Genomic DNA, 57,671 nt, shown 5'->3' with positions numbered 1-57,671 from the left:
TCCCATTATTTTCAAGTCCAAAGGCCACATCATCTTCGACAGTCGCACCGACGAATTGGTTATCAGGGTTTTGAAAGACCCTGCCTACTGCTCGCCGCACATCCCAAACAGTCTCTTCTTGCAGCTTCATGCCCTTTACATATATTTCTCCTTCATAGGGCACTAAAAGACCATTGATGGTCTTTGATAGGGTTGATTTACCTGATCCATTCGGACCAATGAGCGCTACCCATTCACCTTTATTGATACTTAAAGAGATATCCTTGATAGCGTCTTTTTCAGCGCCAGGATATTGAAAAGAAACTGAATCAATTCGGATAATTTCTTCTTTCATTATTGTCTCCTTAAAAGATATTCTTATATTAATAGTTAAAGTCGTTTGCTCTCCTTAACTATTAATACAAGTTTTATGTATAAAAAAAACACTTTAAGATGATAGCAGGATTGAGATTAGCTAAAGTTCTAATCTCAATCCACCAATTAGATTGGTTGCTATAGAGCTAGACTCCACGATTATCTCTTGAAATCATAACACTCTCCATCATCAAAGTGAATTAGTCAACTTAAGAAATGGAATTATCTTAAACTAGTTCTAAGATAACCATCGGTGCACCGTCGCCACGACGAGGACCTTTCTTAAGGATACGTGTGTATCCACCATTACGTTCAGCGTAGCGCTCAGCATAAGTATCGAATACACGATTTAATACAGTTTCAACAACTACTTCATCACCTTCGATACGAGCATCTGCAATTTCATTGCGCAAGAATGCTGCTGCACGACGACGAGAAGCTAAATCACCTTTTTTACCTAGAGTGATCATTTTATCAACTGTTTTACGAACTTCTTTAGCGCGTGCTTCAGTTGTTTCGATACGTTCGTTGATAATCACATCTGTCGTTAAATCACGTAGTAAAGCCTTACGTTGTGAACTCGTACGACCTAATTTACGATATGACATTCAGTTTCCTCCTTTACTCTCTACTAGTCTTCTTCACGTAAGCTTAATTCTAAACCAGCTAATTTATTTTTCACTTCATCCAATGACTTACGGCCGAGATTACGAACCTTCATCATCTCAGCTTCTGATTTATTAGTTAGCTCTTGAATCGTATTTATTCCGGCACGTTTTAGACAATTATAAGAACGAACAGACAAATCAAGTTCCTCTATCGTCATGACAAGGACTTTTTCTTTTTCTGCTTCTTCTTTTTCTACCATAATTTCAGTATTACGTGCTTCATCATTCAAATCTACAAAGATATTTAAATGTTCAGTTAAAATTTTTGCAGCTAAACTTAAGGCTTTTTCTGGACTTATTGACCCGTCGGTCCATATATCCAATGTAAGCTTATCATAAATATTTCGCTGTCCAATCCGAGTGTTTTCAACTTGATAGTTTACTTTTTTGATTGGAGTGTAGATCGAATCAATCGGTAATACACCTATTGGCGTATCATCTCGCTTATTATGTTCACTTCGAACAAATCCACGACCATTTGACACATTCATTTGCATATTTAATTGAGCACCTTCTGCTAAGGTACAAATATACAAGTCAGGGTTTAGGATTTCAATTTCATTATCATGAATAATATCTGCTGCTGTCACTGTTTTAGGACCTGCAACATTTAATTCGATTACCTTATCTTCTTCTGTATGTGTATTGAAAGCTACTTCTTTTAAATGCAAAATGATGGTTGGAACGTCTTCAACCACGCCTTTAATTGTAGCAAATTCATGCACTACGCCTTCAATTTGAACACTTGTAATCGCTGATCCTGGTAATGAAGATAACAAAATTCTACGTAATGAATTTCCAAGGGTTGTTCCATAACCACGTTCAAGTGGCTCAACGACAATTTTACCATACTTAGCATCGTCACTGATTTCAATCGTTCTAATATCTGGTTTTTCAATTTCGATCATCGATTATTTGCCCCTTTCAAAACGTTTGTCGCGATGATAATTTCGTTTCTAAACTGATTCTACACAATTATCATTATACACGGCGACGTTTTGGTGGACGGCATCCGTTGTGTGGAATTGGTGTAACATCACGAATAGCTGTAACATCTAATCCAGTTGCTTGTAGTGAACGGATTGCAGACTCACGACCAGATCCTGGACCTTTAACAGTTACTTCAACAGTTTTCATACCATGATCCATTGCACCTTTAGCTGCAACTTCAGATGCCATTTGTGCTGCAAACGGAGTGGCTTTTTTTGATCCACGGAATCCTAGTGATCCAGCTGATGACCAAGAAACAGCATTACCATTCACATCAGTGATCATTACAATCGTATTATTAAAAGTTGAACGAATATGAGCAATTCCTTTTTCAATATTCTTTTTAACACGACGACGACCTCTACGTGCTTGTTGTTTTGCCATGAATTTTAACCTCCTTTATTAAGTTCTATCTGATTGGTTTCTTAGGACCTTTACGAGTACGTGCATTGTTTTTAGTGTTTTGTCCACGTACAGGTAAGTTACGACGATGACGGATTCCTCTTAAAGAACCAATATCTTGAAGACGTTTGATATTCATGCTGACCTCACGACGTAAGTCTCCTTCAACACGAATCTTATCAATAATTTCACGGATTCGATCCAATTCATCGTTCGTTAAATCTTTTACACGAGTATCTTCAGAAACGTTTGCTTCTTCTAAGATTTTCTTAGCAGTGGTGTTTCCGATACCGAAGATATATGTTAAAGAAATAACCACACGTTTTTCGCGGGGAATATCTACTCCTGCAATACGAGCCATGCAATTTCCTCCTTCTTAGTTATTATCCTTGACGTTGTTTATGTTTTGGATTTTGACAAATCACCATAACTTTTCCTTTACGGCGAATAACTTTACATTTTTCACAAATTGGTTTTACTGATGCTCTAACTTTCATTATGCTCCTCCTTATTTCGTAGACTATTTAAATCGATAGGTAATGCGGCCACGAGAAAGGTCATAAGGGGATAATTCAACAGTGACTTTATCTCCAGGTAAAATACGGATATAATTCATACGAATTTTACCAGAGACGTGTGCTAATATTTCATGACCATTCTCAAGTTCTACCTTAAACATAGCGTTCGGTAGAGTTTCCATAATAATACCTTCTACTTCAATTACATCATCTTTTGCCATTCACTTACCTCCTATGGACGAAGTCTTATAATTTACTTAATATCTCTTGAATCTTGCTATAAACTTGATCGATAGAATTTTCTCCACTCACTCGGTGCAATAATCCAAGTTCTTCGTAATAAGCTAGAATCGGTTGAATCGATTCCATTTGGAGATTAATACGATGAGCAACTTTTTCAGGTTTATCATCTTCACGTTGATAGAAGTCATGAGCGCCACATGAATCGCATGTGTTCTCTACTTTTGGTGGATTATAAATCTTATGATAACTTGCTCCACAAGATCCACAGATAATTCTTCCGCTTAAGCGTTCTTTAAGAACTTCTGGATCCACATCAATGTATATAACGGCATCGATTTTAGAATCGAGGCTTTCAAGGTTGTCGCTTAAAGCGCGGGCTTGTTGTAAGGTTCTTGGATAACCATCCAACATAAAGCCATTTTCTTTTACATCGTTTTGATTTAAACGTTCTTTAACAAGTCCATTAGTAATTTCATCTGGAACGAGATTACCATTGTCGGTATAAGATTTCGCCTCTAATCCTAGCGGCGTCTCATCTTTGATCGCTTGTCTGAATATATCGCCAGTAGCAATATGGACAACCGGATAGTCTTGAGTAATTTGTTCACTCTGAGTTCCTTTACCGGCCCCAGGTAAACCCATTAATAAAATATTCATTAATTAATCATCCTTTATATTTGTCTATTAAGCAATTATAAATTCAAGAAACCTTGATACCGACGTTTAATCATTCGACCTTCAATTTGCTTAGCTGTTTCAATTGCTACCCCAACAACAATAAGCAAGCTGGTACCTGAAAGAGCAATGTTTGCAGGAACTTTCCAAATGAAACTTACAACGATTGGTAATAAGGCAATCACTGTTAAGTAAATTGAACCTACACCACTCAAGCGATTAATTAAACGAGTAATGTAATTTTCAGTATCTTTTCCTGGACGTACACTCGGAATATATGCTGCTTGTTTCTGTAAGTTTTCAGCTACCTTCTCTGGATTAACTTGAATTAAAGAATAGAAGAAGGTAAATGCGATTAAAAGAATCGTATAGAATAGTGCGCCGTATGGATGCTGAATGTTTAACACTTTACTAAAGAACTCCATCATCCCACCCTCAGGATTTGGATTGATTAAGCCAATGATTGTTTGAGGCGTTGTTAAAAATGATGTAGCAAAAATAACTGGAATAACTCCAGCAGAGTTAATTTTCAACGGTAAATGAGCCATATGTCTTGCCCCAGAAACCTTTTTCGAGTGGTGAATAGGAATACGACGTTGCGCTCTTTCCATGATAACAACGATTGTTGTCATAATAACTAGCGCTAAAACTATTCCTAAACCAATTAGAATATTCATTCCTAATTTGTCTCCAGCACCGATTAGCATAGTATTCACAAAGGTAACAACTTCCTGTGGAACTTGTGCAAGAATACCGGCCATAATCAAAATAGAAATCCCATTACCGACACCTTTACGAGTGATTTGTTCACCTAACCAAACAAGCAACATACTGCCTGCAGTTAAAACAAGAGCGATAGTTAAGTATGTGGAAGGCTGTGGGTTCTTTATTAAACCTAAACCTGACATACGGTTTAAACCATAAGAAAGACCTGCTGATTGTATATAGCCAATAATTATAGCTAGATAAATCGTCCACTGATTCAACTTACGACGCCCCACTTCTCCTTGCTTGGCCCATTCAGTAAATTTTGGAATAATATCCATTTGCAAGAGTTGAACAATAATGGAAGCTGTAATATAAGGTGAGACTCCCATAGCAAAAAGTGAATACCGACCTAAAGCCCCTCCACCGAATGTGTTCAAAAGCCCCAAAAGACCATTGCTTGCTATGGTATCTAAAACTTTCGCATTTACTCCTGGCATAGGAATATGCGACCCTAATCTAAAGACTGCTAAAATAAACAAGGTGAAAAGAATTCTTCTTCTAACATCTCGCGAACTAAAAGCATTCTTAATAAATGTGAACATTAGATCACCTCGATTGAACCGCCAGCTGCAGTAATAGCTTCTTCTGCAGTTTTAGAGAACTTGCTAGCTTGAACAGTCAATTTTTTCTCTAAGTTACCCTCACCTAAGATTTTAACTCCTGATAATTCTTTTTTAATAACACCAGATTCAATCAATAAAGCTGGTGATACAACAGTTCCTTCATCAAACATATTCAATGTTTCAAGATTAACAATTGCATATTCTTTACGATTAACATTAGTGAAACCACGTTTTGGTAAACGTCTGAATAGAGGTTGTTGACCCCCTTCAAATCCTAAGCGTACGCCACCACCTGAACGTTGTTTTTGTCCGCCTTGTCCACGACCAGCTAACTTACCGTTACCTGAACCTTGTCCACGACCTACACGATTACGTTCCTTGCGTGCACCTTCTACGGGCTTTAATGTGTGTAATTTCATATTGGCACCTCCTTATACTAGTATACTAGATTTAAGCTTCTTTTACTTCTACTAAGTGACTAATTGTTTGGAGCATTCCACGAATAGCTTCGTTATCTGGTTTTACAACTGTTTTATAAGTTTTTGTTAAACCTAAAGCTTTGGCAGTAGCTACATGATTCTTTTTACGACCAATTAGGCTACGTTTTAAAGTGATTTCTAAGTTTGCCATGGACTTTCCTCCTAACTTAATAATTCTTCTACTGTTTTACCACGCAATTCAGCAACTTCTTCAACAACTTTTAATTGTTTTAAAGCTTCCACAGTTGCGCGAATCATATTGATAGGTGTATTAGAACCTAATGATTTAGAAGTTACATCAGAAACACCTGCTAATTCCATAACGGCACGAACAGGTCCCCCTGCAGCCACTCCAGAACCGGCTTGGGCTGGTTTAATTAGCACGCGCCCACCACAGAATTCACCGATAACTTCATGAGGAATCGTTGTTCCTGCCATTGGGACAGTTACTAGGTTTTTCTTAGCCGCTTCGATTGCTTTACGAATTGCTTCTGGAACTTCTTGAGCTTTACCAGTTCCAAAACCAACGTGTCCTTCTTTATCTCCAACAACTACTAGTGCTGAGAAACGTAAACGACGTCCACCTTTTATAACTTTAGTTACTCGGTTAATCGCTACTACACGTTCTTCAATTTCACCTAAATTTTCTGGTTTAATATTAACCATCGATCGGTTTCCTCCTTTTCTTAAAATTCGAGTCCGTTTTCACGTGCAGCTTCAGCTAGGGCTTTAACACGTCCGTGATAGATATATCCGCCACGGTCAAATACTACTACTTTAATTCCTTTTTCAGCAGCGCGTTGAGCAATTAATTTACCAACAGCAGAAGCTTGTTCTGTTTTACTTGCTTTAGCTACTGACTCATCTTTACTAGAGGCACTTGCTAGCGTCACACCCGCTACGTCATCAATTAATTGAGCGTAGATGTTTGTATTTGAACGAAATACGTTTAAGCGTGGGCACTCAGCAGTACCAGAAATCTTATTACGAATACGATTATGGCGTTTTTTACGCGACTTGTTTTTATCTGGTTTAGTAATCACAATGGTCACCTCTTTAATTTAATTTTAATTTGATAAATAATACGATTATTTACCTGTTTTACCTTCTTTACGAATAACATATTCATCAACGTAACGAATCCCTTTACCTTTATATGGTTCAGGTGGGCGAACGCCACGAATGTTAGCTGCTAATTCGCCAACTTTTTCTTTATTATAACCGTTAACAATGATCTGAGTGTTTGAAGGAACTTCAAATGATACACCTTCTGAAGCTTCAAACTCAACTGGATGAGAAAGACCTACGTTTAGAACTAACTTACTACCTTGTAATTGAGCACGATACCCAACACCAATTAATTGAAGTTCTTTTTTAAAACCTTCAGAAACACCTACAACCATATTATTAACTAATGAACGAGTTGTACCATGTAATGAGCGATTTTCTTTTGAATCATTTGGACGTGTAAATGTAATTTCAGATTCATTAATTTCAATATTGATGTTTGGACTAACTTCTCTAGTTAATTCACCTTTTGGTCCTTTGACAGTCACTGTATGACCATCCATTGATACGGTTACGCCAGCTGGAATTGTTACGGGATTTTTTCCTATACGACTCACAGGGCTGCACCTCCTTTTATTTTATAAGTTTTACCAAATATAAGCTAATACTTCGCCACCAATACCTTGTTGACGAGCTTCTTTATCTGTTACAACACCATTAGATGTTGAGATGATTGCTATTCCTAAACCATTTAATACTTTAGGAATATCTTCTGACTTAGCATAAATTCGTAATCCTGGTTTAGAAATACGCTTAATACCTGTTATAACCTTTTCATCATTACGTCCATACTTCAAGAAGATAGTAATTTCATTTTGCTTATTATCTTCAGTGATTTCAAAATTCTTGATGAAACCTTCTCTTTTTAAGATTTCAGCAATCGCAATTTTAGCATTTGAAGAAGGTGCAGATACTTTTTTATGTCCTACACTGTTTGCATTACGAATTCTTGTTAGAAAATCTGCAATTGGATCTGTCATTGCCATGTGGATTTACCTCCTTTGATTAATTATATATTTCTTACCAGCTTGCTTTTTTCACGCCTGGAATTTGTCCTTTATAAGCAAGTTCGCGGAAGCAAATACGGCAAAGCTTGAACTTACGGTAAACAGAGTGCGGACGACCACAACGTTCGCAGCGAGAATACTCTTGAACCTTGAACTTTGGTTTGCGTTGGTTTTTAATTCTCAGTGATGTTTTAGCCAAAGATAATGCCTCCTTTATTTCTTAAATGGCATGCCTAATTCTTTTAGAAGGGCATGTGATTCTTCATCAGTGTTTGCAGTAGTTACAACAACAATGTCCATCCCACGTACTTTATCTACATTATCGTAGCTAATTTCCGGGAAGATTAATTGTTCTTTAACACCTAGTGTATAGTTACCACGACCGTCAAAAGCACGACTAGAAATTCCTTGGAAGTCTCTTACTCGTGGTAAAGCGACAGAAATTAATTTATCTAGAAAATCATACATTCTCTCGCCACGTAAAGTTACTTTCGCACCAATTGGCATTCCTTCACGCAGACGGAAACCGGCGATTGATTTCTTAGCTTTAGTAATGATTGGTTTTTGACCTGATAGTAAAGTTAACTCATCAACTGCTTTTTCTAAGTTTTTTGTGTTACCTGTTGCGTCACCCACGCCCATGTTTACTACTATTTTTTCAACTTTTGGGACTTGCATAATTGAAGAATAATTAAATTGCTCTACCAATTTTGGGGCAACTTCATTAAGATATTTTTCTTTTAAACGATTTGTCATTTAAAGTTCCTCCCTTCTAATTAATTGATAGTTTTATCTGACTTTTTAGCAAAACGAACTTTTTTACCATCTTCAAATCGGTAACCTACGCGAGTTGCTTCGCCAGTTTCAGGATCCACTAATTTTACATTAGATACATGAATCGCTGCTGGAAATTCTTCAATTCCACCCGTTTGTGTTTGGGTTGGCTTGCGATGTTTTTTCGCAATATTGATACCTTCTACAACTACTTTATCTTCACTTGGAATACTTTTAATAACAGTACCTTGTTTCCCTTTATCTTTACCAGAAATCACAAGGACTTTATCTCCTGTTTTAATACGCATGAACTGTTTCCTCCTTTTTCTTAAAATTACAGAACTTCTGGAGCTAATGAAACAATCTTCATGAAGTTGTTATCACGCAATTCACGTGCAACCGGTCCAAAGATACGTGTCCCACGTGGGCTCTTATCGTCTCGAATAATTACACATGCATTTTCGTCGAATTTAATATAAGAACCATCTTTACGACGAGCTCCTGATTTAGTTCGAACGATTACCGCTTTAACAACATCACCTTTTTTGACAACTCCACCTGGCGTTGCATGTTTAACCGTTGCAACGATGATGTCACCTATATTAGCTGTTTTGCGCCCTGATCCGCCTAACACTTTAATTGTCAACACTTCACGAGCTCCTGAATTATCAGCAACTTTCAATCGACTTTCCTGTTGAATCATTTCGTTATCCTCCTTCCGATTTTCGCAATTATTAGATAATTACTGCTTCTTCAACAATTTCTAATAAACGGAAGCGTTTCGTAGCAGATAATGGACGAGTTTCCATGATACGTACGATGTCGCCTTCTTTAGCTTTATTTAACTCATCATGAGCTTTATATTTTTTAGAATATTTTACACGTTTACCGTATTTAGGGTGTGTTTTACGAGTGTCTACTTGTACAGTAATAGTTTTATCCATTTTATCTGACACCACACGTCCTTGGTAAACTTTACGTTGATTACGTTCAGTCATTTAATATGTGCCTCCTTTGTCGTTTTTACTTAGACAATTCTTGCTCACGCAAGACTGTTTTTATGCGAGCAATAGATTTACGTACTTGACGTAAACGGGCAGTGTTTTCTAATTGTCCTGTTGCTAATTGGAATCGAAGGTTAAACAATTCTTGCTTGAATTCTTTTTCTTTTTCAACCATTTCAGCAGTGGATAATTCTCTTATTTCATTAATTTTCATTCGATTCACCACCATATTCTTCACGTTTTACAAATTTTGTTTTGATTGGTAATTTATGGGAAGCTAAACGGAAGGCTTCTCTAGCGATTTCTTCGCTTACACCGTCAATTTCAAAAAGAACTTTCCCACGTTTTGTAGGTGCTACCCATCCTTCAGGTGCCCCTTTACCTTTACCCATACGAACACCAATAGCTTTACTTGTATATGATTTGTGAGGGAAGATCTTAATCCATACTTTCCCACCACGTTTCATATAACGTGTCATAGCGATACGGGCAGCTTCGATTTGACGGTTGGTAATCCAACCAGTCTCTGTAGCTCTTAAACCGTATGATCCGAAGTCAACTTGCTTTCCACCTTTTGCTTCTCCGCGCATTTTACCACGGAATTCGCGACGGTGTTTTACACGTTTAGGTACTAACATGATTAATTTCCTCCTCTCTGAGAGTTGTTTTTAGTTGGTAAGATTTCTCCACGACAAATCCATACCTTAACTCCAAGTTTTCCATATTGAGTGTCTGCTTCTTCCCAAGCATAGTCAATATCAGAACGAAGTGTATGTAAAGGAACTGTTCCTTCTGTATAATGCTCAGTTCTTGCCATATCTGCACCGTTTAAACGGCCTGAAACCATTGTTTTAATTCCTTTAGCGCCAGCTCTCATCACGCGTTGGATGGCTTGCTTTTGAGCGCGACGGAATGCCACACGGTTTTCTAACTGTTGAGCAATATCTTCTGCAACTAGTTTTGCATCTAATGCTGGCTCTTTAATTTCAACAATGTTTAATTGAACTTGTTTGCCAGTTAATTTGTTTAGTTCAGCACGTAACACGTCTACTTCTGATCCACCTTTACCAATAACCATTCCTGGCTTAGCTGTGTTAACAGAAACGACAACGCGGTTTGCTGCACGTTCAATTTGAATAACGGATACAGAGGCATCAGCTAATTTCTTGTATAGATACTCACGAATCTTGATATCTTCGTGTAAATAGTCTGCATATTGCTTATCTGCATACCATTTAGTATCCCAATCGCGGATGATGCCAACTCGCATTCCAATCGGATGTACTTTTTGACCCATTAATTAAGCCTCCTCTTTTTCTGATACCACAATTGTGATGTGGCTTGTACGTTTTAAGATCGGTGAAGCTGATCCTTTAGCACGTGGACGGAAACGTTTCATCGTTGGTCCTTCGTTAACGTATGCTTCACTTACATACAATGTTTCTAAATCTAAGTCATAATTATGTTCAGCATTTGCAATTGCTGACTTTAATACTTTTTCAATAATTGGCGAACCAGCTTTTGGAGTGAACTTCAAAATAGCCATTGCTTCTCCAACTTGCTTGCCCCTGATAAGATCCATTACTAAGCGAGCTTTACGAGGAGCAATTCGAACTGTTTTTGCCATTGCTTTAGCAGATGTAATTTGTTCAGACATCTTATATACCTCCTCTTATTAGCGTTTCTTAGTTTTCTTATCTTGGTCAACGTGGCCTCTATAAGTACGTGTAGGAACGAATTCTCCTAATTTATGACCCACCATGTCTTCTTGGATAAATACCGGAACGTGCTTACGGCCATCATATACAGCAATTGTCATCCCAATAAAATTAGGGAAAATTGTTGAACGACGAGACCATGTCTTAATCACTTGTTTTTTCTGGGCATCTTGTTGAGCCTCTACCTTTTTCATTAAATGTTCATCAATAAAAGGTCCTTTTTTCAAACTACGAGTCACAATGTAGCCTCCCTTCAGAATTTATTGGTTATTATTTCTTGCGTCCGCGAATAATTAATTTGCTAGATTTCTTCTTAGTATTACGAGTCTTAACACCCATAGCTTTTTTACCCCATGGAGTCATTGGTGACGGACGTCCGATTGGAGCGCGACCTTCACCACCACCGTGTGGGTGATCATTAGGGTTCATTACAGATCCACGTACAGTTGGACGCTTAGATAACCAACGTGAACGACCTGCTTTACCGATATTAATCAATTCGTGTTGTTCGTTACCTACTGTTCCGATTGTTGCACGGCAAGTTGATAAAATCATGCGAACTTCACCTGAGTTTAAGCGAACTAGGGTGTATTTACCTTCTTGACCTAAAACTTGAGCACTTGTACCAGCTGAACGAATTAATTGTCCACCTTTTCCAGGTTTTAATTCAATGTTATGAATAACAGTACCTACTGGAATATTAGCTAATGACAAAGCATTTCCAATTTGAATATCAGCATTGTCGCCCGACTCAATTTTTTGACCTACTTTAAGGCCTTTAGGTGCCAGAATATATGTTTTAACACCGTCTTCATAATGCACTAGAGCAATATTGGCTGTACGATTTGGATCGTACTCAATTGTTTTAATTGTTCCAACTACTCCATCTTTATTACGTTTAAAGTCAATGACACGGTAGGCACGTTTGTTTCCACCACCATGGTGACGTACAGTAATTTTCCCTTGACCATTACGACCTGCACGTTGTTTTTGTGACTCTAACAATGTTTTTTCAGGTGTTTTTGTAGTGATCTCTGAAAAATCATATCCAGTCATGTTACGACGTCCATTTGTCGTCGCTTTATAATGTTTAATTGCCACTGCGTTACCCTCCTATTTTATTATTTTCAAGAATTACTCAGCGTCTTCGCCAAATAATTCGATCCGGTTTGAATCTTCTGTTAAGGTAACCACTGCTTTTTTGTACTTACGAGTGAAACCTTGATAACGTCCCATTCTCTTTGCTTTCCCATCTACGTTAATCGTATTAACTTTTGCTACTTTAACACCTTCAAACATTGCTTCAACAGCTTGCTTGATGTGAGTCTTGTTAGCACGACGGTCAACTTCGAAAGTATATTTATTATCATCAATGGCTAGCATTGATTGCTCGGTAATTACTGGACGTAATAGAACTTCTGATAATTGCATTATGCTAAAGCCTCCTCTACTGTTGAAAGCGCAGCTTTTGTGATTAAAACACGATCCGCATTAATCACATCTAAAACATTCACATTTAAATCATCAATCACTTTTACATTTGGAATGTTACGTGCTGATAAGTATGCTGTTTCATTTGCACCTTCTAAGATCAATAATGTTTTGCTATCAACATTTAAGTTGTTTAATACTGCTTTGAATTCTTTTGATTTCGGTGCGTCAAAGACTAATTCGTCAACAACTGTTAACTTCTCATCAATCACTTTTTGAGATAGTACAGAGTTTAATGCTAAACGACGCATTTTTTTAGGTAATTTATAACTATATGAACGAGGTGTTGGTCCAAAGACAACTCCACCGCCTACCCATTGTGGTGATCTTGTAGAACCTTGACGCGCACGTCCTGTTCCTTTTTGTCTCCATGGTTTACGTCCCCCACCGCTAACGGCTGAGCGGTTTTTTACCGCGTGAGTTCCTTGACGTAGTGAAGCTCTTTGCATTACGACTGCTTCAAAAACTACCGCTTCATTAGGTTCGATTCCGAAGATCGTTTTATTTAATTCAACTTCTCCTGCTTGTGTTCCATCTTGTTTAAATAATGTAACTTTTGGCATTTGCTCGTTCCTCCCCTCTTAAATATTATTTAACTGTTTTAATTGCTTGTTTAATTTCAACGAGTGATTTTTTAGCCCCTGGAACGTTTCCTTTAATAAGAATTACATTGTTTTCGCTATCTACTGATACAATTTCCAGGTTTTGAATAGTAATACGCTCGCCACCAGTTTGTCCAGGTAATTTTTTACCTTTGAATACTTTAGAAGCATCTGATGCCATACCCATTGATCCAGGACGACGGTGGTAACGAGAACCGTGAGCCATAGGTCCACGAGATTGTCCATGACGCTTAATAGCACCTTGGAACCCTTTACCTTTTGATGTACCCGTCACATCGACGATATCACCAACTGCGAATGTTTCAACTGTGATTTCTTGCCCTACTTCATAATCTCCTAGCTCAACATCACGAAATTCGCGAACGAAGCGCTTAGGAGTAGCATTAGCTTTTGCTACATGACCCTTGTGCGGTTTGTTTGTCAACACTTCACGTAAATCTTGATATCCCACTTGAACTGCTTCATAGCCATCTGTTTCAACTGTTTTAACTTGTAAAACAACGTTAGCAGGAGCTTGGATAACTGTTACTGGGATCAATTCGCCATTTTCTGTAAAGTATTGAGTCATTCCGACTTTAGTTCCTAAGATTCCTTTGGTCATGAGTACACCTCCATTATTTTATTTTTTATAATTTGATTTCTACGTCCACACCACTTGGTAAGTCTAACTTCATTAAAGCATCTACTGTTTTTGCAGTAGGATTAACGATGTCAATCAAACGTTTGTGTGTACGCATTTCGAACTGCTCACGAGAGTCTTTGTATTTGTGTGTTGCACGAATAACGGTATAGACTGTACGATCTGTTGGTAGAGGGATTGGACCTGAAGTCTTAGCCCCTGTTCTTTGAGCAGATTCAACTATTTTCGCTGCAGAAACATCAAGAGCACGGTGCTCATAAGCCTTTAAGCGAATACGAATTTTTTGATTTGCCATTTTTTATTTCCTCCTTCGTCAATATAAAATATGTGACTTGCTCCACAAGAATTTCTAACAAACCAGCCCTTGGCAACTCGGCCTAGCGTGTCACAACCTCTCGTTTCACTGCATGCCGCCCTTTTCTCAAGGGCTCGTGTTGATTTTTGGGTAAAACCCTCCAATTGACACAACCGATATTATACCGAACATATTATGGTAATGCAAGCTATGTTTAAAGTTTTTTCAAATAAAAAAAGGTAGCTTTTAATCTTTGAAAAAGCTGAAAAGGACTACTAGCTTTTTTAAATGGATCATAATTGCTACCTTATTATATAGAAGATATTGTCTTGCCTTGCTCTAATTATTTTTTAGCTTTTAAAGCAGCCACAGTGATGTAATTATAAGGTTGGTTAAAGTGCGGTAAGAAGAAGGTATCCAGTAATGCTAACTTATCAATTGTGACCTCTTCTTGAATAGCTAAGGAGAACATGTGGATTAATAAAGACACATCGTAATCTGATGCTAACTGAGTCCCTACTATACGACGACTTGCCTTTTCATAAATAATTCTGATTTTGACTTGATGATTTTCAGGCATGAAACCCGGAAACTGTGTATCTTCATGATCAACATATTCTACATCAATATTTGCTTGTTCAGCTGCTTTTAACGTCAAACCGGTCGAAACTAATTTTAAGTTGAAAATATTAATTCCGTTTGAGCCTTGAACACCAGCTCCTTCTAACTCTGTGCCAGCAAGGTTATGAGCAGCCACAATACCCGAGCGAACTGCATTAGACGCTAAGGCAATGTATGTTGTACCTTGAATGGCATTCGAATAATTGCTTGCACAATCGCCAATCGCATAAACATCATCATCTGATGTTTTAAAATGACGGTCTACAAGGTATGCTCCACCTTCAAATAAGTCAAGGTGATTTTTACCTAACTCAGTATTGGCGCGGAAGCCAATAGAGTTAATCACTACATCAGCATCATAAGTCCCTTTATTAGTTCTGACTGCTATAACTTTACCATTATCACCGATATATTCTTGAACTAATTCACCAAAATGCGTCGAAATACCATTATTCTTTAAGTTTTCGTCCATCATTTTCGCAAATTCTGGATCATAATAACTAGCTAGCGATGTATTTTCTGCATCAAAAATACGAACATTCTTCCCACGTCTCTTAGCAGCTTCAGCAATTTCGACACCGATATAACCCGCGCCAATTACACAAACATTTTTAGCCGATTCATCTGCCAAAGCTTTATCAACCGCTTGTCCTTCTTGGAATAATTTCAAGAAATGTAATCCTTCCAAATCATATCCCGGAAACTTTGGAGAAATTGGCAACGATCCAGTTGCTAAGATTAATTTGTCATAGCTTTCTTCAAACTTCTCGCCATCTTTTTTCTGAGCGTATACCTTTTTATTTGAAAAATCAATGTTTGAAACCTCAGTTTCAGTGTAAATACGGGCTCCTTTTTTTGCAAAAGCCTCCTCATTAGTATAGAAAAGCCCCTTATAATCATCAATTTGTCGTCCAACCCATAGAGCTGTTCCACACCCTAGGTAAGACAGATTTGAATTACGCTCCAACATTACAATTTCATGTTCTGGATAATTTTCTAGCAAGGTATTTGCCGCTGCTATTCCGGCATGGTTTGTTCCAATAATAATTATCTTCATAAGTATTTCTTCCCCCAAATTATTTTTTTCACATATAATTTTACTTCTTAATTTTAACATCCCCTTGGAAATAAGACAATTTTTTACTTCCTTATTATATATTGACTTTAAAGGTATAGTGAACATTTTAATGTGTGACATCATTGAAGTTATACTCGGTTAAAATAATTTATTTTACATCTTTTTTATAATTGACAACTAATAGTATGCATTATATAATATGATAAGTTGCATTAATTAAATTTAGGAGGATTGCTGATGAAACGTGTGTATGCATTTGGTGAAGGAAATGCCAAAATGAAAGATCTATTAGGTGGAAAAGGAGCCAACTTGGCTGAAATGACTACCCTTGGTTTCCCAGTACCCCAAGGATTTACCATCTCAACTCAAGCGTGTTTAGAATACTTAAAGGAGTCTAAAGGATTAAAAACTGAGCTTAAGGATGAAATTACGCAAGCCGTAAATCATCTTGAAGCTATCTCAGGCAAGACTTTTAATGATCCAGAAAAATTATTGTTAGTTTCTGTTCGCTCTGGAGCAAAAATTTCTATGCCAGGTATGATGGATACTATTTTAAACTTAGGCCTTAACGATGAGAATGTTTTAAAATTAGCTCATATCACCAACAACGAACGCTTCGCTTACGACTGTTATCGTCGCCTGCTTCAAATGTATGGGAACGTCGTTTATGAAATCGATATGAGTAAATTTGAAAAAATCCTTAATCAAGTTAAAATAGATAATCATTTACACTATGATTACGAACTGACAGCTGACCACCTTAAAGGAATCGTTAAGGATTATCAAGCTGTCTATCAAGAAGAATTGAACCATCCATTCCCTCAAGATGTTTACCAACAAATTTACGCAGCTGTAGAAGCAGTCTTTAAATCATGGAATAACCAACGAGCTATTGTCTATCGTCGCTTAAATAATATTCCAGATGACTTAGGTACAGCTGTCAACATTCAGGAAATGGTCTTTGGTAATAGTGGTGAATCATCGGGTACAGGAGTTCTCTTTACACGCAACCCAGCAAACGGTAAGCACGAATTATATGGTGAATATCTAACCAATGCACAGGGTGAAGATGTTGTTGCTGGAATTCGTACACCTGTTTCAATCAATCGATTACGTGATCAATTCCCTGAAATTTATCAAGAAATTTTAGAATTAACTGACAAATTAGAAAAACATTATTCCGATATGCAAGATATCGAATTTACTATTGAAGATAAAAAGTTATATATTCTTCAAACTAGAAACGGTAAGCGGACTGCTCAAGCAGCTGTAAAAATTGCGGTTGACTTTGTCAACGAAGGCATCTTAACAGCTGATAAAGCTCTCTTAACTATTAATCCAGAATCTCTACACACATTGCTTCACCCTGCTTTTGATCCGAACGCTTTAAATCAAGCAGAATTAATTTCTAAGTTAGGACTACCAGCTAGTCCTGGTGCTGCAACTGGGCAAATCGTTTTCGATGCAGTCACTGCAAAAGAGTGGGCAGATGCCGGCAAATCAGTTATATTAGTTCGTCACGAAACTTCACCAGAAGATATTGCAGGAATGAACTCCGCTAATGCTATTGTGACCAGCCAAGGGGGTATGACTTCTCATGCGGCTGTTGTCGCTCGTGGAATGGGTAAATGCTGTGTAGCAGGTTGTAGTGAATTAGACATCAATGAAGAGAAGAAGACTTTATCTTATCCTGGTGGCCAACTTAATGAAGGAGATGTTATTTCTGTAGACGGTACTACAGGCCGTCTATACATTGGTGAAATTCCAACGGTTGCAGGCGGAGCAAATGAGGACTTAGATAAAGTCTTAGAATGGTCTCGTCAATATGCTCAATTAGCTATTCGGATGAATGCAGAAACCGCTTCAGATATTGAAAATGGCTTGCGCTTTGGTGCAGTTGGGATTGGACTAGTTAGAACTGAGCATATGTTCTTCCAAGAAGATCGTCTAATAGCGATTCGTAAATTCCTACTTGCCAAGAATCCCGCAGATCGTCAAACATGTTTAGATGCTATCCGTAATTTCCAGACCGAAGATTTTTCTCATATCTTTGAGTTAATGCAAGATAAACCAGTTGTAGTTCGTTTATTGGATGCTCCGTTACATGAATTTTTACCGCATGGTCAAAATGAAATTAATCAAGTTGCTAAACAACTTCAAATCGATGCTTCTGAATTGAGTGACCGGGTACAGTCTATGAAGGAAGTTAACCCTATGATGGGCCACCGTGGTTGTCGTATGGGAATGTCTTACCCTGACTTATATATCATGCAAGCAGAAGCAGTTATTCGCTCAGCTATGAAAGTAGCAAAAGATAGTGTTAAAGTTAAACCAGAGATCATGATTCCTTTAGTAAGTAGTCAAGCTGAATTAGTTCACTTAAAATCAAAAATAAAAGAGCATTTAGAAAATGTTCTTGAGCAAGAAAAGATAAATATAGAATTTACAGTTGGGGTAATGGTTGAAACACCTCGCGCTTGTTTAATTGCTGATCAATTAGCAAACGAAGCTGAATTCTTCTCATTTGGTACTAATGATTTAACTCAATTAACATTTGGATACTCACGTGATGATGCTGGTAAATTCTTGAACCAATATCTTGAACAAGGCATCTTAAAAGATGATCCTTTCCAAACCATTGACACTTATGCTGTTAAAGAACTTGTTGAGATAGCAGTAGATCGCGGACGTTCTGTAAAAAACAACTTAAAAATTGGTGTCTGTGGAGAGCTAGGAGGAGACCCTCGTTCAATTGACCACTTCCACCAAGCAGGTCTTTCATATGTATCTTGCTCACCTTACCGTGTCCCAATTGCACAATTAGCCGCTGCACAAAGTGCTATTAAAAATGTTTAATAAATAACTAGGAGGGGAACTATGAAACTTTCACCCCGACAAGAAGAAATCATCTCAATTGTTAAAGAAAATGAACCAATCACCGGTGACGAAATTGCTAGTAAGCTTGGTTTAACAAAATCAACATTGCGTAGTGATTTCGCTGTCTTAACTATGACGGGCATCCTCGATGCTCGTCAAAAAGTGGGTTATATATATTCTGGATTAACTGAAAAATCCCTGTTATATGAAGCTTTTTCAGAGTATCTCGTTAAAGATATTATGGTCCAGGCTATCACTGTCACCCCTGATACTACAGTCCAAAATGCAATTACTCACTTATTTATGTATGATGCTGGTTCCATATATGTAATTGATGAAGAAGACCACAAACTAGCAGGTATCGTGTCGCGTAAGGATTTACTCCGGTCAGCGATTGGTCAGTTAATGGACACTCCCTTAACAATTATAATGACCAGAATGCCAAATATTATTGTCGCTCAACCCGATCAAACGGTGCTTGATGCTGCACGTCTAATATCTGAACACCAGATTGATTCACTGCCAATTGTTACCGCTGACTATGAGATACTCGGCAAAGTATCAAAAACTCATATTGTGAATCTTCTGGTTGAATTAAGCCAATCGGAGGAATAATATGTCAGTTACAAATTCTTACAAATTCTATGTCATTTCGGACTCTGTCGGTGAAACGGCCTTACGCGCAACCAATGCTGCTTTAGCTCAATTCCCAAAGTTAACCAATATCGGTCTAAAAAGATTCCCATTTATTAATACTATGGATGAATTAAAACCTATACTTGAAGAGGCTGCTAAAGTTAATGCTATTTTAATCACAACCTTAGTTGATGAAAGACTTGAGCACTATGCTAGTGAATTTTCAAAGAAGAACGGATTAGATTATCATAATGTAATCCATCCTTTACTTAATCTTATTTCGCAAAAAACAAATATGTCAGCTACTGAAAAATCAGGAACCTTGCACCGACTCGATGATCACTACTTCGATCGTATTCAAGCTATTGAATTTGCTGTGAAGTATGACGATGGTAAGAATCGTAAAGGTTTCGAATTAGCGGATATTGTTTTACTTGGTGTATCACGTTCTTCTAAAACACCTTTAAGTATGTACCTAGCTAATAAGTCTTATAAGGTTGCCAATTTACCTATTTTTCCGGAAGTCCATATTCCTGATGAGATCTATCAAGCTGATTCTCGAAGAATCTTCGGTTTGATTGCCTCACCTTTATATATACAAAATATTCGAAAAAAAAGAGTTGAAATGATGGGTTTAGGCGAAAAAGCTACTTACTCTTCACTTGATAGAGTCAAACAAGAATTAATGTTTGCAGATGACCTCTATCATCGACTGGGAGCTACTGTAATTAATGTAGAGAATCAGTCGATTGAAGAATTAGCGGAACAAATTATTGGCCATTACAATCGACTCATTCAATAAGATTTATTTTAAAGTATAAAAAAGCTCGCAAATTCAATTAAGAATAGCGAGCTTTTTTATATTAATAATTAATTAAAATCTTTGATGTTCCTCTTCTTCGTGTTCAATACTTTTTTCAATATTTTCCAATTGGCGTGCTGCAAATTCCTTGCCTCCCAGTCCAACTGCAAGCGCAAAAGCAACAGCGGCTGCACTAAGAATGATGATAAAGGCGGCATTAACAATCGTTGGAGCAAATTTTAATTGATTCAATGTCATGAAAATTGCTAAAACGATAATGGCATAACGAACAAATTCTCCAAACACTTTACTACCTGATACTTCTTTTAAGAAGCTAGCAAGAATATTGCCACCTATTACTCCGACTGCTAAAATTAACGCGGCCGCAATTACATCCGGGATGTATGCAATAATAGAAGTACCTACAGCATTTAAAACCTCTAAGTTAAGAACAGATATAGCTTCAACAATGAAGAAAATAAGTAATAAGGATTTAGCTACTTGAGCAATCACACTTGAAATTTGAATGTGGTTTTCGCCTTTAAAATTCAAATATTTTGAATACTGATCGATACCAGATGTTTTTAATAAACTTTCTAATAAATCACCTAATAATTTTGCAATGAAACCACCTACAAAAACTAGAATAACTGCTACAATAATATTAGGAATAGCTGACATAACCGAATTCAACACACCTACAATTGGCGCTGAAATAGTTTGGATTCCCAAAGTTTCTAAAGCCACAGTTAAAATCGGAATAAAAATTAAGACATAAACAACAGTAGAAAGCACTTCAGCAAGATGAGCATCATTGACTCTTTCTTTTTCTTCCTGACCTGTCATTTTACTGTACCATTTATCTAAATTGAAACCTTCGAGTAAGTTTTGAGTTAACTGTTTAACAAATTTACAGAATAAATTGCCAATAAATATGATCAGAACAGCAGCAATAATATTCGGAATATATGCAAAAAATTTAGCAAACATATTAGATATCGGATCAACGACTCCTGCCAAACCTAATCCATTTAAAATGAATGGGACAAAGAAAAGTACAATAATAAAGTATAACAAGGTTCCAATTGTTTCTAAAAAGGCATTGGACTCCTCATCGGTTCTAGCTAACCCCCATTTTTGTAATTTTAAATCAAAGTCAATACTCTCCATGGCTTTAATCGCATATTTTCTAGCAAAATGAGCTAAAATCAGTGCGGCTATTAATAAAAGTAATGATCCTATTATTCCAGGAATAGTACTTACTATATTATTTAAATCCATAATCATTCCCCTTTCTTATTTTTAATTATCTTAAGTATAGCACGAGTATGGTTGATACAACAAATATTCCACGTAAATAAAAAAGCCAAGTAAACTACTTGGCTTTTTTCTTCATAAATTAATTAAGCATTAATTTTTGTAACAGTACCCGCACCTACAGTACGTCCACCTTCACGAATTGAGAAACGAGTTCCGTCTTCGATAGCGATTGGGTGAATTAATTCTACTGTCATAGATACATTGTCACCAGGCATAACCATTTCAGTTCCTTCTGGTAATTCTACAACACCAGTTACGTCAGTTGTACGGAAGTAGAATTGAGGACGATAGTTAGTGAAGAATGGAGTATGACGTCCACCCTCTTCTTTAGAAAGCACATATACTTCAGCTTCAAACTTAGTATGTGGAGTAATAGTTCCTGGAGCTGCTAATACTTGTCCACGCTCGATATCGTCACGAGTAACACCACGTAATAATGCACCAATGTTGTCCCCTGCTTCAGCATAGTCCAACATCTTACGGAACATTTCTACACCAGTTACAGTTGACTTCATAATTTCTTCGGCGATACCAACGATTTCAACTTCGTCACCTACACGAACTTGTCCACGTTCAACACGTCCAGTAGCAACTGTACCACGACCAGTAATTGAGAATACGTCTTCGACTGGCATCATGAATGGCTTATCTGTTTCACGTTCTGGTTCTGGAATATAAGCATCTACTTCTTCCATTAACTCTAATACTTTAGCTTCATAAGCTTCGTCGCCTTCTAAAGCTTTAAGAGCTGAACCTGCGATTACTGGAATGTCATCTCCTGGATAGTCGTATTCTGATAACATATCACGAACTTCCATTTCAACTAATTCTAATAATTCTTCATCGTCAACCATGTCTACTTTGTTTAAGAAGACTACGAAGTAAGGTACACCTACTTGACGAGATAATAAGATGTGCTCACGAGTTTGTGGCATTGGACCATCAGCTGCAGATACAACTAAGATTGCACCGTCCATTTGAGCAGCACCAGTGATCATGTTTTTAACGTAGTCCGCGTGTCCTGGAGCGTCAATATGCGCATAGTGACGGTTAGCTGTTTCGTACTCGATGTGAGAAGTATTGATTGTGATTCCACGTTCTTTTTCTTCTGGAGCGTTATCGATTGAAGCGTAGTCTTTAGCTTCACCAAATCCATTTTTAGCTAATACAGTTGCGATTGCAGCTGATAAAGTTGTTTTACCGTGGTCAACGTGTCCTAAAGTACCAATGTTAACATGTGGTTTCGTACGTTCGTATTTTTCTTTTGCCATTTGAGTAAATCCCCCTAATTTTTAAGTGTTTATAGATTATCCAATCTATCAAAATTATTATACCAAAGATATTGAAGTGAATTCAACGGATATTTACCTTAACCTTGGTCTTTCTTCTTTTAAACAATTATTGCTTATGATTAATTTTCTGAAGATCCACCATATTTTTTGATGATTTCTTCAGCAATTGATTTTGGAACATCTTCGTAGTGGTCAAATTGCATTGTAAATGTACCACGACCTTGAGTTGAAGAACGTAAAGTCGTTGCATATCCAAACATTTCTGATAATGGAATGAATGATTTAACAATTTGAGCATTTCCACGTGTTGAAGTACCTTCAATACGTCCACGACGAGAGTTCACGTGCCCCATAACATCTCCTAAATATTCTTCAGGAACTGTTACTTCAACAGCCATCATTGGTTCAAGGATTGAAGGTTGTGCTTTCTTAGCAGCAGCCTTAAGAGCCATTGAAGCAGCAACTTTATAAGCTGTTTCAGAAGAGTCAACATCATGATAAGATCCATCATAAAGCTTAGCTTTAATATCTACTAATGGGAATCCTGCTAGGACACCATTTTCCATCGCATCTTTCAATCCTGCTTCTACTGCTGGAATGTATTCACGAGGAACAACCCCACCAACAATCGCATTCTCAAACTCAAAGCCAGCGCCTTCTTCATTTGGTTCAAATTCAATCCAAACATGACCGTACTGACCTTTACCACCTGATTGACGAACAAATTTACCTTCAGCTTGTGTCGCAGCACGGAAAGTCTCACGGTATGAAACTTGTGGTGCACCAACCGTAGCTGAAACTTTAAATTCACGCTTCAAGCGGTCAACGATGATATCTAAGTGTAATTCTCCCATTCCGGCAATAATTGTTTGACCTGTTTCATGGTCAGTTGAAGCACGGAAGGTTGGATCTTCTTCAGCTAACTTAGCTAAGGCTAAGCCCATCTTATCTTGGTCAGCTTTTGAATCTGGTTCAATCGCTACTTCGATAACTGGATCAGGGAATTCCATTGATTCAAGAATAACTAAGTTATCTGGGTCACATAAAGTATCACCAGTTCCTGTATTCTTAAGACCAACAGCTGCAGCAATATCTCCTGAGAATACTTCAGCGATTTCTTCACGAGAGTTAGCGTGCATTTGTAGAATACGTCCTACACGCTCACGTGAATCTTTGGTCGCATTTTGAACATATGAACCAGACTCAAGCGTTCCTGAATAAACACGGAAGAAAGTTAAACGACCAACAAATGGGTCTGTCATTACTTTGAAGGCTAAAGCTGCAAATGATTCGCTATCATCAGCATGGTGTTCAATTTCCTTTTCAGTTCCTGGTTCGAAACCAATAATTGGTGGAACATCTAGTGGACTTGGTAAGTAATCAATAACTCCATCTAATAGGAGTTGAACCCCTTTGTTTTTGAAGGCTGTACCACAGAAAACTGGGTATAGGTCCACATTAACTGTTGCTTTACGGATAGCTTTTTTCAAAACATCTTCAGGAATTTCTTCACCTTCAAGATAAGCCATCATAATTTCTTCATCAGTATCAGCTACTGCTTCTACTAAAGTTGTGTAGTATTCAGCAGCTTTTGCTTGATATTCTTCAGGGATATCTGTTTCTTCAATTTCTGTCCCTAAGTCGTTATTATAAATATATGCTTTCTTATGAACGACATCGACAATTCCTTTGAATTCATCTTCAGATCCGATTGGAACTTGCATAGCCACTGCATTTGCGTCTAAGCGCTCATGAAGAGTTCTTAATGAATATTCAAAGTCAGCTCCCATTTTGTCCATTTTATTTACAAATACAATACGAGGTACTCCATAGGTAGTAGCTTGGCGCCAAACCGTTTCAGTTTGAGGCTCTACTCCTGATTGAGCATCTAATAAGGCAACTGCTCCATCCAATACACGTAATGAACGTTCAACTTCAACCGTAAAGTCCACGTGTCCTGGTGTGTCGATGATATTTACACGGTGTTCTTTCCATTGAGCTGTTGTTGCAGCAGAAGTAATGGTAATCCCACGTTCTTGCTCTTGCTCCATCCAGTCCATTTGAGCTCCACCATCATGAGTCTCACCAATTTTATGGATTTTACCGGTATAATACAAGATACGTTCAGTAGTCGTTGTCTTACCAGCATCTATATGGGCCATAATTCCAATGTTACGAGTTTTCTCAAGAGAAAATGCTCTTTTTCCCATGTATATTTACCCCTCTTTCCTTTTTTGAATCATTGTCTGTTAACAAAGAATTTCTAAGTTAACAATACCATTATAAATCTTACCAGCGGTAATGTGCAAAAGCTTTATTGGCTTCTGCCATTTTATGCATATCTTCACGCTTACGTACAGAAGCACCTGTGTTATTAGCTGCGTCCATAATTTCACGTGCTAAACGTTGTTCCATGGTTTTTTCACCACGTAAACGAGAATATGTCACTAACCAACGAATCGCTAAAGTATAACGACGTTCAGGTCTTACCTCAACTGGTACTTGATAGTTAGAACCTCCAACACGGCGAGCTTTAACTTCTAATAATGGCATGATGTTTTCAATGGCTTGTTCGAAAACCTCCATTGGATCTTGGCCTGTTTGTTCACGTATTACATCAAAGGCACTATACAAAATAGATGATGCTTTTCCACGTTTACCGTCAACCATTAAACGGTTGATTGTACGAGTTACTACTTTAGAATTATAAATTGGATCTGGTAACACTTCACGTTTAGGAATATTCCCTTTACGAGTCATTCAAACTCCTCCTTTCGAAAAATCGGTGATTGTTATAATTATGATTTAGGTTTCTTAGTACCGTATTTAGAACGGCTTTGCTTACGGTCATTAACACCGGCTGTATCCAGTGCTCCACGAACGATATGGTAACGTACCCCTGGTAAGTCTTTCACACGTCCGCCACGGATCAGTACCACACTGTGCTCTTGCAAGTTATGGCCTTCACCTGGGATATAAGCTGTTACTTCCATAAGGTTTGATAAACGAACACGGGCATACTTACGTAAAGCAGAGTTCGGTTTCTTAGGAGTCATAGTCCCTACACGTGTACATACCCCACGTTTTTGCGGAGACATTGTTTTTGTGTTAGAACGTTTGAAGCTGTTGTAACCTACGTTTAATGCGGGTGAATTTGATTTACTTACTTTTGATTTACGAGGTTTATTAACCAATTGATTAATTGTTGGCATCAAAAGTCCTCCTTCCATTATTTTCTTAGTCCACACATCCAAGTGTGTCATTTATAAATATAAATTTTTCGCAGACTTGAAAATATTTCAAACTGCGTTTCAGGGTGAATCTATAGCAGTCAGCACGACTGAATTTCAGGTATCTGTCAATAAAAACACCTTTATCATCTTACCATGTAGTTTTTTTTCCGTCAATTAATTTTCCCATATATTTTAAAAATCTTTTAATAAAAAAACTAGCATAGATTTTTCTATGCTAGTTTTAGGAAGTTAATCATATTGATCATCCATTCGCTCTTTAAGACTTTGTTTTAAATCTTCGTTGACTAGGTTCGAAGCATCCACTAAATCTTCTAATTTATTTTCATCTTTTTGTTTAAATAGTTTGGATGGATTGTATTTTTTATGAGTTAGCTTAAGAATCTTCTTGCGTCTTTGATGTTCTTTAATAATGGATGGGCGGTGTCGCAACCAACCAGTAATAATGATAGCAATCAGTCCCATCCCAATAAAACCTAAAATAGGATACATGATAGCCACTAATTCTTTAAACCCTAAAAAACTTAGCGCAAATCCTACTAAAGTGACTACTACATAGTAAGTATAAAACTTGTCGAGATGCTTACTAGATAAGCGACGCGCACAAGCAAAAAATAAACTGAGCGCTGTATTTAAAATCATTCCATAAATGATAAGTGACATAAGGAGACCTAATACTGGATGGATTTCATTCAAAATAATTTGCATGGGTATTTCCGCGTCTTTAACCACTTCAATTCGCATAAATAAAATGATAGTAATGGCAATTCCCATTAAGCCCACTAATATTCCCCCTATTAAACCGCCTAGACCAGCGAAGCGAGGTCGCAGGGCGTCACCACTGATAACTACCGCCATGGAAAAACCTGTTATGAAACACATTGAAAAATAATTTAAACTAGAAAGTATGATTGAAGGAAACAGTCGATTGAGTTCTTGACTCACTACTTCAATCTTTTCAAAATCATACTGATAGTTAAATAAAGTATAGAAGAAAGCCAGAATGATAAAAGAAATTAATACCGGTGTAAAAAAGCCAATGATTTGTTGGATTTTTTTAAAATTAAAGGATCCAATAATTAAAACTAATAACACACACAGGGCGCTACCCCAAATGCTATTTAAATTAAACTGCTGCTGTAAACTTGCTCCGGCGCCTGCTATCATCACAAAACCAATAACAAAACAAGTAAAAATTAACGCCCAGTCTAAAACCTTTTCGATCCAAGGAGATGTGATTTCACTCAGCACTATGCTGTGATGATCCGATTGGAAGTAAGATCCTAATTGCATAACAATAGCACCCATTAAGGCATGCATGAGCCCTACTAGGAATATGCCGAATAAGCCAATAGAACCAAAACTAATAAAATATTGCAGTAGCTCTTGGCCCGAAGCCAGCCCCGCCCCTGTGACTACTCCCACATAGGCGAAAGCAATCGTCAATGTCTTTCGATTCAAATAGAAACACTCCTTTATATATTTAAACAATTAAAAAGCGATGCATGATTTATGGAATCATGCATCGCTTTCATTCTATTACATGGCCCAAAATGTTTGGTAATCTTTTGCTATAAAAGCGTTGAAATCAACTTTTTTTACTAATACCTTAAAAGAGCAGAAAACTGTTGTTTAATCCCTTCAACTTTCTCCAATACGAGAGAGATTTTAGCCCCTTGATCCATGGCTTTGATTACCCAATGATTAAGAGCTTCAACATCTAATAAGTTGTCTGTATAGTATTGAATCACCCATTCTTCAATACGTCCTTCTTGAATCAGCTCTTTAATCTTTTCAAAATCATGAACAACCTTACCTTGATTACGCGCCTCTTCAATTTGGTTAATTTTTTCTTTTGCGAACTCTTGATGATTTTGACTAAGAGTCTCTTTTAAAAGTTTGGTTTTCGCTTTAGAATCCATAGATTGGAAAGGTTTATCAATTGTTGAACCATAATAAATAGCGCTGTTTTCATTAACCTTTTGGTAATGGCCTAAGTTCTCAACTGTTCCTGCTAATAAAATTGGCCGGTGATAATGCTTAGCTACTTCTTGCATTTTTTTATGCAGGTAATTAAAATATTTTGCACGATCGAGATCTTTTTCTTCTGGGGTGGCTCGGTGTCCATGATGCATACCAGGATCTTGTCGTCCACCATAAGAGTGTACATTGACTTGAGAGTCAGCGTCTAAATCGTCATAAATTTCTGAAAAGGCCTTTACTTCAATCGCAAGATCTAAAGTAAGAACTTCAGCATTAAACTGGTTAGCATCAAAGAAGTCTACTGAGTCTTTAGATATATCTGCGATGATTACTTCATGAAGTTCCTCATAATAAGCTAATAAAGGTAAGAGATAAAATTCATTTCCTAAATGGATAGAAGGTTTAAATTCATTGCGTAAATAGGCGACTTCAAGATTTTTAGGACTAATAAAAAGGGCTAGGCCTTCTTTAGTTTGATCCCAAAAATTTTTATCGTTTCGAATTCTTTCAATTTCTTTTAAAATATCGTTTGCTTCTTCATTGTCAGCTTCTTCTAGCTTAGACTTAACTTCTTGAATTAGATTCTTAAATTGAATAAGATCTTCTTGCCGATTTAAACCTCCACGATTGGTAGGCATGTAAAGCGAAAGCTGCATCAAATCCTCTTGACTTTGTATCTCTCTTAAATTTGCAATAAAACTGTGACCCATGTTGATCCTTCCTTTCTATATTTTGTTAATAAACTCAATACTTAGGTCGTAACCACTGTATTTTCCGACTTACTATTAAAATATTTGAAATAGATCTTCTATTTAAAAGGTTATCATGGTAGCGCTTTATTGTCTAATTAAAGACCTTAAAAAAACCAAAAGTAATTGAACATTACTTTTGGTTATATATATTGGTTAGAGTTGAGCTTTGCGCGCATCGATATGTCCATATTTTTCTGGTTCTTCATCAAATTTCCGAACAACAAACGGACAACTTGGATAAATAATTTTTCCTTGGTCTTTTATATGAGCAACTAATTCATCTAAAAGTTTTCCGGCTATCCCTTGTCCTCTTAAACGATCAGACGTATAGGTGTGATTAGCCACTACAAGTCGATCATCATCTGTATCCCGATAAGTAATCTCAGCTACCATCTCACCTTGCTCATCACGTAAAACAACTGCATGATCTTCTTTTAAGAATTCCATCGCTATTCCTCCTTATTTTACTGACTTTATATTATATATAGTATAGGCTATCCAATATAATTTTGTCACCCATTTCGCTTATAGGCTGATTTAAAATCTTTAATGACCTAGTTTTGATGAAGAATGCTCTCCAATCTCTTATCAGGAATGAACCAAAGTATAGCAATTGCCACATATATAACATATGAAACCATTGGTATATAAAGCGAAAAGACTAAAGCAATTAAGTACCCTATAAGTGACCCTTTTCCTTTTAAGTCTTTACCAATTCTTTCAGCTATCGCAGAATCTTTACCATTTACTCTAATTACTTCAGTTTGTAAAATATTATAAGTCAAAGCACACATTAGTAGCGTAAATCCATAGAAAAATGCAGGAAATTCAACAGATGGATTCAAACCCATCCATTCGGTTGAAGTAGGAATTAGAGTCATAAAAAATAACCATAGCAAATTACGCCATAAGATTTTTCCGGTTGCTATTTGTAATACTGCCAATAAGTGATGATGGTTAGCCCAATAAATTCCCACATAGGCATAACTTAAAATATATGCCAACAAAGTTGGATATATTTCCTTCAACCCTGCCATGTCCAAACTATCAGGTGTTTGTAGCTTTAAAACCATAATCGTAATGACAATCGCTAAAACACCATCGCTGAAAGCTTCCACTCTACTCGTACTCATTTTTCGTCTCCTTTATTTTCTTACATTCACTCATTCTCATTAAACTTTTGAATTTCCTTAAATATATCCTTTACATAATGAAACGGATTAAAATTTATCCATTAAGTAACAATTTAATTATACTTTTGTCTTACTGGTTTGTAAATATCACACTTGATAAGCTATTGATTAGATCATCTCAAAACGCTAAACTTTTTAACTAATAAGAAGTCGACTTTAGAGCCGACTTCTTATCAATAGTTATGATTAATTTTTTTACGTAATCGGATTTTACACCCATAAAATTCAAGAGACTAAATAGAGTAAAGAGCATTACTTAATACCTATGTATCATTAATGGTTTCTTAAGGTAGGAAATAGGAGGACATCGCGAATAGATTGTGAATCGGTTAATAACATTACCAAGCGGTCAATACCAATTCCTAAACCACCGGTTGGAGGCATTCCATGCTCTAATGCTTCTAAGAAATCTTCGTCAACTGGATGCGCTTCGTCGTTTCCAGCATCTTTTTCTGCCATTTGAGCTTCAAAACGTTCTCTTTGGTCAATTGGGTCGGTTAATTCTGTAAAAGCATTCGCATATTCTTTACCAACAATGAATAATTCAAAGCGATCTGTAAAGCGTGGATCCTCTTCATTTTTACGAGCCAAAGGAGAAATTTCAACCGGATGTCCGTAAACAAAAGTAGGTTGAATAAGAGTATCTTCAACCTTTTCTTCGAAGAAGTTGTTAATAATATGCCCCACAGACAAATCATGTTCTTCAACTGGGACTTGGTGTTCTTTAGCTAAAGCTTTAGCTTCCTCTAAAGTCATCTCTTGCCAGAAATCAACGCCGGTTTCTTCTCTAATTAAATCCACCATATGGCGACGTGCCCATGCCGATTCCAAGTCTACCTTTTTGCCGTCATAATCAATCACAGCAGTTCCTAAGACTTTCTTGGCAACATGGCGAATCAACCCTTCTGTTAAATCCATGATATCCGTATAAACTGTATAAGCTGTATACACTTCAATCATAGTAAATTCAGGGTTATGAGTAGTATCAATTCCTTCATTACGGAAGACACGACTGATTTCGTATACTTTTTCCATACCGCCAATTACTAAACGTTTCAAATGTAATTCTAAAGCAATACGTAAGTATAGCTCCATGTCTAAAGCGTTATGGTGTGTAATGAAAGGTCTAGCAGATGCCCCACCTGCTAAATTATGTAAAACAGGAGTTTCAACCTCTAAATAATCTAAATCATCCAAATAGTGTCTCACTTCACGGATAATTTTTGAACGGTTAACAAAGCGCTCAAAGCTTTCCTCATTGGCAATTAAGTCTAAGTAACGTTGACGATATTTTTGCTCAATGTTTGTCAAACCATGAAATTTATCTGGTAATGGTCTTAAAGCTTTTGTTAAAGGAATAAATTCCTTAGCTTTAACTGAAAGTTCCCCTGTTTTTGTCTTAAACAAGTTACCGCGAACACCCACAATATCTCCTAAATCAGCAGCATTCCACCAAATAAAGGCATCTTCGCCTACTTGATCTTGACGAACATAAATCTGCATCTTGCCCTTCATATCTAATAGATGAGCAAATCCTGCTTTTCCTTTTCCACGCTTTGAAACGATTCGGCCAGCGATAGAAACTTCAATCGATTCTTTCTCTTCTAATTCTTCTTTGGATAGGTGATCATATTTTTCAATTAAAGTTTCTGAATAGTCACTGCGTTCAAATCCTGCAGCAAAAGGGTTTACTCCGGCTTCAGACATTTCTTGCATCTTTTGTCTTCTGACCACTAACTGGTCATTTAATTCTTCAAATTCTGGACTATCTTTTACATCAGACATTGACTTTCCTCCCACTATTTCTTTATACTGTCCCTTTCATTTTACATGAAGTTATTGAGTTTGTCATGGTGATAATAAAGCTATCTTATTGTTTAGCTAGGATAGCTTTTAATTCTTCTTCACTAAATTGATACGTCGCATTGCAATACTGACAAACAATTTCCGCTCCCTTATCCTCATCAATCATTTGTTGTAGCAAATTAGGATCAACAGCTGCCAGTGAATTTGTGAAACGTTCTTTACTACATGGACAGTAAAATTCAACTGACTGCTGCGAAATAACTCGGCTATTATTCGGTCCAACTAATGAATCTAAGAGATCTGTAATCGCTTCTGATCCGTCGATTAAATCTGACAGAGATCCAAGAGACTTAATCTTTGTTTCTAGCTGGTCAATCACTTCGTCAGAAGTCCCTGGTAAAACTTGAATCATAAAGCCACCAGCTGATTGAACCGTTTCATCTGGATTGACAAGCACACTTAGACCGATTGAAGAGGGAGTTTGTTCCGATAATGCCATATAGTAAGTAAAATCTTCGCCCAGCTCACCAGAAATAAGCTCAACTTGCCCAGTAAAGGGTTCTGAATCAGCAAGGTATTTACTTACTTTCAAACTTCCTGGAAGTCCAATTGCACCTGCTACATCCAACTTGCCTTTACTATTTAACTCTAAAGCTACTTTCGGATTTGATACATACCCTCTAATTCGACCTTGGGTATCGCCGTCACAAGAGATTAATCCTAAAGGACCACTGCCTTTAATTTGAACGAGCAGGCGGTCATCCCCTTTGAGATTTGCTGACAAGAGTGCTGTGGCAACCAAGGTTCGCCCCAATGCAGCTGTAGCAGTATGCCAAGTTTGATGCTTTTCTTGCGCTTGTTTAACTAATTCCGTCGCATCTACTACAAATACACGTATTTGATCATTAAAAGCTAATGCTTTGATTAACTGTCCTTTCATTTTTTCCCTACTTTCTATTTCATACGATGATAAAAGACAGGCGAGAGCCTGTCTTTTAACTTAACTATTCGTTTTCTTCACTGGAATCTACAACTTTATTTGAATCGTCTTTAGGATCATCCTCCAAAGATTTTTCTTTAGACTCTTCAAAGTCAGAGGGTTCTTCAACAGGATCTTCTGCATCAACCACTTCGACCTTAGGCATTTCTCCCGTTTCAAAAAGAGCTTTAATTTGACGAGCATCTAACGTTTCAAGCTCTAAGAGCTTCTCTGCAATCAGATTTAATTGCTCACGGTGCTCATTAATAATACGGTAAGCTTCCATTAAAGCTTCCTTCATAATACGGTGAATTTCCTTATCAATCTCATATGCCACTTGTTCAGAATAAGAAGTATGATCTTCAGTTCCATAACGACGACCAGCAAATGGCTGGCTATCACTTTCATATTGAACCGTTCCAATTGTTTCAGACATTCCGTAACGAGTTACCATACTACGTACAATTGCTGTCGCTTGACGGAAGTCATCACTGGCTCCTGTTGATTGATGGTTAAATACAATTTCTTCTGCGGCACGACCCCCTAATAGCCCTACCACTTGTTCAAACAATTCTTTATAAGTAACAATATATTGATCTTCTCTAGGGAGCATAATAGCATATCCCCCTGCACGACCACGTGGAACAATGGTTACTTTATGAACAGTACGGGCTTCACTTAGAACCATACCAATTACTGTATGCCCTGCTTCATGATAAGCAACTGTTTTTCTTTGACGGTCTGATACAACAGCATCTTTCTTAGCAGGTCCCGCAATCACTCGGTCATGCGCTTCGTCTAAATCCGGTGCTGTAATTTCCTTACGATTAAACCGCGCCGCAATTAAAGCTGCTTCGTTTAGTAAGTTTTCAAGATCCGCTCCAGAAAAACCAGGAGTTTGTTGAGCAATCACTTTTAAATCAATATCGGAAGCTAATTTCTTATTGCGAGAATGAACTTTCAATACTGCTTCTCTACCTTTAACATCAGGATTGCCCACTAATATTTGACGGTCAAAACGTCCTGGACGTAAAAGAGCTGGATCCAAGACATCTGAACGGTTAGTCGCTGCCATCACAATGACCCCTTCATTTCCTTCAAAACCGTCCATTTCAACCAGCAATTGGTTAAGTGTTTGCTCACGTTCATCGTGGCCTCCACCCATACCTGCTCCTCTTTGGCGACCTACAGCATCAATCTCATCGATAAAGATAATAGCGGGCGCTTCTTTTTTAGCGTTTTCGAACAAATCACGCACACGAGAAGCTCCAACCCCAACAAACATTTCGACGAATTCAGAACCTGAGATCGAGAAGAAAGGTACACCAGCTTCTCCAGCAACAGCTTTAGCAAGTAATGTTTTACCAGTACCTGGAGGCCCTTCTAAAAGGACTCCAGCTGGAATCCTTGCTCCTAAAGCTGTAAACTTCTTAGGCTCTTTTAAGAATTCAACAATTTCAACTAGCTCTTGTTTTTCTTCATCGGCACCGGCAACATCAGAGAATTTTACTTTAACTTTTTGTTTGGAGACGTCTTTTGACTTAGACTTTCCAAAGTTCATGACACCCTTACCGCCGCCACCACTAGCTTGCATCATAGTATACATTAAGAAAAAGCTAGGAATTAATAATAATAAAATGGGTAAGAAGTTCAACCATACGCCTGCTGATGACTCCGGCATTGATTTAAATTTTATTTTTTTCTCTTTAGCTAATTCAGTAATTTGGTTAATGGTCGAATCATTAGGCAAAATATCTGTCTCAAACAATTGCGTTTGACTATCACCTTTGATAACTTCAACGACATTATCATCCGTTTTATTTTCAGCTTCTATCGGTTGATACTTCCCTTTCACATGATAAACTCCTGCTCCAGGTTGCATTTCAAATTCAGCAATTTTATCGGCTTCAAGTTGTTGAACAAATTCAGAAGTGGTGATCTTTTTAGTAGAGTTTAAAAATGACCCACCATCTGTTATAAAATTAAAGCCACCTAAAATAGCCAAACCGATTAAAATGTAAACGAGGGTGTTTCGAAAGGGGTTTCGAAAGGGATTTCGATTCGGATTTGGTTTTTGCATTCGTTTCTTTCTCCTTAACTTCGATTATTGATTAAGATTGCACTTAATCTTTGATAAAACAAGCAGTCTCACTGACTATTCTAAGAATATATTTCTGGTTTTAAAACACCAATATAAGGTAGATTACGATATTTTTGATCGTAATCTAATCCATACCCTACAACAAACTCATTAGGAACTTCAACACCTACATAGTCTACCTTAACATCCGCTTCAATACGGCGCTCAGCTTTATCTAATAGACTACATATTTTGATGGAATTAGCTTTACGAAAGTTTAATAGATCAATAATATATTTTAGCGTTCTTCCAGTATCAATTATATCTTCAACTATTAAGATGTCCTTGCCCTCTACACTGCTATTCAAGTCTTTTATTATTTTCACTTCACCAGAAGATTCTGTAGCGGATCCATAACTTGAAACATCCATGAAGTCAATTTCTACATAACAGTCCATCTGACGAATAAGATCCGCCATAAAAAGAGCTGCACCACGTAAGATACCTACAACAAGTACTTCTTTTCCTTGATAGTTCGCTGTGATTTCTTTACCTAGGCGTTGGACGGTTGCACGCAATTCTTCTTCTGTTACAAGTACTTTTAAAACATCTTGTTCTAACATATTAACTCCTTTTCTTTCTCAAAGTGTATTAATGTATTTTAACATAATTCTTTATTATCTTGCACCTTTTTAGTACATCTTTTGGATCAAGAGATAATGTGTAATATTTTCTGGCTTTTGTGGCTGGTATTTAGAAGAACTCTGGTGACCGATCATCCAAATCACTTCGTTACTATCGTTGACAATTAACCAAATTTTATCTCTTATGGAAGAGGGGATTTTTTCATCAATTAAAATTCTAGAAATCTTCTTGTGATAAGCTCCTTTGCTTGAGCTCAACTCTATCAAATCTCCGTCTTGACGATGGCGAATATGGAAAGCAGGTGGTTTTTGTTCTCCTGATAAATCGAGTGCCAAGAAATCATCCACCGCTTTGCGCATTTGATTGTTGACAAATGAACGGTTAAAAAGACCAATCCATAAGCCATTCCCTAGGCTAAACCACTTATTATTTGAAGATAAGTCCACTCGATAATCGGAAAAAGCTGGGAATTTTCTTTCTTCTGGCTCGATAAAGATATAATCATATTCTCTGCGCGACACCCATCCTGGAGCAAGATTAAAACGGTAATTTGGTGTTTCTGTATTCAGGATTTGATCCAACAAATGACTGATAGCCTCTTTATCATATTGACCAGCCACTTCTATAAAGCGCTCCTCGAAAAAAATCGTCAAGAAGACTTCTCTAAAGTCATCCGATAGTTCACGCCATTTTTTAACATCAAATGCCCAACGCTTGTCTTCCAGCTTAGCTAAGAGCAAAGGCTCTTCACGCATATAAGTCTCGTAATGCGCTTGATAAGAAGAGGTCAACTGCTGTTGCATGGCAAATAAATTATTATAAAATTGCGGGTTTTCCTGTTCGATTTTCGGTAGATATTGCTTGCGAATACGATTTCTTAAATATTCTGTTTCCTGATTGCTTTCATCTTCGTAGTAAACAATCCGGTGGTCTTCAGCATATTGATAGAGCTCTGCCTTTCTAAAATTAATAAGAGGCCGCATTAAGGCAGTTACAGTGACTTCATTATTACTAGCTTTCATGACTCTTTGATAGTTATCGCGTATCCCTGTTAAACCCTTTAACGATGTTCCTCGAATCATCCGTATGAACATCGTCTCAACAGCATCATCTAGATGATGGGCTGTCATTAAACAGTCCCCTTGACTGGCATCTAGTACATCAGCTAAAAATTGATAGCGTGCTTGTCTAGCGTTTGCTTCAACATTTGACTTACTTGGACTCTCCCATTTAGACACAAAGTAAACTAATTGGTGTTTCTTAGCCGTGTCAACCACTAGGGCTTGCTCTTTATCATGAATTTCTGGGGATCTTAACCGATGGTTAAAATGAGCCACCACTAATTGTCGATCCTTGTATTCATTTAACTGAACTAACTCTATCATTAAATGGAGGAGAACCATCGAATCAACACCACCAGAAATAGCCAGAACAATCGTTTTGCATTCTTCCCATCCGGGCCAAGATTCTACTTTATTCTTAAATTGTCGAAAGGTTGCTTCCATAGCTTCCCACCTCTACCTTGTTCAAAATAAAGACTGCAAATAGACAGATTAAAGTCTATTGCAGTCGGTAATATTTTATCAATTAACTGCGACGTCCACCACGGCCGCCACGTTTTCCTTCGGTATTACGTTTCAGTGAAATCAAACGATCTTCACTGTCTTTCAAAAAATTACTCATTAATTGATCGAAATCATCGTTACTCTTTTGAGCATATTTACCGGAAACATTTTGGTTAGGATAAGAGTTACCCTTGCCCTGTGGAACTTTTGGAAATTCTTGATGGAAGTTGCGACGAGCATCTTCTTTTGGTTTACGATACTTGGCTGTAGACCCCTCATTATTGTTTTTATCTTGATAAGAGTTGGCTGGTTTATCAACTGCTTGGCGTATCGATAGACCTATTTTTCCATCATCAGCTACCGAAACTACCTTCACGGTCACTTCATCTCCGAGCGATAACACTTCGTTGATATCATTTACAAAGCCATCAGAGATTTCACTTATATGGACTAATCCTGATTGATTATTTTCTAAGGCAACAAAGGCTCCAAAGTTTTTGATTCCTGTAACCTTACCTTTAACTTTCTGTCCTACTTCTACCGCCATATACTTCTTTTTCCTCCTATATTACTTTAAATTATTTTACTGTTCACTTGTTTCTTCATTAAGATTAAAGATTATTTCATTATCTTTAGAAAAAAAGTAATCCTTGCGAGCCAATTTAGCGATATAATCTTTATCTTTTGATAGTTCATACTCTTTTTTAGCCTGCTTGTTTTCCGTTTTAATTTTATTCAATCTTTCTTCTGCCTCAACTAATTGGTTGTTAACTTCACTTTGCTTGTGAAGGGCTTGAAAAAGCGAGAAAAGAGAAAGACAAGTCAAAAAGACCCCTATTGAGAATACTATAGAGCTAATTATAGATCCAACCTTGCTTTTTGAAGGGCTTATTTGGCCTGCTCTTTGATCAAAGGGTATGATTTTGCGATTGGCTGGCTGATTATTTTTTTCATTCAATATTTTTCACCACTCTCTCATTTTGAGTATAGCAGTATTTTAATGAGAATGCACCCAATAATCTATGGATTCCAATTAATTTTGAGTTGAATCTTCGCCAATTAATTCGTACATTTTCGCTGCATCTTCTTTTTTAGTTGATTCTTGCAATTCTTTCACCTTAATCTTCATTATACGGTTACCAAAGGTGATGGTTATTTCATCGTCTACTTTAACAGCAGAACTTGACTTAGCAACTTGATTATTAATTTGAACTCTTCCTTGATCCGCTACTTCTTTGGCAACGGTTCTTCTTTTAATAATTCGTGATATTTTTAAAAATTTATCTAGACGCAATATTAACACTCCTTTTTTATTTTAGCGCATGATTCAAATCTTTTTGGCGTTGTTGATAATTTTGCTTAATTTGATTGGCTTGCTCTAACAATTTCTTCAAGAGACTTAAAATTTCATAGCTCTCTTTTCCTTGAATAGTCAATTTAACCAGCATCCGATCTTTAGGTTTGGTGACTGTTTCTCTGGCTTGAACATCTTGCAAGGCTTCATAAATATTAGGGCCATAGAAAAATTGAGTCGCTTCTTCACTGAAAGTCAAAACGATATATTGGTGCTGCCTTTTAATGTTAAGCACGCCCGTTTGACTAGCTAAATAACGGAGTAAAGCGATATCTAATAAGTCAGCTACCTGGTCAGGGTATTCACCGTAACGATCAATTAATTGATCTTGGACCTCGCGATAAGAATCAAAGGAATCAATTCGTTGGATGGCTTTATAAGCTGCAATCTTTTGGCGTTCATCCTCAATGTAACTAGCAGGCAGATAGGCATCAATCGCTAAATCAATTTCAGTATCACTTTGATTGAATGCTGCTTGCTGATTTTCTTTACCTTGTTTCTTATCAACTGCTTCTTTTAATAGTTGTGAATATAAGTCAAACCCAATGGAATCGATAAAACCAGATTGTTGTGCCCCTAAAAGATTACCTGCTCCACGAATTGAAAGGTCGCGCATAGCAATTTTAAAACCAGAACCCAGTTCGGTAAATTCACGAATGGCATTAAGCCTTTTTTCGCTGACTTCACTTAATTGTTTCATAGGGTCATACATTAAATAAGCATAGGCTAGTCGGTTGGTTCGACCTACTCTTCCTCGTAATTGGTAAAGTGTGGATAAGCCCATTTTATCTGCATGGTCGATAAATAAAGTGTTGGCATTAGGAATATCGACTCCCGTTTCAATAATCGTGGTCGTCACTAATAGGTCATACTCTCCTTGAACAAAGTCATACAGGACATTTTCTAATTCAATTTCACTCATTTGGCCGTGAGCAACCGCAACACGCGCCTCAGGAACTAACTGAGCGAGTTCTTCTGCACGATGATAGATAGTAGCTACACGGTTATAAAGATAAAAGGCCTGTCCTCCGCGAGCGACTTCACGTTCCAAGGCGGATTTAATGGCTCCTTCATTACGTTCCATTACATAGGTCTGGACAGGATAGCGATTGCTCGGTGGTGTTTCAATGACCGATAAATCTCTAACTCCAATCATTGACATGTGAAGGGTTCGAGGTATTGGAGTCGCTGTTAGTGTTAAAACGTCCACTTGCGATCTTAATTGCTTCAATCGCTCTTTATGTTTTACACCAAAACGCTGTTCCTCATCGACAACTAATAAGCCTAAATCCAAAAATTCGATATCTTTCGATAAAATTCGGTGAGTTCCCACTACAATTTGACAAGCACCTACCTTTAAGTCTTTAATTGTCTCTTTTTGATTAGCCTTGGTCACAAAACGACTAAGCATCCTGATATCGAATGGATAATCAGCGAATCGTTCAATCAATGAATTGTAATGCTGCTGAGCTAATATAGTTGTTGGTACCAAGAAGGCTACCTGCTTACCATCCATCACCGCCTTAAAAATGGCTCGCATGGCTACTTCAGTTTTTCCATAACCAACATCCCCAATTAGTAGACGATCCATCGGTCTTTCTTTTTCCATATCTTTTTTGATTTCTGAAGCTGATTGTAGCTGGTCAGGCGTTTCAACATAAGGAAAAGCATTTTCAAACTCTTGCTGTTCAGGACTATCTTCACTAAAGGCAAAGCCCTTGTCTTTTTCGCGTTTAGCATAGAGTTCAATCAATTCGTCAGCAATATCTTCAATTTTTCTTGAAACTTTTTGTTTAGTTTTCGTCCATTCAGTACCGCCTAAACGATGAACTTTAGGTGTTTTTGCTTCACCAGAGGCAACATATTTTTGAATAAGATGCAATTGATCGATGGGTACCATCACTTTAGCGTTATTTTGATATTCAATGACTAGTAAATCACGATGGGAACCAGCAATTTCCATGGTTTCCATTCCAGTATAGCGCCCAATCCCATGATTAATATGGACCACGTAATCGCCAGTTTCCAATTCATTATAAGATTTTATCCGCTCAGCATTGGAAAGCTTTTGTTGTTTAATCACTTTCTTCTTCATACGATTAAACAATTCTTTTTCAGTCAGTAAAACCCATTTATCATTTGGTAACTCAAATCCTTGGCTCAAGCTTCCAATGAGTAGGTTTACTTGGCCTGGCAGAAAATCATCTTGCTCTTGTATATGTATCGGATCAATTTGATATTCAGCAAATAGTTGTCGCACTTTTTCGGCCCGCTTTTTAGATTCAACAATGATTTGAATCTTTTGATTCTGTCTCAACCAGTGGTCCATTTCAGCTTTTACCAAGGGCATTTGATGGTAAAAAGCATTCATTGTCCGGTAGGAAAAATGGTGAATACTCGCTAAGGCTTGCTTACCCATACTCTTTTGAATCAAATCAAAAAAGATGACTGTATGCTTACTTTGATTAATTTGATCGAAAGCTGATAACTTTAATGCTTGATTGGGAAATAGATGACCCTTTAACGTTTCCTGTTCCAACCAAAATTGATCATGCTCAATTAATTGGATTTCTTCTTGATGAATTTTTGAGAACTCATTGACTACTAAGCGTCCTGAAGCATGCATATAATCTAAGAGGGAGTGTCCCTTAGGATCGTAAAAAGATAAAAAAGCTTGGCTTTTATCAAGCGTTTGATTGTGATTTAAGCCTTCAAGCTGTTCACTCATAAATTGCTTTAGCTTTTGTTTCATCTCTGCATCTTTAATTTTTTTACTTGCTTTCTTAATTTCTTCATCTAGTTGCTCTTTAATACTTTTTTGTTGTTTTTTAGTGAACAGCACATCGGTAGCAGGTTCAATCTTTATCGATTGAAGATTTTCCTTTGAAACTTGGCTTTCCGCATCAAAGTAGCGGATAGAATCAAGTTCTACATCAAAGAAATCTAAACGAATGGGAGAAGGAGAAGTTAGCGGATAAAAATCAATAATACTTCCCCTTACAGAGAACTCACCAGGAGTCATAACCATCGCTACTTTTTGATAACCTAATTCAAATAAAACATTTTCTAAATCTTCTCTTTCAATCTCATACCCAACAGTTAATTCTAATTGGTTGGCTAACCAATCCTCAACTGGAGAAAGTCGCTTACGGACGCCAGGCACATTGGTTAAAATAATAACAGGCTTTTTAGTCAGTAAAGCTTGTAAGCATTCTACTCTTTGCGCCCGACCTTCTAGAGAAGCTGTAGAATATTCTAGCGCCAAACTCTCTTCCGCAGGAAAAGAATATATAGCGACATTAGGTAGTAAACTGGAAAGATCTTCAAACATTTGGATTAAGTGATTCGGATTGCTTTCCAGTATAATCATTTGACCCGGAGCCTCTTGATATAATTTAGCGATATATATCGCTTTTCCACTACCATCTAGACCCGTTACTAAATGAGGAAGATTAGAATTATTTGCTTTATTTATAGTAATTATACTTTGATCAAAGGCTGCCGTTTGCAACTTATCTAACATCGAATCTCTCCTTATACATCCAACACAAAAACATGAAGCAGGGATATCCTTACTCCATGATTATTTTCTATTATAAAAATTCATTACTTCACTGTAAGGTTTTCCATCAACCCAATCTGTTAAAGCATCCGCTACATGATCAATAGCTTGGGTAACGAGTGGTAAGCTGTCCTTATCAAAAGGAGCTAAAACATGATCAATGACCTTCCAACCTGCTTGTGGACGGCCAATCCCAATCCTTATACGCTTAAAGTCATTGGTTCCAAGCATATGAATAATCGATTTCATGCCATTATGCCCACCGGCAGAACCTTTTTCACGAAGGCGAATACGACCTGGTTCAAGGTCTAAATCGTCATAGACTACTATTAAATCCTCTACCGCAATACCGTAATAAGACATCAAAGGTAAAACAGCTTGTCCCGAATTATTCATATAGGTAAAGGGTTTAACTAATAAAATCTTATCTGTTTGATTCCGCCAAATGGTGAAATCTGCATCAAATTTTTGATCGGTAAAACTTAAGCCTTCTTTATCTACTAAACGATCGATTGCTTCAAAGCCAGCATTATGCCGCGTATTGGCATAACGTTCACCTGGATTACCGAGACCAACAATCATTTTCAAAAGCGACACCTCCATAAGATATGCAACTAATTATACCACAGCTTTCGTCACAAAATAAGAAAGAGCCTTACTCAATAACAAGTAAGCCTCTTTAAAACTTTATACTCTAAAATTCAATTTCAACCGCATTGGTTAATATGTCTCGATAAGAAAATGATACACGATCCACATTGTCTTCCTCTTCTAAGTCAACAATAAAAATTGACCGATAAGTTTCAGCAAGTGTTCCACGACGCTCCCGCTTCTTCTTACGCCCCATTTGAACAGTTACAACAATCTCTTCTCCAACTCTTCCATCAAGCATTGACTTGATTTCAATCAGATCTTTTGGCATCTTATCACCTCATACTACATTATATCACAAATTCTTAAATTTTACAATATAACATAAGTAAGAATAACTTGCAATAACTTTATTCCATTAATTTTTTTCATTTAAAGTGTTGAATAGCTTGATAAACTCATCTAAATTTAATGTTTCCGCACGGCGGCTAGGAACAATATCAGCCTTAGTAAAACAACTTTCTAGATAAGTCGTTTCTTGATCAGGATAATAAGCTTTTAAATTGTTCCATAAGGTTTTTCTACGTTGTTTAAAGCAAGCTTGGACAAATTGTTGAAATGAATCACTGTTTTTAAAGCTGTGAGATGGATTTTCTAACCTCGTTAATTTTAACACAGCAGAATCAACATTGGGTCTGGGTATAAAAACCGTAGGAGGGACAATAAAAGCTAATTTCGCTTTCATTTGAAGTTGGATAGCCACTGTTAGTGAATTATAAGCTTTGGTTCCGACTTTAGCAGTCATTCGCTCAGCCACTTCCTTTTGCATCATCATAACTAAAGAATCAAAAGGCAGCTGACTGGCTAGTAAATGCATAATAATAGGGGTCGTTATATAATAAGGTAAATTGGCGACCACCACTAAGCGTCTACTTTGTTGTAAGTATGCATAATCTGATTGACTAAAATCAACTTTTAAAATATCTTGATGAATAACTTCAACGTTATTATAGGGAGATAGCGTATCTTGAAGAATATTTACAAAACGTTGATCTATTTCAAATGCCAACACCTTTTTTGCGGATAAGGCCAAAAACTCTGTCAGAGCACCTATTCCTGGCCCTATTTCGATAACGGTTGTTTCAGAATCAATCTCTGCTACTTCCACTAACCTTTGTAGAATTTGAGGCTCTACTAAAAAGTTTTGTCCCAAACTTTTCTTCATTTTTATATCATACTGCTTCATAATCGCGCTTGTACGACTTGGTGTTGCTATTAGTTTATGATCCATATCTTTATTCACTTTCTTCCCTCCTTTTTAAATAGGCTAATATCTCTTGATGGCTTACTTGGTACTTAGCCAATTGCTTTTGCAGTTGCTTAGCGTTAACGTGCCCTAAATTGAAATGATTAGCGACTGCCTGTCTTAAAACATTAGCTTGCTCTGAACCAACTAACCCCATAGCCATAAGTTCTGCCATCGGAATCAATTGTAATTCCGCCTGAGGAGACATCTTAGTCACTTTATTTAAGGCTATTTGAATATCAGCTGCGCTGGCATGTTCAATTCCCAAAGAATCTTTTTTGCGGTGTGAGTTTGCAGCATCTTGACTTAAAAAAGCTTCTTTAACAGTTGGAATGTGCTTACGAATAATCCTGCGAATGCGCTCGCCAGGATAATCAGGATCGGTAAAGACTATCACGCCAAATTTATTATTAGCCTCTTCAATTCGACTGAGTATTTCTTGGTTAATGGCCGATCCATTGGTTTCAATCACTTTGATACTTGGACCAAAAATCTGATTAAGACGTTGGGTATCTGATCGACCTTCTACTACCACCACTTCGGTGGGCACTTCTATTTCTTTCATTTAGCTTCCTCTTCTGGACGCCAATTAAATAAGTTAAAGGCATTTTCACTTGTTATCCGGGCAACTTCTTCGATTGAAAGGTTTCTGACCTCAGCCAACTTTTCTGCTACATACTTAACGAAGGCTGGTTCATTTTGCTTTCCTCTCATTGGAACAGGAGCTAAGTAAGGAGCATCTGTTTCGATCAACAGTTTATCTAGTGGTGTAATGGCCGCAGCTTGACGGACATCTTCAGTCTTTTTAAATGTAACAACTCCACTAAAAGATAAGTGCATACCTAAATCTAAAAAACGTTTTGCTTCTTCAGGTCCCTCTCCAAAAGAATGCATGATTCCTCCGGCTGATGGGAGTCCTTCTTCCTTAAGAATCCGGTAGCAATCTTGAGTTGCTTCGCGATTATGAATAGTAATTGGGAGATTATGTTCCTTAGCAATGGCTATTTGCCTTCTAAAGATCCTAGCTTGAATATCTTTGGGTGAGGTATCCCAATGATAATCCAAACCTATTTCACCTAACATTTTGACACTATCTAATTCTAACCACTTATGTAAGTCGTCTTCAAAGACTTGATCATAATAAATAGTTTCCGTAGGATGACAACCCACTACACTGATCAAATGTTTATACTCTTGGCTAAGCTCTAAACTTCGCTCGATCGTTGGACGATCAAAACCAACAACCGCCAGAAAGCCTACACCCGCTTCCTCGGCTCTTTGTAAATAATCTTTTTCCTTCCCATGAAATTGGGAGACATTTAGATGGGTGTGTGTATCAAATAATTTCATTTTTTTCGCTCCAATCTTTTGTTATTTTATCATAACTCGCTCTTTCCAGACAGAAAAGCTCATTAAACATAAAAAGGACAAGTGAAGTAACTTGCCCTTTCTATCCATTCTATCCAATTAGCGAGCCGTTTTCAGCTTGTTCTGGTGCAAAAACTAAATGTAGATCTTTGCCACTTTCAGCCGACAAAATCATACCTTGACTAATATGCCCCATCATTTTTCTCGGTTTAAGATTTGCGACAACTAAAACCTTTCGACCAATTAACTCTTTGAAATCTGGATAGTATTTTCGAATACCTGATAAGATTTGACGGTGGCCTTGATCGCCTGCATCCAATCTAAAACGCAATAACTTATTAGAGCCTTCTACCTCATCGACATCAATGACTTCTGCTACTTTAATTTCAGTATGAATAAAATCATCGAATGCTACTTCAGCCGTCTCAGCATAGCTCAATTTGGTTGCTTCAGGATTCCAATCAGGATCAGATACCGTTAAATTAGCTGAAGAAGTATCACTAAGGCTTTCAGGCGTCATAGCTTTTTGTAAATAAGCCACTTCTTCTTCCACTTCCAAACGAGGGAAGATAGGCACACCTTTTTTAATTACCTGCGCATTTTCTGCAAATTTTCCAAAAGCTAGCTCGCTTAAGTTAGCGTCTATTTCTTTTTCAATACCCAATTGTTTGAAGATTTCTAATGGTGCTTGAGTCATAAAAGGTCTTAATAAATGACCAATGATACGTAAGCTTTCTGCCAAATGGAACATTACAACTGCTAAACGATCTGTTAATTGCGAATCCTTTGCTAAATTCCAAGGTTCAGTTTGATCAATATACTTATTAGATCTAGAAACAATTGCCATTAAGGCATCAATTGCTTTATCAAAAGCCATTAATTCCATTTTTTCATGGTATTCTTTTAAATGCTCTGTTAAATAATTAGCAAACTCTTTATCCAAATCATTTTGTGACTGCAAGACTTGCTTGTTAGGTACTGCACCTTGGAAGTATTTATTAATCATCGCAACGGTGCGATTGAGCAAGTTTCCTAAGTCATTGGCTAATTCCGTATTAACATCTTTAACGAAGTCTTCTGGCGTAAATACAGAATCACTACCCAAACTCATTCCTCTTAACAGATAGTAACGCGTCGCATCAAGACCATAGCGTTCAATCAAAGTCTCCGGATAAATCACATTCCCTTTAGATTTAGACATCTTGCCATCTTTCATAACAATCCAACCATGAGCATATATACGTTTGGGTAAAGGAAGATTTAAAGCCATTAATAAAGCTGGCCAATAAATCATATGGAAGCGCGAAATATCTTTACCTAACACATGAATATCAGCAGGCCAAAACTTTTTAAACGCTTCATCATTATCGCTACCATAACCTAAAGAGGTAATATAATTAGATAGTGCATCAATCCATACATAAACAACATGCTTAGGATTTGACTTAACAGGGATTCCCCAACTGAAAGAGGTCCTGGACACTGCTAAGTCTTCTAAACCAGGTCTGATAAAGTTATTAATCATTTCATTTTTTCTAAATTCAGGTAAAATCACTTGATCATCTGATTCGTAATATTCAATTAAACGGTCCGTATATTTGTCTAACTTAAAGAAATAAGATTCTTCTTTTACTAGCTCTACTTCATGACCCGAAGGCGCAATTCCTCCCACAACATTACCGTTTTCATCTTTAAAGACTTCAGTTAGTTGGGTTTCAGTAAAATATTCCTCGTCACTGACTGAATACCAACCTGAATATTCACCCAAATAAATATCGCCTTGTTCTAACAATTGATCGAAAATCTTTTGAACCGCTTGAACATGATATTTATCAGTCGTGCGAATAAAATGATTATTGGTTATTTCTAATTTTTGCCAAAGCTTTTGAATCTTTTCAGCCATTCCATCAACATAGGCTTTTGGCTCTAAATTTAATTCCTCAGCTTTTTGTTCAATTTTTTGTCCGTGTTCATCAGTTCCAGTTACAAAGAAAACATCATAACCCATTAAACGCTTGTAGCGGGACATGGCATCAGCAGCTAAGGTGGAGTATGCATTTCCTATGTGCAGTTTGCCACTTGGATAATAGATCGGTGTTGAAATATAAAAAGTCTTTTGTTCGGTCACGGATGAGTGCCCCTTTCAAGTAAATTATCTCTCATATTATAGCATAGATTAAAAGCAGTCTTCTGCTTAATTAAATGATTGTATAAAAAAAGAGTCAGTTTCCTGACTCTCATTTATTATTATAAGACTCTTACTGCAAATGATGGGGTAAATGATGAAATGTTTGAATAACCTAAAGGTGTTCCTGGCTGAGAGGCATGAATATAATTTCCTCCACCAGTTGCTAAAGCAACGTGGTAAGTTCCTCCAGGACTACCCCAGAAGTATAAGTCGCCTGCTTGTGCTTCGGCTACTGAAATTCTAGTGCCCGCATTTTCTTGAGCACCTGTCCATCCACCAATTTCCATACCATATGTCTCTCTGAAAACATATTGAACAAATCCTGAACAGTCAAATCCTGCAGGAGATTTACCTCCCCAAACATAAGGGATACCAATATATTTTTCAGCATTTCCAATCAACGATCCAGTATTATAAGACAAATCTGGTGTTTGGGGTTCTTCGATTACTTCTGCAGTGGTCTCAACAATCTCAGCCACTGTTGTCTCAACTGGCTCAAGACTTGTTTCGACAACTTGTGTTGTTTCAACTGGCTCAAGACTTGTTTCGATAAACTGTGTTGTTTCAACTGGCTCTAAAGTTGTTTCAATAGCCGGTGTTGTATCGCCATACTCTACTGTAGTTTCTACTGCTTGAGTTGTCTCAATTGGTTCAACACTTTCAATTGTCTCTAATGGACCAACTGCTTCATATGAAACTTCTGCTGTTTGAGTGGTTTCTTGACTTGTTTCAATAGTTTCTAATGATGCTACTTCCGAAGTAATAACTTCATCGCTAGATTCAACAGCCGCTTCTTCATCGGTTACTTGTGTATTCTCAACAATTTCTATTTGAGTTGCCGCTTCAAATGCTGCTGCTTCTGCTTCTAGCGCTATGCGATTTTCCTCAGCTAATTCTGCTTGTCTAGTTAATTCTGCATAAGCTACTTCTGCAGAAGCCGTTTCAACTTCTAGGTCACCTTTCAAAGCTTCTAAGCTAATCATTTTATCAACTTTAGTTGCTTTGGCTTCCTCTGTCGCTACTTTTTTTGCTTCAACACTTGCAATATCTTCTTTTTGACTGTTTAATAAGTCTTTATTAGAAGAAACCAGTTTGATAATTACATCCATACGTCCTACGAAATCAGAAAGAGATTCTGAAGATGCTAAAACATTCAGATAATTGGTGGTTCCACCCTTTTCCTGAATAGCAATTGCTTGTTCAGCAATTAACTCTTGACGCTTGTCAATCATTGCTTGTAATTCTTCGATTTCTTGGTTCAGTAATTCAATTGTTTGGTCATCATCTAAAATTGCGTTTTGAAGTTGCTCAGCTTCTTCTTTAATTGTTTCAATCTGATTATATGAATTTACTAACTTAGCATATAGCTGAGTCTGTTCTGCATTCAAATTACTTACTTGATAATCAGCATTTAAATTATTACCCTCAATATCTTGAGCGTAGATTGGCATACTACTAACTGGTGAAAGTATAATTGATGAAGTTAATAATGTTGTTAATAGCTTCTTAGAAAATTTCATTTTCATTCTTATTAGCTCCTCTTTGATCTTTTATATAAATATGTCTAACAATATTATTTCTTAACAAGATTGATATTAACATATTAAACATCAAAAAAGACCATTTTCGATGAATCGTATAAGACTTGTAACCTTATTGAAACATTTAAACTTAAAAACATCCTTAGAAAATTTTCTAAGGATGTAATAAATCGATTTTATTTTAAAGTAACCAGTGTGTAGTGTTTTTTTCCACGTCTAACAATAATATAACGGTTACCAATTGCATCTGCTTGACTGATTTCATAATCCAAATCAGTGATTTTTTCGCCATTAATTAATACAGCACCATTACTAACAAACTCTCTAGCTTGTCGTCTAGACTGAACAATGCCTGTATCCACCAACCAGATTACAATATTCATTGGTTCTATATCCGCTTGTGCTTGCGGCATGTTTTTAAATCCTGCTTCAATTTGTTGAAGGGTTAAATCGCCCACATTGCCGGTAAATAGAGCTTCCGTGATTTTTTCAGCTTCTTCTAATGCTTTTTGACCATGCACAAAGCGTGTGATTTCTTCGGCCAAACGACGTTGACCATTTCTTAAATGCGGTTGTTCAGCGACCTCTTTTTCTAAAGCTTCAATCTCTGATTGTTCTAGAAAAGTAAAATATTTTAAATACTTAACAACATCATCATCTGCTTGATTAAGCCAAAATTGATAAAATTCATAAGGAGTTGTCTTTTCTGGATCTAACCACACTGTTTCTCCCCCAGCAGATTTACCAAATTTAGTTCCATCAGACTTTAGCATTAATGGAATTGTTAAACCATAGGCCTCTGCTTCTGCTCCTTCCATGCGACGGATAAAGTCTAAACCAGCGGTAATATTCCCCCACTGGTCCCCTCCACCCACTTGTAATTGTACATTTTGTGATTGAAAGAGATAATGAAAGTCAACGGATTGAAGGATTTGATAGGCAAATTCAGTAAAGGAAATGCCATTTTCTAGTCGACTGGCAACAACATCTTTAGCCAACATAGTATTGACATTAAAGTGTTTACCGTAATCTCTGAGAAATTCTAATAAAGAGAGTTCGCTTAACCAATCATAGTTATTCATTATTTTGAAAGTATTCTCAGCCGAATCCCCTTTTAAGAAAAGTCTTTCCATTTGTTGAGTCAGCTTCTCAGCATTTCTTTGGACTACTTCCATTGTTTGTAAGCTTCTTTCACTGGTTCGACCTGAAGGATCGCCAATCGATCCCGTTGCCCCTCCAATCAAAACAATTGGTTGGTGACCGGCTAATTGAAACCGTTTTAAAACCATAAAAGGGATTAAATGCCCGATATGCATAGAATCCCCAGTTGGATCTACTCCACAGTATAAGGCAATAGAGTTTTTAGCTAATAGCTTTTCTAAGCCCTCTGCGTCTGTCTGTTGATTGATAGCACCACGCCATTTTAAATCTTCAATTATTGACATTTCATTCACTCCCGCACTTTCTTTCATTCTAGTATAAAGTCTGTTCTACTATCTTGCAAGCCTAGTTAGGACCAAGCATTAGGACTCCATGCCTTAGCATCCAATTGGCCTCTATTTTGTTCAATTCTCTTCTCTTGTTCTTTTAAAACAGCCAAAGCTACCTTTAAAACAGCACGACTTGGGTAATCTTTGCAATTTTCCACCCATTTTTCAACAGGCTCTTGGAACATCTCTGCTTTTTGCATATTACGACTCCTCATCTAAAAATTCTAATTCTTTTAATTCATCCGATTGGTCAATTAATTTCTGAATAAATTGATCATATATAAGTTGATCAAGGGGCTCTAAATCTAGTTCCAATTGGTCAAGTTCTTCTAACAAAACACTTACCTTATCTTCTAATAAATGGAGCCGTCCTGTTTTTAAATAAGTTACATAATCAATCATTAAATGATTTTTTTCTTCTTCAGTCAAATAATGAAATTGAGAAATAATGAAGGGAGGACGATACTTCATATCAAAATAATTCGCCCAAGCGTAATAAGGTGACATTAAATCAGTTATACTAACCCCTGCTCGTTCACCTGGTTGAAAACTATCGAGTCTAGAACCTACAGTCAATACAATCCCAAATTCTTTATCCTTCAGAATTTTTTGCGTTTGTTTAATGTTTAATTGCTCGTTAAACACTTGATCCATCCAGATTTTTAAAATAGCAGGAGCTTGGTACCAATACAAGGGAAATTGAAATAATATGCGATCATAGTTCGTTATTCTTGCCAGTTCTTGATTGGAATCAAAAAAACCTTTTCTTTCCCACTCAGCAGTCAAATCAACATAATCTATTTTAGAGAGAGCTTCTCCACTAGCTATCAAAAATTGCTGGCTAGAAGAATTCGCTAAGTGGTCGTGCGCAATATAACATATAGCTTGCATATCTTTCATCCCTTTCTTAAATCAAATAATTTTAACAAAAGCACCTCATCTTCCAATAATTGTTCCTTTACTAAAAAGGTATTTATTGGAATTGAAGTGCTTTTCTTATTTAAAAATCATAATCGTAATAATCTTCATCATTTACTTCAGATGTCTCGATTACTTGTGTCGATTCAACCGGTTCAGAGGTTCCCGGTCGAACAGTCGTACTTGGAGTTGTTGGTTCTGGGTTAGTCCATGAGTTGTCTGGATTCTCAAAATAATAATCATTGGAAGTTTCGACGGGTTCAGAAACGCTTTGCGATGTTTCAACTATTTCGACTGTTGTTTCCTCTGATCCTTCAAAAAGTTCTTTATTATCTTCAAGCGCTTGACTCAAACGCTCGGATGGTTCCAAAGAACTAACTAATAGTTGATAGTATTGTGGCACATTTTTAGCAATTTCCGCCACTTTTTTAATTACTTTGTTAGTATAGGTGTCTGCTTTTTTATCCATAGATTTGTAGAGAGAAGGAAGAGAGTCCTTAACTTCTATTAATCGCTGATCAAACTTACGCATGGCTTGTGCTATTTTTCCAATATTCCCGTCTACAATATCAATTTTTTCTACATTTTTGAAAAGTTCTAATAGGTCATTGCCTTCGATAACACTTTCTTCTACTTGATCAATCAGAAGATTAATTGCTTTTTGAAAAGCATCTAATTCCACTTCTTCATTTTGATCCTGATTTTGCTCATCTTTTTCGATTTCTTCATAGTAATATTTCTCTTTTACCTCTAACACTTTATCTTTAGTGAGACCCTCACGGATTATTAAATTATCATTCACTTTATTTCCACGAATAGCCTCTTTAGTCCCTGTAAAGAAATCATTGACCTCGTTTTGTGCTTCGAAACGTTTTTTAATTTCATCTAACTGATCAAGGTATTGATTCTTAACACTTGTTGATTCATTCAACCTGTTAATATTTTCTTTAATTGGGTCTATCATTTCCTCTTGAAATGTTTCTATTAAGAAATCTTTTTTCTCATCATAATACAGCTCATCAATTTGGGATTGAATATCATCCGAAATGTTGGTGAATTCTTGGTTAGTCTTTTGAACATGGTTAGCTTTTGAATTCGAATCAACGTAAGCATATAATGCAACGACTCCTACTAAGCCTAAAACGAGAGCAATAGATATTATGGCTTTTAAAGTTTTCCCCACTTGATAATCCTCCTTATTATGTCAGTTTTTCTGGTTATTGTTAACAAAGGTACATTATAGCTTATTCGTTTTGAGGTGGCAATGTTATTATAAAAACTGACCCTTTGTTGAGCTCGCTCTCAACTTCTATTTTACCATCATGTGCTTCAACCAATGATTTAACGACAGCTAAACCGATACCAGACTCACCAAATTTAGTGTTTTTTCTTGAAACATCTGCTTTATAAAATCTTTCCCATATGGAACGAATTTGATTGGCGTCAATCCCAATACCATGATCTATCACCTTTATTTGCGAACCTTCGTCTACCATTTGAGCCTCTAAAACAATATCACTATCTTGCGAAAACTGAATGGCATTGGTTACTAAATTAATCAAAATTTGAGTAATGCGGTCATAGTCTGCCCACAAGCGAAAGTCCGATGAAATTTTACTTATTAATTTATTATTCTTCTCATTAGCCTTTACTTGCAGTTGGGTCTTTATATTTTCAAATAAATCATCTGTATTAATAGAAACTTTATTTAAGCTGATTTGTTTGTTGCGAATTCGTTCATAATCTAAATTTTCATTAACTAAACGTGTTAAACGCTGTGTTTCAGATTGAATAAGCTCCAAACTACGCTCCACTTGATTTTCAGGAATCATATTGAAACGTAAGCCTTCCAGTAACCCACTCATAGTAGTCAAAGGAGTTCGCATTTCATGAGCAACATCCATCATAAATTGTTTCCTTAATGTTTCTTGTCGTTCAACTTCGGACTCATATTGAACGAGAGAATCTGCCATTTTTTGAAAATCTTTAGATAAATCTGCAAACTCGTCTTGACCTTTGGTATTAACCTTAATTTCATAATTTCCGGAGGCAATTTCTTGACTAGCCTTTTGTAGTTGTTTAAGTTTATTGGTTTGATAGATTGAAAAGAAAACACTCATTCCTAAACCCGCAATACCCGAAAGTAAGTAAGCGAATAAAACCTTTTGCTGCATAGCCGTCACTTTTTCTTCCAAATCTTCGAGTGGTGCTCCTAAACTAATAAAACCCGGTGGAAAACCTGCCACTTGGTTTTCTTTCAAAGGAATATAAACAGTTGCCATTTGTAGTTGTGTATCTGGGTCTACATATCTTTGTGAGTAGCGCAAACCGACATTCACACCTTTAGCAATTTGTTCAAGGTCTTCTTTACTCAACTTTGAGCCAAAGCGTTGATCATAGGTAGGATAAATAATCCGTCCATCAGACAAATTTACTTGAATGATTATTTTTTCACTCGATAATAGCTGGGAAGCGCGAACTAAATCTTCTCTCGAGAAGTAATTATCAACAATATTTTCTCCATAACGCAAGAGCTGCAATTCGCGATCCTCGTAGATCTTTTTTTCCATATAATCAGAGATACGGTAAGCTGAAACCGTTAAGGCAGTCAATAATACTATTAAGAAAACAATTATTTGCTGCCACAAGAACTTCATACTTAATCACCCAGCTCTTCAAACTTGTAACCGACACCCCAAACTGTTTGAATCAATTGGGAACCATAACGTTCTATTTTTTGTCTTAGTTTTTTAATGTGCGCATCAACCGTTCTTTCATCTCCAAAGAAAGGGTCTTCCCAGATACTCTTTAATAATTGCTCTCTGGTAAACACTCTCTTAGGGTGCTTAGCAAACATTACAAACAAATCAAACTCCTTGGGCGTTAAGCTTTCTATCTTTTCATCGTGATAATAAGCTTCTCGTGTGGAAGTATTGATTTTGACGGTTTTTGTTTCAATATCAAATTCATTTTCTTCTTTTGTAGGCGCATCACTCGGAACCACTTTAGCTCTACGATGGAGAGCTTTCATACGCGCTAATAATGTCAAAGGACTGAAAGGTTTGGTTACGTAGTCATCAGCTCCCATTTCTAAACCGATGACTTGATCACTTTCAGAGTCTTGAGCAGTTAGCATAATGATAGGCGTCTCTTTAGAAATCTCTCTGATTTTACGACAAATGGTCATGCCATCCATAGAAGGTAGATTTAAATCTAAAATAACTATGTCCCAAATGTCCGGTTGCGTCCGATAAGCTTCATATCCTTCTTTTCCATCACCATGAAAGCTTGCTTCAAAATTTTCCTTTTCAAAGAACATCCCCATCATTTCACAAACGGATTCATTATCCTCAATCATTAATATTTTCATTTGGCTTCCCCCTTTTAAAGAACTAACCACTTTTTTCATTATACACAAATCTTATTATAAGAAACACTAGGTCTTCTCCACTCAGTCTAAGGTAGTAAAAATATTTAAAGCTTTTATAGGTATTTTATTTTATAGAAAATAAAAAAACCGAGCAAGTATTTGCTCGGCATTTTATAAAACGGGTGATTAATTTGAAATATCATTCAATATATGCTGAATCGTCTCTTGAGATACCCGCATATCTTCAGCCTTAACTTCCGTCTCTTGATTAAAAGGCGTCTTAGATTTCGGCTTATCCAAGAGGGTAATTTCACTAGCATTACATTCAATAACATAGACTTCTTCTTTTTCATCGTTAAGATAGCTACGACTTTGCATCATTCCTGATAAGGCAACACGCTGACCCTTGCATGCATACTTGTGAATCAATTTAGCCAACCCATTCCAAGCGACGAAAGGAATAAAATCAGTTGCCGTTTCACCATTCCGATCGCGAAAGGGACGTTTAATTGCAATAACATTATTAGTAACGGCCGCTGAATCGCCAACCTCTTTCAATTCAATATCCCGACACAATCTACCAACAAAAGTTACTTGATTCATACAATTCCTCCTTAATGATGTTAATTTTAACTACCAAAAAAGGAGTTTAAAAGCGCTAAGCAAATGCTGTATTTATATTTTTTCTGCCAGTTCAACAATTTTTCTCAGTCGGTGATTAACACCTGATTTGGAAATAGGTCCATTTGGGATCTGTTCTCCCAACTCTTTCAAACTCATATCTGGATTTTTAATTCGAAAACGCGCCATTTCTTCTAATTTTTCCGGCAATGAGGACAAACCTTGCTTGGTTTCAATTTTTTTAATAGCTGCAATTTGTCTTTGCGACGCATCAATCACTTTATTAAGATTAGCGTTTTCACAATTAACTAAACGATTAACCGAATTCCTCATATCTCTAACAATCCGCACATCTTCAAATTTTAAGACTGCACGATTGGCCCCTATAATCACAAGAAAGTCAGCAATTTTCTCCGCTTCTTTTAAGTAAGTAATATACCCATTCCTACGTACGAGCGTTTTAGCATTTAAGTGGAAATCATTCATCATTTTACAAAGATCTTCATTATGATCTTCATAACTTGAATAAATTTCTAAATGATAGGAGTTAGACTCTGGATTATTGACGGAACCTCCTGCTAAAAAAGCTCCTCGCAGATAGGAGCGCTTCTTCGGGTCGTTTTGCATGATTTCTGGAGCCACTCTTGAGATGAGACTCAATTGATCAAAAATTTCGAGATCTTCAAGAATTTCTTGCACGTGATAACGACAGCGCACAATATAGACATTATTCTTTTTTAATTTCATTTTCCGACGAACAAGTAGCTCGCTTTCTGCATTAAAATAATCTTTGAGTAAGCTATACAATCTTCTAGCAATCGCAGCATTTTCGCTTTGTACATTTAAAATTAGTTTTTGTTGATAAATAGAGACTGCACCATTCATGCGGATTAATGCTGCTAATTCTGCTTTAGCATGCTCTTTATGAACTTCTAATAATGTACATTCTTTCTTTACCTCTGCTGCAAAAGTCATCTTATTCTCTCCTTACCCATCATATACTCCCTCTATCCTATTGAGTGTATGCTTTCTTCGGAATTGTTTTTTTCAAGCAATCGCACACTATCCAATAGGCGCCCTAATTCTTCAACGACTTTATCTGTATCATGATAAGCGCCGCCTTCTTTCATACTTAAAAATTCACTCGATATAACACGACATCCCAAACGACGTAATCCTTTAAAATCATGCTTCACTTGAAGCAAATACTCTTTGTTCGGTTGATTGATTATATATTCTTTGGGAACTTCTGTGGTATTGACCAAAATCGTATCAACAAAAGCCACTCCCAAATGATTATGTAACACTTCAATATGGTCTGCATCCGTAAAGTTTTCTGTTTCTCCTAATTGGGTCATAATATTACAAACATAGACTACTTGAGCATTGGTTTTTGTAATCGCTTGGCCTATCTCTTCAATCATTAAATTAGGTAAAATAGAAGTATACAAACTTCCAGGTCCTAATACAATTAGGTCTGCTTCCATAATTGCTTCCACAACCCTTGAAGAAGCTTTAATAGCCGGTTCTCCATCAATGGTCATCACATTGACTTCTTGAATCCGTTTACGATGATGAGCAATTTTTGACTCGCCGACAGCAATCGTACCATCTTCAAATAAAGCTTGTAAAATCAATGGATCAGGTGCTGCAGGTAGAATTTGACCATTGATATTCATAAATTTCGATAAGAGATCTATTGCTTCTGATAAAGAGCCTTTCATTTCCTTTAATGCTGCAATCAGAAGATTTCCAATGGCATGGCCTGCTAAGAAGTCATCATCCGTGTTAAAGCGATATTGAAAGAGATCAAGTAGAATGGGATCAGCTTCAGAAAGAGCAGTCATACAATTACGGATATCACCTGGAGGAACAACGTTAATATAATCACGAATAACGCCGGATGACCCCCCGTCGTCAGCAACAGTAACAATTGCCGTTATATTGACATCTAATTTTTTTAACCCTCTTAAAATTACAGGTAAGCCTGTTCCTCCACCGATTACCGCAACTTTATAACGAGCTTGACGCGTTTGATTCATCTCTAGCAACCTTCTTTAATACTTGCTTTTGGTTTTTTGACACATCACGGTGGCTAACATTTACACAGAATTTTTTTCGGGTAAAGTGTTCGCCAATTCTTTCAGCAAGTGCCACGGAACGATGCTGACCGCCTGTACAACCAATTGCTATTACAGCCCT

Annotated in this window: 69 protein-coding genes (2 of these 69 cut by a window edge); 3 read left to right on the top strand and 66 right to left on the bottom strand. The window is 36.9% G+C overall.

All coding sequences use genetic code 11. The features are described 5' to 3' along the window. The 31 genes from NW240_RS07015 to nox all read right to left on the bottom strand — a co-directional run. Positions 1-334 carry the 5' portion of an energy-coupling factor ABC transporter ATP-binding protein gene (locus NW240_RS07015; RefSeq protein WP_258436810.1) on the bottom strand. 506 nt of this gene lie to the left of the window's left edge, so only the first 334 of its 840 coding nucleotides appear in the window; its start codon is at positions 332-334; its stop codon lies beyond the left edge, outside the window. A gap of 247 nt (positions 335-581) precedes the next feature. Beyond that, on the bottom strand, positions 582-962 hold the full coding sequence (rplQ, locus tag NW240_RS07010) for a 50S ribosomal protein L17 (RefSeq protein WP_258436808.1): 381 nt from the start codon (positions 960-962) through the stop codon (positions 582-584). Positions 963-985: 23 nt separating this feature from the next. Beyond that, on the bottom strand, positions 986-1,930 hold the full coding sequence (locus NW240_RS07005) for a DNA-directed RNA polymerase subunit alpha (protein WP_258436807.1): 945 nt from the start codon (positions 1,928-1,930) through the stop codon (positions 986-988). Between the two features lie 73 nt (positions 1,931-2,003). Further along, positions 2,004-2,396 carry a 30S ribosomal protein S11 gene (gene rpsK, locus NW240_RS07000; RefSeq protein ID WP_090289495.1) on the bottom strand — a complete coding sequence of 131 codons (393 nt, stop codon included), beginning with the start codon at positions 2,394-2,396 and terminating at the stop codon, positions 2,004-2,006. Positions 2,397-2,421: 25 nt separating this feature from the next. After that, positions 2,422-2,775 carry a 30S ribosomal protein S13 gene (rpsM, locus tag NW240_RS06995; RefSeq protein WP_258436806.1) on the bottom strand — a complete coding sequence of 118 codons (354 nt, stop codon included), beginning with the start codon at positions 2,773-2,775 and terminating at the stop codon, positions 2,422-2,424. A 22-nt stretch (positions 2,776-2,797) separates the two neighbouring features. Beyond that, positions 2,798-2,911 carry a 50S ribosomal protein L36 gene (gene rpmJ, locus NW240_RS06990; protein ID WP_006908512.1) on the bottom strand — a complete coding sequence of 38 codons (114 nt, stop codon included), beginning with the start codon at positions 2,909-2,911 and terminating at the stop codon, positions 2,798-2,800. Between the two features lie 23 nt (positions 2,912-2,934). Continuing rightward, positions 2,935-3,153, bottom strand: a complete 219-nt coding sequence (infA, locus tag NW240_RS06985; RefSeq protein ID WP_090289497.1) for a translation initiation factor IF-1 — start codon at positions 3,151-3,153, stop codon at positions 2,935-2,937. Positions 3,154-3,178: 25 nt separating this feature from the next. Further along, complete coding sequence (locus NW240_RS06980) at positions 3,179-3,832, bottom strand: adenylate kinase (RefSeq protein ID WP_258436805.1); 654 nt, start codon at positions 3,830-3,832, stop codon at positions 3,179-3,181. Positions 3,833-3,867: 35 nt separating this feature from the next. Further along, positions 3,868-5,160 (bottom strand): preprotein translocase subunit SecY, encoded by a 1,293-nt coding sequence (secY, locus tag NW240_RS06975; RefSeq protein WP_258436804.1) that lies wholly within the window; start codon positions 5,158-5,160, stop codon positions 3,868-3,870. Beyond that, entirely contained in the window at positions 5,160-5,600 is a 441-nt protein-coding gene (rplO, locus tag NW240_RS06970; protein WP_258436803.1) for a 50S ribosomal protein L15, read from the bottom strand. Before rplO ends, secY begins: the two co-directional genes overlap by 1 nt. Before the next feature lie 31 nt (positions 5,601-5,631). After that, positions 5,632-5,811 carry a 50S ribosomal protein L30 gene (gene rpmD / locus NW240_RS06965; protein WP_090289501.1) on the bottom strand — a complete coding sequence of 60 codons (180 nt, stop codon included), beginning with the start codon at positions 5,809-5,811 and terminating at the stop codon, positions 5,632-5,634. Between the two features lie 11 nt (positions 5,812-5,822). Continuing rightward, a complete protein-coding gene (rpsE, locus tag NW240_RS06960; protein WP_258436801.1) occupies positions 5,823-6,326 on the bottom strand; it encodes a 30S ribosomal protein S5 in 504 nt (167 codons plus the stop codon). 20 nt (positions 6,327-6,346) lie between these two features. Further along, positions 6,347-6,703: a 50S ribosomal protein L18 gene (gene rplR / locus NW240_RS06955; RefSeq protein ID WP_258436799.1), complete on the bottom strand. Its 357-nt coding sequence runs from the start codon at positions 6,701-6,703 to the stop codon at positions 6,347-6,349. 45 nt (positions 6,704-6,748) lie between these two features. After that, complete coding sequence (gene rplF, locus NW240_RS06950) at positions 6,749-7,285, bottom strand: 50S ribosomal protein L6 (RefSeq protein ID WP_258436798.1); 537 nt, start codon at positions 7,283-7,285, stop codon at positions 6,749-6,751. A 30-nt stretch (positions 7,286-7,315) separates the two neighbouring features. Next, the gene (gene rpsH / locus NW240_RS06945) at positions 7,316-7,714 is read right to left on the bottom strand and encodes a 30S ribosomal protein S8 (protein ID WP_258436797.1); all 399 of its coding nucleotides are present in this window, start codon (positions 7,712-7,714) and stop codon (positions 7,316-7,318) included. Between the two features lie 34 nt (positions 7,715-7,748). After that, complete coding sequence (locus NW240_RS06940) at positions 7,749-7,934, bottom strand: type Z 30S ribosomal protein S14 (RefSeq protein ID WP_258436796.1); 186 nt, start codon at positions 7,932-7,934, stop codon at positions 7,749-7,751. A gap of 14 nt (positions 7,935-7,948) precedes the next feature. After that, positions 7,949-8,491 (bottom strand): 50S ribosomal protein L5, encoded by a 543-nt coding sequence (rplE, locus tag NW240_RS06935; protein WP_258436795.1) that lies wholly within the window; start codon positions 8,489-8,491, stop codon positions 7,949-7,951. Positions 8,492-8,511: 20 nt separating this feature from the next. Further along, complete coding sequence (gene rplX, locus NW240_RS06930) at positions 8,512-8,817, bottom strand: 50S ribosomal protein L24 (RefSeq protein WP_258436794.1); 306 nt, start codon at positions 8,815-8,817, stop codon at positions 8,512-8,514. Between the two features lie 26 nt (positions 8,818-8,843). Beyond that, the gene (gene rplN, locus NW240_RS06925; RefSeq protein WP_258436792.1) at positions 8,844-9,212 is read right to left on the bottom strand and encodes a 50S ribosomal protein L14; all 369 of its coding nucleotides are present in this window, start codon (positions 9,210-9,212) and stop codon (positions 8,844-8,846) included. A gap of 31 nt (positions 9,213-9,243) precedes the next feature. Next, a complete protein-coding gene (gene rpsQ / locus NW240_RS06920) occupies positions 9,244-9,507 on the bottom strand; it encodes a 30S ribosomal protein S17 (RefSeq protein ID WP_258436791.1) in 264 nt (87 codons plus the stop codon). 25 nt (positions 9,508-9,532) lie between these two features. Beyond that, the gene (gene rpmC, locus NW240_RS06915) at positions 9,533-9,727 is read right to left on the bottom strand and encodes a 50S ribosomal protein L29 (protein ID WP_090289511.1); all 195 of its coding nucleotides are present in this window, start codon (positions 9,725-9,727) and stop codon (positions 9,533-9,535) included. Continuing rightward, positions 9,717-10,151 carry a 50S ribosomal protein L16 gene (rplP, locus tag NW240_RS06910; RefSeq protein WP_258436790.1) on the bottom strand — a complete coding sequence of 145 codons (435 nt, stop codon included), beginning with the start codon at positions 10,149-10,151 and terminating at the stop codon, positions 9,717-9,719. Before rplP ends, rpmC begins: the two co-directional genes overlap by 11 nt. Before the next feature lie 2 nt (positions 10,152-10,153). Further along, entirely contained in the window at positions 10,154-10,810 is a 657-nt protein-coding gene (gene rpsC / locus NW240_RS06905; RefSeq protein ID WP_258436789.1) for a 30S ribosomal protein S3, read from the bottom strand. Positions 10,811-10,813: 3 nt separating this feature from the next. Then, positions 10,814-11,170, bottom strand: a complete 357-nt coding sequence (gene rplV / locus NW240_RS06900; protein ID WP_258436787.1) for a 50S ribosomal protein L22 — start codon at positions 11,168-11,170, stop codon at positions 10,814-10,816. Positions 11,171-11,188: 18 nt separating this feature from the next. Continuing rightward, complete coding sequence (gene rpsS / locus NW240_RS06895) at positions 11,189-11,470, bottom strand: 30S ribosomal protein S19 (RefSeq protein WP_090289515.1); 282 nt, start codon at positions 11,468-11,470, stop codon at positions 11,189-11,191. A 31-nt stretch (positions 11,471-11,501) separates the two neighbouring features. After that, a complete protein-coding gene (gene rplB, locus NW240_RS06890) occupies positions 11,502-12,332 on the bottom strand; it encodes a 50S ribosomal protein L2 (RefSeq protein ID WP_258436786.1) in 831 nt (276 codons plus the stop codon). A gap of 33 nt (positions 12,333-12,365) precedes the next feature. Continuing rightward, the gene (locus NW240_RS06885) at positions 12,366-12,662 is read right to left on the bottom strand and encodes a 50S ribosomal protein L23 (RefSeq protein ID WP_090289517.1); all 297 of its coding nucleotides are present in this window, start codon (positions 12,660-12,662) and stop codon (positions 12,366-12,368) included. Beyond that, on the bottom strand, positions 12,662-13,285 hold the full coding sequence (gene rplD / locus NW240_RS06880; protein ID WP_258436785.1) for a 50S ribosomal protein L4: 624 nt from the start codon (positions 13,283-13,285) through the stop codon (positions 12,662-12,664). The genes NW240_RS06885 and rplD overlap by 1 nt, the downstream gene beginning before the upstream one ends. A 25-nt stretch (positions 13,286-13,310) precedes the next feature. Then, the gene (gene rplC, locus NW240_RS06875; RefSeq protein ID WP_258436784.1) at positions 13,311-13,946 is read right to left on the bottom strand and encodes a 50S ribosomal protein L3; all 636 of its coding nucleotides are present in this window, start codon (positions 13,944-13,946) and stop codon (positions 13,311-13,313) included. A gap of 25 nt (positions 13,947-13,971) precedes the next feature. Beyond that, positions 13,972-14,280, bottom strand: coding sequence for a 30S ribosomal protein S10 (gene rpsJ / locus NW240_RS06870; protein ID WP_090289520.1), 309 nt, complete (start codon positions 14,278-14,280; stop codon positions 13,972-13,974). A 343-nt stretch (positions 14,281-14,623) separates the two neighbouring features. Next, positions 14,624-15,958, bottom strand: a complete 1,335-nt coding sequence (gene nox / locus NW240_RS06865; RefSeq protein WP_258436783.1) for a H2O-forming NADH oxidase — start codon at positions 15,956-15,958, stop codon at positions 14,624-14,626. A gap of 258 nt (positions 15,959-16,216) precedes the next feature. On the opposite strand from nox, the gene ppdK reads away from it, so the two are divergent. From ppdK to NW240_RS06850, 3 genes are read left to right on the top strand one after another with little or no spacing between them, the layout of a single operon-like run. After that, positions 16,217-18,835, top strand: coding sequence for a pyruvate, phosphate dikinase (gene ppdK / locus NW240_RS06860; protein WP_258436782.1), 2,619 nt, complete (start codon positions 16,217-16,219; stop codon positions 18,833-18,835). 21 nt (positions 18,836-18,856) lie between these two features. Continuing rightward, complete coding sequence (locus tag NW240_RS06855; protein ID WP_258436781.1) at positions 18,857-19,471, top strand: helix-turn-helix transcriptional regulator; 615 nt, start codon at positions 18,857-18,859, stop codon at positions 19,469-19,471. A 1-nt stretch (position 19,472) separates the two neighbouring features. After that, entirely contained in the window at positions 19,473-20,294 is an 822-nt protein-coding gene (locus NW240_RS06850) for a pyruvate, water dikinase regulatory protein (protein ID WP_258436780.1), read from the top strand. 72 nt (positions 20,295-20,366) lie between these two features. On the opposite strand, the gene NW240_RS06845 is transcribed toward NW240_RS06850, so the two are convergent. The 35 genes from NW240_RS06845 to rapZ form a co-directional block, all read right to left on the bottom strand. Then, positions 20,367-21,575 carry a mechanosensitive ion channel gene (locus NW240_RS06845; RefSeq protein WP_258436779.1) on the bottom strand — a complete coding sequence of 403 codons (1,209 nt, stop codon included), beginning with the start codon at positions 21,573-21,575 and terminating at the stop codon, positions 20,367-20,369. A gap of 122 nt (positions 21,576-21,697) precedes the next feature. Further along, positions 21,698-22,885: an elongation factor Tu gene (gene tuf, locus NW240_RS06840; protein ID WP_258436778.1), complete on the bottom strand. Its 1,188-nt coding sequence runs from the start codon at positions 22,883-22,885 to the stop codon at positions 21,698-21,700. Between the two features lie 140 nt (positions 22,886-23,025). Continuing rightward, positions 23,026-25,116, bottom strand: a complete 2,091-nt coding sequence (fusA, locus tag NW240_RS06835) for an elongation factor G (RefSeq protein WP_258436777.1) — start codon at positions 25,114-25,116, stop codon at positions 23,026-23,028. A gap of 79 nt (positions 25,117-25,195) precedes the next feature. Continuing rightward, positions 25,196-25,666 carry a 30S ribosomal protein S7 gene (rpsG, locus tag NW240_RS06830; RefSeq protein WP_090289529.1) on the bottom strand — a complete coding sequence of 157 codons (471 nt, stop codon included), beginning with the start codon at positions 25,664-25,666 and terminating at the stop codon, positions 25,196-25,198. A 38-nt stretch (positions 25,667-25,704) separates the two neighbouring features. After that, positions 25,705-26,118, bottom strand: coding sequence for a 30S ribosomal protein S12 (gene rpsL, locus NW240_RS06825; protein ID WP_258436774.1), 414 nt, complete (start codon positions 26,116-26,118; stop codon positions 25,705-25,707). A 270-nt stretch (positions 26,119-26,388) separates the two neighbouring features. Further along, positions 26,389-27,618: a hypothetical protein gene (locus NW240_RS06820; RefSeq protein ID WP_258436773.1), complete on the bottom strand. Its 1,230-nt coding sequence runs from the start codon at positions 27,616-27,618 to the stop codon at positions 26,389-26,391. A 140-nt stretch (positions 27,619-27,758) separates the two neighbouring features. Beyond that, complete coding sequence (locus NW240_RS06815; RefSeq protein WP_258436772.1) at positions 27,759-28,850, bottom strand: hypothetical protein; 1,092 nt, start codon at positions 28,848-28,850, stop codon at positions 27,759-27,761. 195 nt (positions 28,851-29,045) lie between these two features. Continuing rightward, on the bottom strand, positions 29,046-29,339 hold the full coding sequence (locus NW240_RS06810) for a GNAT family N-acetyltransferase (RefSeq protein WP_258436771.1): 294 nt from the start codon (positions 29,337-29,339) through the stop codon (positions 29,046-29,048). Positions 29,340-29,446: 107 nt separating this feature from the next. Beyond that, positions 29,447-30,025: a TMEM175 family protein gene (locus NW240_RS06805; RefSeq protein ID WP_258436770.1), complete on the bottom strand. Its 579-nt coding sequence runs from the start codon at positions 30,023-30,025 to the stop codon at positions 29,447-29,449. Between the two features lie 333 nt (positions 30,026-30,358). Beyond that, positions 30,359-31,870 (bottom strand): lysine--tRNA ligase, encoded by a 1,512-nt coding sequence (gene lysS, locus NW240_RS06800; RefSeq protein ID WP_258436769.1) that lies wholly within the window; start codon positions 31,868-31,870, stop codon positions 30,359-30,361. Between the two features lie 85 nt (positions 31,871-31,955). Then, positions 31,956-32,831, bottom strand: coding sequence for an Hsp33 family molecular chaperone HslO (gene hslO, locus NW240_RS06795; protein WP_258436768.1), 876 nt, complete (start codon positions 32,829-32,831; stop codon positions 31,956-31,958). Between the two features lie 64 nt (positions 32,832-32,895). Next, positions 32,896-34,950, bottom strand: a complete 2,055-nt coding sequence (gene ftsH / locus NW240_RS06790; protein ID WP_258436767.1) for an ATP-dependent zinc metalloprotease FtsH — start codon at positions 34,948-34,950, stop codon at positions 32,896-32,898. An 80-nt stretch (positions 34,951-35,030) separates the two neighbouring features. Next, the gene (gene hpt, locus NW240_RS06785; RefSeq protein WP_258436766.1) at positions 35,031-35,573 is read right to left on the bottom strand and encodes a hypoxanthine phosphoribosyltransferase; all 543 of its coding nucleotides are present in this window, start codon (positions 35,571-35,573) and stop codon (positions 35,031-35,033) included. Between the two features lie 69 nt (positions 35,574-35,642). Continuing rightward, positions 35,643-37,100, bottom strand: a complete 1,458-nt coding sequence (gene tilS / locus NW240_RS06780; RefSeq protein ID WP_258436765.1) for a tRNA lysidine(34) synthetase TilS — start codon at positions 37,098-37,100, stop codon at positions 35,643-35,645. 82 nt (positions 37,101-37,182) lie between these two features. Further along, positions 37,183-37,707, bottom strand: coding sequence for a S1 domain-containing RNA-binding protein (locus tag NW240_RS06775; RefSeq protein WP_258436764.1), 525 nt, complete (start codon positions 37,705-37,707; stop codon positions 37,183-37,185). A 36-nt stretch (positions 37,708-37,743) separates the two neighbouring features. Beyond that, positions 37,744-38,118: a septum formation initiator family protein gene (locus tag NW240_RS06770; protein WP_258436763.1), complete on the bottom strand. Its 375-nt coding sequence runs from the start codon at positions 38,116-38,118 to the stop codon at positions 37,744-37,746. 75 nt (positions 38,119-38,193) lie between these two features. Then, positions 38,194-38,454, bottom strand: coding sequence for an RNA-binding S4 domain-containing protein (locus NW240_RS06765; RefSeq protein ID WP_258436762.1), 261 nt, complete (start codon positions 38,452-38,454; stop codon positions 38,194-38,196). Positions 38,455-38,470: 16 nt separating this feature from the next. After that, positions 38,471-42,037 (bottom strand): transcription-repair coupling factor, encoded by a 3,567-nt coding sequence (gene mfd, locus NW240_RS06760; RefSeq protein ID WP_258436761.1) that lies wholly within the window; start codon positions 42,035-42,037, stop codon positions 38,471-38,473. Between the two features lie 60 nt (positions 42,038-42,097). Then, positions 42,098-42,664, bottom strand: a complete 567-nt coding sequence (pth, locus tag NW240_RS06755; protein ID WP_258436760.1) for an aminoacyl-tRNA hydrolase — start codon at positions 42,662-42,664, stop codon at positions 42,098-42,100. Between the two features lie 106 nt (positions 42,665-42,770). Continuing rightward, positions 42,771-42,998, bottom strand: a complete 228-nt coding sequence (locus tag NW240_RS06750; protein ID WP_258436759.1) for a Veg family protein — start codon at positions 42,996-42,998, stop codon at positions 42,771-42,773. Between the two features lie 87 nt (positions 42,999-43,085). Then, positions 43,086-43,970 (bottom strand): 16S rRNA (adenine(1518)-N(6)/adenine(1519)-N(6))-dimethyltransferase RsmA, encoded by an 885-nt coding sequence (gene rsmA / locus NW240_RS06745; protein ID WP_396134588.1) that lies wholly within the window; start codon positions 43,968-43,970, stop codon positions 43,086-43,088. After that, positions 43,963-44,538, bottom strand: a complete 576-nt coding sequence (gene rnmV / locus NW240_RS06740; protein WP_258436758.1) for a ribonuclease M5 — start codon at positions 44,536-44,538, stop codon at positions 43,963-43,965. The genes rsmA and rnmV overlap by 8 nt, the downstream gene beginning before the upstream one ends. Continuing rightward, complete coding sequence (locus NW240_RS06735; RefSeq protein WP_258436757.1) at positions 44,535-45,323, bottom strand: TatD family hydrolase; 789 nt, start codon at positions 45,321-45,323, stop codon at positions 44,535-44,537. Before NW240_RS06735 ends, rnmV begins: the two co-directional genes overlap by 4 nt. Before the next feature lie 109 nt (positions 45,324-45,432). Next, the gene (gene metG / locus NW240_RS06730; RefSeq protein WP_258436756.1) at positions 45,433-47,469 is read right to left on the bottom strand and encodes a methionine--tRNA ligase; all 2,037 of its coding nucleotides are present in this window, start codon (positions 47,467-47,469) and stop codon (positions 45,433-45,435) included. Between the two features lie 119 nt (positions 47,470-47,588). Continuing rightward, complete coding sequence (locus NW240_RS06725) at positions 47,589-49,055, bottom strand: NlpC/P60 family protein (protein ID WP_258436755.1); 1,467 nt, start codon at positions 49,053-49,055, stop codon at positions 47,589-47,591. A 191-nt stretch (positions 49,056-49,246) separates the two neighbouring features. Then, complete coding sequence (tyrS, locus tag NW240_RS06720) at positions 49,247-50,515, bottom strand: tyrosine--tRNA ligase (RefSeq protein WP_258436754.1); 1,269 nt, start codon at positions 50,513-50,515, stop codon at positions 49,247-49,249. A gap of 65 nt (positions 50,516-50,580) precedes the next feature. Further along, a complete protein-coding gene (locus NW240_RS06715) occupies positions 50,581-50,760 on the bottom strand; it encodes a hypothetical protein (protein WP_258436753.1) in 180 nt (59 codons plus the stop codon). Between the two features lies 1 nt (position 50,761). Further along, on the bottom strand, positions 50,762-51,451 hold the full coding sequence (locus NW240_RS06710) for an NAD(P)H-dependent oxidoreductase (protein ID WP_258436752.1): 690 nt from the start codon (positions 51,449-51,451) through the stop codon (positions 50,762-50,764). A 109-nt stretch (positions 51,452-51,560) separates the two neighbouring features. After that, positions 51,561-52,661: a hypothetical protein gene (locus NW240_RS06705; RefSeq protein ID WP_258436751.1), complete on the bottom strand. Its 1,101-nt coding sequence runs from the start codon at positions 52,659-52,661 to the stop codon at positions 51,561-51,563. A 61-nt stretch (positions 52,662-52,722) separates the two neighbouring features. Continuing rightward, positions 52,723-54,135: a HAMP domain-containing sensor histidine kinase gene (locus NW240_RS06700; RefSeq protein ID WP_258436750.1), complete on the bottom strand. Its 1,413-nt coding sequence runs from the start codon at positions 54,133-54,135 to the stop codon at positions 52,723-52,725. A gap of 2 nt (positions 54,136-54,137) precedes the next feature. Beyond that, positions 54,138-54,848, bottom strand: coding sequence for a response regulator transcription factor (locus tag NW240_RS06695; RefSeq protein WP_258436749.1), 711 nt, complete (start codon positions 54,846-54,848; stop codon positions 54,138-54,140). A 186-nt stretch (positions 54,849-55,034) separates the two neighbouring features. Beyond that, positions 55,035-55,451: a single-stranded DNA-binding protein gene (locus NW240_RS06690; RefSeq protein WP_258436748.1), complete on the bottom strand. Its 417-nt coding sequence runs from the start codon at positions 55,449-55,451 to the stop codon at positions 55,035-55,037. Between the two features lie 72 nt (positions 55,452-55,523). Then, positions 55,524-56,444, bottom strand: a complete 921-nt coding sequence (whiA, locus tag NW240_RS06685; protein WP_258436747.1) for a DNA-binding protein WhiA — start codon at positions 56,442-56,444, stop codon at positions 55,524-55,526. Between the two features lie 32 nt (positions 56,445-56,476). Continuing rightward, complete coding sequence (gene yvcK / locus NW240_RS06680) at positions 56,477-57,511, bottom strand: YvcK family protein (protein ID WP_258436746.1); 1,035 nt, start codon at positions 57,509-57,511, stop codon at positions 56,477-56,479. After that, a protein-coding gene (gene rapZ, locus NW240_RS06675; protein ID WP_258436745.1) for an RNase adapter RapZ crosses the window boundary here: on the bottom strand, positions 57,483-57,671 show its 3' portion. Its footprint extends 738 nt past the window's final position; 189 of the gene's 927 nt are visible here — the last part of the coding sequence; its start codon lies off the right edge, out of view; the stop codon is at positions 57,483-57,485. Before rapZ ends, yvcK begins: the two co-directional genes overlap by 29 nt.

This window comes from Facklamia sp. 7083-14-GEN3, from assembly GCF_024742075.1.
In the GTDB taxonomy this organism is placed as follows: domain Bacteria; phylum Bacillota; class Bacilli; order Lactobacillales; family Aerococcaceae; genus Facklamia.
This window is presented reverse-complemented; position numbering and strand designations above follow the sequence as displayed.

Excerpts from the sequence above, each read along its gene's own strand:
- NW240_RS07005 (WP_258436807.1), bottom strand. The coding sequence starts at position 1,930 with ATGATCGAAATTGAAAAACCAGATATTAGAACGATTGAAATCAGTGAC.
- infA (WP_090289497.1), bottom strand. The coding sequence starts at position 3,153 with ATGGCAAAAGATGATGTAATTGAAGTAGAAGGTATTATTATGGAAACT.
- fusA (WP_258436777.1), bottom strand. The coding sequence starts at position 25,116 with ATGGGAAAAAGAGCATTTTCTCTTGAGAAAACTCGTAACATTGGAATT.
- rplE (WP_258436795.1), bottom strand. The coding sequence starts at position 8,491 with ATGACAAATCGTTTAAAAGAAAAATATCTTAATGAAGTTGCCCCAAAA.
- NW240_RS06810 (WP_258436771.1), bottom strand. The coding sequence starts at position 29,339 with ATGGAATTCTTAAAAGAAGATCATGCAGTTGTTTTACGTGATGAGCAA.
- rplQ (WP_258436808.1), bottom strand. The coding sequence starts at position 962 with ATGTCATATCGTAAATTAGGTCGTACGAGTTCACAACGTAAGGCTTTA.
- rplV (WP_258436787.1), bottom strand. The coding sequence starts at position 11,170 with ATGTCTGAACAAATTACATCTGCTAAAGCAATGGCAAAAACAGTTCGA.
- rplO (WP_258436803.1), bottom strand. The coding sequence starts at position 5,600 with ATGAAATTACACACATTAAAGCCCGTAGAAGGTGCACGCAAGGAACGT.
- tuf (WP_258436778.1), bottom strand. The coding sequence starts at position 22,885 with ATGGCAAAAGAAAAATACGAACGTACGAAACCACATGTTAACATTGGT.
- tyrS (WP_258436754.1), bottom strand. The coding sequence starts at position 50,515 with ATGTCAATAATTGAAGATTTAAAATGGCGTGGTGCTATCAATCAACAG.
- NW240_RS06700 (WP_258436750.1), bottom strand. The coding sequence starts at position 54,135 with ATGAAGTTCTTGTGGCAGCAAATAATTGTTTTCTTAATAGTATTATTG.
- yvcK (WP_258436746.1), bottom strand. The coding sequence starts at position 57,511 with ATGAATCAAACGCGTCAAGCTCGTTATAAAGTTGCGGTAATCGGTGGA.
- rpsK (WP_090289495.1), bottom strand. The coding sequence starts at position 2,396 with ATGGCAAAACAACAAGCACGTAGAGGTCGTCGTCGTGTTAAAAAGAAT.
- ftsH (WP_258436767.1), bottom strand. The coding sequence starts at position 34,950 with ATGCAAAAACCAAATCCGAATCGAAATCCCTTTCGAAACCCCTTTCGA.
- hslO (WP_258436768.1), bottom strand. The coding sequence starts at position 32,831 with ATGAAAGGACAGTTAATCAAAGCATTAGCTTTTAATGATCAAATACGT.
- NW240_RS06695 (WP_258436749.1), bottom strand. The coding sequence starts at position 54,848 with ATGAAAATATTAATGATTGAGGATAATGAATCCGTTTGTGAAATGATG.
- tilS (WP_258436765.1), bottom strand. The coding sequence starts at position 37,100 with ATGGAAGCAACCTTTCGACAATTTAAGAATAAAGTAGAATCTTGGCCC.
- rplC (WP_258436784.1), bottom strand. The coding sequence starts at position 13,946 with ATGACCAAAGGAATCTTAGGAACTAAAGTCGGAATGACTCAATACTTT.
- rpsQ (WP_258436791.1), bottom strand. The coding sequence starts at position 9,507 with ATGACTGAACGTAATCAACGTAAAGTTTACCAAGGACGTGTGGTGTCA.
- rpsG (WP_090289529.1), bottom strand. The coding sequence starts at position 25,666 with ATGACTCGTAAAGGGAATATTCCTAAACGTGAAGTGTTACCAGATCCA.
- lysS (WP_258436769.1), bottom strand. The coding sequence starts at position 31,870 with ATGTCTGATGTAAAAGATAGTCCAGAATTTGAAGAATTAAATGACCAG.
- whiA (WP_258436747.1), bottom strand. The coding sequence starts at position 56,444 with ATGACTTTTGCAGCAGAGGTAAAGAAAGAATGTACATTATTAGAAGTT.
- rpmD (WP_090289501.1), bottom strand. The coding sequence starts at position 5,811 with ATGGCAAACTTAGAAATCACTTTAAAACGTAGCCTAATTGGTCGTAAA.
- rnmV (WP_258436758.1), bottom strand. The coding sequence starts at position 44,538 with ATGAAAGAAATAGAAGTGCCCACCGAAGTGGTGGTAGTAGAAGGTCGA.
- rpsL (WP_258436774.1), bottom strand. The coding sequence starts at position 26,118 with ATGCCAACAATTAATCAATTGGTTAATAAACCTCGTAAATCAAAAGTA.
- NW240_RS06805 (WP_258436770.1), bottom strand. The coding sequence starts at position 30,025 with ATGAGTACGAGTAGAGTGGAAGCTTTCAGCGATGGTGTTTTAGCGATT.
- rpsC (WP_258436789.1), bottom strand. The coding sequence starts at position 10,810 with ATGGGTCAAAAAGTACATCCGATTGGAATGCGAGTTGGCATCATCCGC.
- hpt (WP_258436766.1), bottom strand. The coding sequence starts at position 35,573 with ATGTTAGAACAAGATGTTTTAAAAGTACTTGTAACAGAAGAAGAATTG.
- rplP (WP_258436790.1), bottom strand. The coding sequence starts at position 10,151 with ATGTTAGTACCTAAACGTGTAAAACACCGTCGCGAATTCCGTGGTAAA.
- rpmC (WP_090289511.1), bottom strand. The coding sequence starts at position 9,727 with ATGAAAATTAATGAAATAAGAGAATTATCCACTGCTGAAATGGTTGAA.
- mfd (WP_258436761.1), bottom strand. The coding sequence starts at position 42,037 with ATGTTAGATAAGTTGCAAACGGCAGCCTTTGATCAAAGTATAATTACT.
- NW240_RS06725 (WP_258436755.1), bottom strand. The coding sequence starts at position 49,055 with ATGAAAATGAAATTTTCTAAGAAGCTATTAACAACATTATTAACTTCA.
- ppdK (WP_258436782.1), top strand. The coding sequence starts at position 16,217 with ATGAAACGTGTGTATGCATTTGGTGAAGGAAATGCCAAAATGAAAGAT.
- NW240_RS06735 (WP_258436757.1), bottom strand. The coding sequence starts at position 45,323 with ATGAAATTATTTGATACACACACCCATCTAAATGTCTCCCAATTTCAT.
- nox (WP_258436783.1), bottom strand. The coding sequence starts at position 15,958 with ATGAAGATAATTATTATTGGAACAAACCATGCCGGAATAGCAGCGGCA.
- secY (WP_258436804.1), bottom strand. The coding sequence starts at position 5,160 with ATGTTCACATTTATTAAGAATGCTTTTAGTTCGCGAGATGTTAGAAGA.
- NW240_RS06690 (WP_258436748.1), bottom strand. The coding sequence starts at position 55,451 with ATGAATCAAGTAACTTTTGTTGGTAGATTGTGTCGGGATATTGAATTG.
- rpsM (WP_258436806.1), bottom strand. The coding sequence starts at position 2,775 with ATGGCTCGTATTGCAGGAGTAGATATTCCCCGCGAAAAACGTGTGGTT.
- rpsH (WP_258436797.1), bottom strand. The coding sequence starts at position 7,714 with ATGGCAATGACAGATCCAATTGCAGATTTTCTAACAAGAATTCGTAAT.
- NW240_RS06855 (WP_258436781.1), top strand. The coding sequence starts at position 18,857 with ATGAAACTTTCACCCCGACAAGAAGAAATCATCTCAATTGTTAAAGAA.
- NW240_RS06775 (WP_258436764.1), bottom strand. The coding sequence starts at position 37,707 with ATGGCGGTAGAAGTAGGACAGAAAGTTAAAGGTAAGGTTACAGGAATC.
- NW240_RS06710 (WP_258436752.1), bottom strand. The coding sequence starts at position 51,451 with ATGCAAGCTATATGTTATATTGCGCACGACCACTTAGCGAATTCTTCT.
- NW240_RS06850 (WP_258436780.1), top strand. The coding sequence starts at position 19,473 with ATGTCAGTTACAAATTCTTACAAATTCTATGTCATTTCGGACTCTGTC.
- NW240_RS06715 (WP_258436753.1), bottom strand. The coding sequence starts at position 50,760 with ATGCAAAAAGCAGAGATGTTCCAAGAGCCTGTTGAAAAATGGGTGGAA.
- NW240_RS06750 (WP_258436759.1), bottom strand. The coding sequence starts at position 42,998 with ATGCCAAAAGATCTGATTGAAATCAAGTCAATGCTTGATGGAAGAGTT.
- rpmJ (WP_006908512.1), bottom strand. The coding sequence starts at position 2,911 with ATGAAAGTTAGAGCATCAGTAAAACCAATTTGTGAAAAATGTAAAGTT.
- NW240_RS06885 (WP_090289517.1), bottom strand. The coding sequence starts at position 12,662 with ATGCAATTATCAGAAGTTCTATTACGTCCAGTAATTACCGAGCAATCA.
- NW240_RS06980 (WP_258436805.1), bottom strand. The coding sequence starts at position 3,832 with ATGAATATTTTATTAATGGGTTTACCTGGGGCCGGTAAAGGAACTCAG.
- rplN (WP_258436792.1), bottom strand. The coding sequence starts at position 9,212 with ATGATTCAACAGGAAAGTCGATTGAAAGTTGCTGATAATTCAGGAGCT.
- rpsJ (WP_090289520.1), bottom strand. The coding sequence starts at position 14,280 with ATGGCAAATCAAAAAATTCGTATTCGCTTAAAGGCTTATGAGCACCGT.
- rplD (WP_258436785.1), bottom strand. The coding sequence starts at position 13,285 with ATGCCAAAAGTTACATTATTTAAACAAGATGGAACACAAGCAGGAGAA.
- rplX (WP_258436794.1), bottom strand. The coding sequence starts at position 8,817 with ATGCGTATTAAAACAGGAGATAAAGTCCTTGTGATTTCTGGTAAAGAT.
- NW240_RS06845 (WP_258436779.1), bottom strand. The coding sequence starts at position 21,575 with ATGGATTTAAATAATATAGTAAGTACTATTCCTGGAATAATAGGATCA.
- rpsE (WP_258436801.1), bottom strand. The coding sequence starts at position 6,326 with ATGGTTAATATTAAACCAGAAAATTTAGGTGAAATTGAAGAACGTGTA.
- NW240_RS06815 (WP_258436772.1), bottom strand. The coding sequence starts at position 28,850 with ATGGGTCACAGTTTTATTGCAAATTTAAGAGAGATACAAAGTCAAGAG.